A 57,671-nucleotide genomic window follows, 5' to 3' on the forward strand; every position below is an offset into this window, starting at 1 on the left:
GACCGGACGGGCCTGCGCGCCTGTAGTCGGTGTTCACCGGCCGGTAGCTCAGTGGCCGGGTGTTTGCTAGGCATTCGGCGCCCCGGGCGTTTCGGATGGGAGGAATTTCGGCGTCCGCCGCAACGACGGGTGGGATGAGTGCCGCAGCCGCAGGTGGTATCGCCCCCGGCGTCAGGCCGAACTCGCTCACTCCCCTGCCGGTCCCCGAGTCCACCGGCCCCGGCCTGCGCTACCGCGACATCGTCGAAACCCTCAATGCCGCATTGGAACCCGGCACGGACGTCTTCGCCGATGCGGGCAATACCGGCGCCTCGGTGGTGCATCATCTGCGGCTGCCGCCCGGTGGCCGGTTCGCCGTGGCCCTGGGGATGGGCGGGATGGGGTACGCCTTCGGCGGCGGGATCGGCTCGGCCTTCGCCCGGCAGCATCGCCACGGCGGGGGTGTACGCCGCACCGTGGTGGTGGCCGGGGACGGGGCATTCTTCATGCACGGCATGGAGATCCACACCGCGATCGAGCACCGGCTGCCCGTGACCTTCATCGTGTTCAACAACAACGCGCACGCCATGTGCATCACGCGCGAACAGCTGTACTACGGAGATCGCTACAGCTTCAACAGGTTTCGGCCCGCCCGCCTGGGCGCGGGCCTGGCGGCGATGTTCCCGCAGCTGCCGTCGTACTCGCCCACCGGCACACGCGAACTGGCCGCCGCGCTCGACGTGTGCTTCGAAACCGCTGGGCCGTCGTTCATTTCGATCGATTGCGATCCGGACGAGATCCCGCCGTTCACCCCGTTTCTGTCGATACCGAGGAGGAACCCGTGACCACCAGCTCCCTGCCCGCGCTCAGCGATATCCCCCGGGAGGAGATACCCGCGGTGCTGCGCATCGAGAACTCCGATCGCGAGGCCACCACGCCGATCATCATGGACATGCTGCGGTCGGTGTACCCGCACGACCAGATCTTCGGCGAGTTCTGCCCGGTCCAGTCCTATATCGCCGCACCGCCGCGCGCGGTCTACGAGTACCTCGCCGATACCCGGAGCCTGGAGGAATGGACCTACAGCCTGCGCGGATTCGTCGAGACCGACGAGCCGGGACTGTGGCTGGCCTACGACCGGCTGGGCCCGGAAACCAAGATCTTCACTCGCACGGTCGCCAATCCGGACGCCATGACCGTCGACTACCACTGCGCCTGGGACCAGGGCGAGCACCTGTGGATGATCTACCTGCTGCGGGTGGTCGACGCCCAGGCGGTGCTGAACAAGCCGGGCTCGGTGGTGCTGTGGGTGAACTGCCACCACCCGTTCTACGACGAGAATCCCTACCCGGAGACAGCGCCGCCGAAGCGACCGGTGTGGGTCGGTGATTTCTGGGAGATGTTCTCCGCCGGACACCAATTGGAGATGGACAACCTCAGAGCGATCTGCGAGTACCGCGCCGCGCACGGACTGCCGGTCAAACCCGACTGGATGAAGTGAGGCACGCCAATGGATTTCACCGAACTCTCGCTGCCCTCGGTCAGCCTGGCCGATGTCGCGAGCTATCTGCCCGGAGAGCCCGTCGGCACCGAATATTTCACGCAGTTCTCCCGCTCCGAGCGCATGGCGAAGAACGTGATGTTCCGGGCGCCCAAGGCCCGTCATCACGTCGACCGTGACGAGACGGCGGTCGATATGGTCGAGCGCGCCGTCGAGCCGCTGCGGGAACGCCATGGGGCCGAGACGATTTCGGATATCGATGTGCTGATCACCCACACCCAGCTGCCCACCAACCCGGTGCTGGGTGCCGGGCCCGAGGTGGCGCGGCGGCTCGGCATGCGTCCCGGCTGGGTGTTCGATGTGCACAACAGCGGCTGCGCGGCATTCATCCACATGATGTCGCTGGCGCGCATGATCCTGCATACCACCGCCGCCCGCAGCGCGCTGATCGCGACGGTCCAGAACACCGCGGGGCCGGTGTTCACCCAGTCGGAGATCCGCGGGCTGGCCCAGGCCCCGGTTCCGGGCGACGGCTGCGGTGTGGGGCTGCTGCTGAAGGACGATCAGGCGCCGATCCTGGACATCGAGTGCCGCACCTACCCCGAATTCGCGGGCGATATGGATTTCAGCACCGGCTCCGATCGTAAGTACTGGGAGCCCGGCGAGGGGCAGGGCTGCGTGAGTTTCACCGAATCCAAGCTGACCAAGGTATTCGCGCGCGGGAACCGGCTGGTGCCCGAGGTGGCGCTGGCGGTGTGCGAGCGCATCGGGGTGAAGGGGTGCGATATCGACACCTTCGTCACCAATCAGCCGAACCGGCTGTTCCTGCGCAACTGGCACGACGCACTGGAACTGCCCGCCGAACGCCACCCCGACACCTTCGACCGCTGCGGAAACCTGTTCGCCGCGGGCATTCCCGTCACGCTCGACACGGAGAATCGGGCGGGCCGGTTGCGTAACGGGTCGGTCGTGCTGCTGTCGGCGTTCGCGCACGCCGGGGATTTCGCCGCGGCTGCCGCGGTGCGCTGGGGAGCCGCGCGGTGAGTGGCAGCCGGTCGATCTCGGCGCGCCGCGCGGAGCTGTCGACGCGGCCGCAGCGGCACGTCTCCGCCCGGCACACAACCGATTCGGTGCGCTTCGATCTGACGCTGAGCGAGAATCCCTTCCCGCCACTGCCTTCGGTGCTCGACGCGGTGAACCACACACTGGCGCAGGCGAACCGATATCCGGAGTTCCTGCCCCGGCGGCTGCCGCGTCTGATCGCCGAGCAGCTGGGCGTGCGCGCGGACCGGATCGTGGTCGGTGCGGGCGCGACCGGGGTGGCGCTGCAGATCATGCAGGCGGTGACGGCGCCGGGCGACCGGATGGTGTTCGCGACCCCGACCTTCGACGGCTACCCGATCCTCGGGGAGATGACCGGGCTGGAGAATGCGGCGGTGCCGCTGGATTCGTCCGGCCGACAGGACCTCTGGGCGCTGGCGCGGGCGGTGGACGAGCGGACCGGGCTGGTGGTGGTGTGCCGCCCGCACAATCCGACCGGCACGGTTGTACCGGCCAGCGAGCTCAAGGCGTTCCTGTTCGGCGTACCGCGCCACATTCCGGTGATTCTGGACGAGGCGTACGTCGAATTCCTCGGTGCCGCAGACACTCTCGATCCGGTTCAGCTCATCGATCGATATCCGAATCTGCTGGTGCTGCGCACCTTCTCCAAGGCGTACGGGCTGGCCGGTCTGCGTATCGGCTACGCGGTCGGACACGAGGATCTGGTGCGCCGGGTGTGCCGCATGCAGCTGCCGTTCGGGGTTCCCGCGTCGGCGGGCGCGGCGGTGGCGGCCTCCTACGCCGCGCGGGTGGAACTGGGGGAGCGGGTCCTGCGCATCACGACCGCGCGGGAGCTGTTGCGAACGGCCTTGCGTCGCAGCGGTATCCGAGTTCCGCGCAGCCGGGCGAACTTCCTCTACCTGCCGGGTGCCGATATCGCGGTGCGCCTGGCCCGCGCGGGAATCGCCGCCAAGACCTATTCCGACGGCAGCGCCCGGATCGCCGTCGGTGACCCGGCCGCGGATGCCGCCGTGCGCCGCGCGCTCGGTGGGCGTGGCCTGGCCGCCAGCGATCGCCGACTGCACCGCGAGGACAGCGGGCTGTACTCGGTCACCGCACCGGCCGAGCCGGAATGATCCGCGATATATAGCAGCGCTAGACAATCTAGTCGCGCCTTGCTACTCTCGCTCCAACAACTAGCGTTGCTAGATTTGGAGTAGGAGACTCGGATGTTCACCACCATCGCCCAGGTCCTGGCCGTACTCGCCGTGCTCGGCAACGGCATCGTCTACGGCGCCGACGCGACCGCGTCGCTGATCATGCGCTCGTCCTATAGGCACCTCGACGACGCCACCATGACCACGGTCGCGGGCTGGGGTCACTACTACGGCGATCGCCGGATGCCGTTCGCCGGTGCCGGTGGCGTGATCACCGCGGCGCTGACGATTCCGGCGGCGGCGATCGCGGGTCACGCCGCGGCGGCGGTCGCGGCGGGCATCGCGGTGGCGGCGCTGCTGGCCTGGCTCGGGTTCTACGTCCGGATCGCCAAGCCGGTGAACGACGCGCAGACCGCGGCGGCCCGCTCGGGTGTCATTCCGTCCGATGCCCGTGCGCTGCAGGAGAAGTGGGACAGCATCCTGGGGTTCCGGGTCGGCCTGCAGGCCGTGGCGATCGTGACCCTGTGCATCACGTTGATCCTGCTGTGACGGCCGCGGCTACCGCAGCGAGCTGGTGAGCATCACCTGATTCGTTGTGGCCGAACGAATCTCGACCATGCGAATCTGCTCCGGCGGCACCGCCGTGGTGCCGTCGGGGTGCACCGTCTCGCCCGGCCGCGCCGTCCACTGGGCGACCATCGACTGCGTGCCGTCGGCGTGCACCACCCACATGGTGCCCTGCCAGGTGTAATCGGTCGTGGAAGGCGCATAGCTACACGACATTTCGACCCGGGTCCCGTCGCTCACCGCGACCAGCCGGAAGCTGGCCGTGATCGGTGACGGCACCACCGGGCTCATACTTCGTTCGGCCACAACCTGTTCCGCGATCGGCGGCGCCGCCGGTCCGGTGAGCGAGGCGGTCACCGGAATCGCGATCGCCACGGCCGCCGCGGCGGCCGCCACCGCACCGGTGACCGCGAGTAATCGCCCCCGCCGCCGCTGTTTGCGAGCCCGCACGGCCAGGACGGCCAGCGATACCGGAACCTCATCCGCGTTCCCACCGCCCGGCCCCGCACCCTCGGCCCCATTACCGGACGATGACCCGGGGGCCGGATCGACCAGTGCCAGTGCGACTTCGGTATCCACCCGTCCGAGCAGACCGGGCATCCCGGCCAGCTCCGCCACCGCCTCCCGGCAGCGCGGGCACTGCGCCAGATGCGCCTCGTATTCCAGGCGTTCGGCACGGTCGAGGGCGCCGAGCACATACGGGGCATCCCACGTCGCGTAGTCGTCGCCGCCCTCGGGCGCCGCCGCATGCGCGGTCTCGGTCACTTCGTCACCCCCATATCCCGCAGTGCCGTGCGCATCGCGCGCATGCCGTAGTGCATCCGCGACTTCACGGTGCCCTCGGGAATGGCCAGCTCCGCCGCGATCTGATGCGTCGACAGGCCACGGTAGTAGGCGCGCACGATCACCTCGCGGTGGTCGACACTCAACCGGGCCAGCGCGTCGGCGATCAACCAGCCGTCCAGCGTCCGGTCCGCCTGATCGGGAGTGGGCTGCTCGGGCGGATTATCGGTGCGGAACTCGCGCCGATGTCGGGCGCTGCGGTACTCGTCGACCACCATGTTGCGCGCCACCGTGAACAGCCACGCCCGCGCCGACGCCGTCGACTGATCGAGTACCTGCGGACGTTGCCAGGCCCGCAGCAGCGTCTCCTGCACTATGTCCTCGGCTCGGCCCGAATCGCCGACGAGGCTGTAGGTGTAGCGCCACAGCGCGGGGGCGTGCTGGTCGTAGAGCGCCCGCAGCAGCTCCGCCTGAGCCGGATCGCCGTTCGGGAGTTCGGGGACCGCGCCGCGAGACGGCTGGGTATCGGCTCCATCGCTGGGGAGGCGGGGTGAGCGTGCCATGCGCTCACCGAACGGATCGTCGGATCACAGATCCGGATGTAGTGCCCACACCAGCTGGATACGTTGTCAATTGCGTTCTAGTTCGATCGGATGCGTGGCCAGCAGCGACAGCGGCAACGGCTGCCGGCGCAGCACCTGCGCCCACAGATCGGTGCGGCCCGCGATCGGATCCGACGGCAGGGCCGACAGCACGATCCAGTCGCCGCGCTCCAGCTCGCCCTCCAGCTGCCCGAACGTCCAGCCCGCGTAACCGGCGAAGACGCGGATGCCCTCCACCAGCGGCTCCACCACCTCCGGATCCGAATCCAGATCCAGCAGCGCCACCCGGCCGTCCACCCGGCGCAGACCCGCCGCCCGGTCGGCGGCCGTACCCACCTTCATCGTCGCCAGGCACAGCGCCGCATCCCGCTTCACCGGCCCGCCGATGTACAGCGCGCGCGGATGTGCCGCCAGCTCCGCCCACCGCGGCAGCACATCCTGCACCGCCGTCTCGCTCGGACGATTGATGACCACGCCCAGGCTGCCGGCGTCGTTGTGCTCCACGATGTACACGACGGTGCGCCGGAACGACGGCTCGGTCAGATCGGTGGCCGAGACCAGCAGCGTGCCGGGCCGGACCGTCTGTTCCTCGTGCCGGAATTCCCGCCTGGAGCGGTCGCCGTGTTCGTCTGCGCGTGACACCACGTCATCATCGCACTGGATCTGTATCTTTGGCCTCCGCTTCGGCCCGGCGGATTCCCGGCGCCCGGAGTATCGACCACGCCCTGTAAGACAAATCACAGTTCCGTTGGGGTGGGCGCGGCGGGGTCGTTAGTGTGGCCGCATGCAGCACCCCGAGGTGGTCCTCGACAACTGTGATGCCGTCTACGACTTCTATCGGGATCATCGGCAGAATCGCCTGAAGGCATGGGGTGCCTACGCCGTGCTGGCGCGGCGCTATCGGCCGCGGATCGGGTATGCGCCCGGGGCGCGGGAAGGGCTGCGGGAGTTGATCTCCCAGGGGCAGCCACTGCTGATCTCGATCAATCACCTGTCCCAGCAGGATCCCTACACGGTGGCCGCGGCGGCCTGGCGCAGCGGGCTGCGGCCGGTGATCGGGCGGGCCCGGGTGCTGGCCAAGGACGAGCTGTTCATCGATCCGGAGCAGCGGCGCAAGGTCGACATGATGGGCGGGATCCCGGTGTTCCGGGGCAAGGATCACGGGCTGCGGGCGGTCAACGCGGCGGGGCAGCGAATGATCGACATCTGTGCCGAGCGGATGGCGCGCGGGGATGCCGTCGCGGTCTTTCCCGAGGGCACCTGCAACGACGTCGACCCGACGCAGGTGCAGGCGGTCGGCAGCGGGATCGGGCACATCGCGTTCCGGGCGATGAAGCTCGGTGCGCGGCCCGCCCTGGTCAGCATGGGCCTGAGCTACGGGCCGCGGGCCGATCCGACCGTGGAGCCGACCGTCGACGAGGCGAAATCGGCCAGCTTCTACTTCGGGCCGCCGGTGCCCGAACTACCCGCGCGGCCCGCCGAGATCGCCCGCCTGGTGCGCGACCACCTGCAGCTGGCCCTCGACGGCGCCGTCGCCGCCTACTGATCACTGCGGCAGGCCGAACCGTTCGCGCGCCCAGTGCGGCACCAACGCCAGATACTCGGGCCGCGACTCGACGAAATGGCGCACCATCGGGCACAGCGGCAGGATGCCGTAGCCCTCGTCGCGGCTGGCGTCGAGCGCGGCCTGCACCAGCATGCGACCGTAGCCCTGACCGTCGTAGCGGGGATAGATCTCGGTGTGGACGAAAGCGCGCTCGGCGGCGGTGTCCTGATATTCCGCGATGCCGGCGAGACCGCCGTCCACACAGATCTCGAAACGATCGAGCTCCTTGTTGTTGCGAACCTCTGTCGACATGGCTCGACGCTACTGTCTCACGCGCGCAATGTGTTCAATAGACACCGCACCGGAGCTCGAGTTGTGACGGTGCGCGCGGCCGCAGAGAATGCTTGTGGTCGAACGGGGAGAATGACGCGGATGAAGACACGACGTACGGCGCGCTCGGTGGCCTGGGTGTTCGCCGCATGCCTGGCGATGCAGACGGCCGCCGTCACGCAGGCCACGGCCGCGCCCGCGTTCGGCGCCTGCCCGGAGGGTTCGGTGACACCCGGCCGCGGCGCGGAATGCGCGGTGATCTCGGTACCCCGGGACTACTCCGCACCCGACGGCCCGCGCATCGACGTGACCGTCAGCCGGATCCGCGCCACCGGTGAGCGCCGCGGCGCCCTGTTCGCCAACCCGGGCGGTCCCGGCGCCGACGCCCTCGACTACTGGGCCCGCCGCTCCCCGGATCTGCCCGCCGAGCTCAATACCCACTACGACCGGATCGCGGTACAACCCCGCGGATTGCGCTGGGCGACGCCGCTGGACTGCGGAAACGCCGAACGCAAGGAGCGCAGCGCCACCAAATCCGCCTGCGACAGCGCACAACCCGGCTACGTGGAGACCGTCACCACCGAGAACACCGCCCGCGATATGGACGCCGTGCGGGCCGCGCTCGGCCTGGAGCGCATCGACTTCTTCGGCACCTCCTACGGCACCTATCTGGGCGCCGTCTACGCCACGCTGTTCCCGCAGCGGATCGACCACATGGTGCTCGACTCCAGCGTCCACCCGGACTGGGTGTGGAACGAGCAGTTCGCGCAGCAGCAGCTGGCTGGGAAGCAACGCCTCGACGACCTGTTCGCCTGGATCGCCGACCACGACGGCGAGTACCACCTCGGCGCGACACCGCTTCGCGTGTACGAGAACTGGGTGCGGCTGGTGGTCGCGCAGGGCGGCGGCTGGTACGCCAACCTCACTCCGCCACCGGCCTCCACCGCCGACCTGCCGGGCGAACTGCCCGAGCCCATCGCGCAGGTGGCGCGCGACGGATTCAACGGCGGACGAGACCAGATCGGGCAATTGCAGAACCTGGTCCGGACGCTGGCCTCCGGCGGGACCTCGGCGCAGGTGCCGCTGCTGGCGGCGACCGCGGTCGCGACCTACACCCGCTCGTTCTGGCCGACCTTCGCCCGCGCCATGGCCGACGCCGACGCCGATCCCGCCGACACCAGCCAGCTCCGTGCCATCGAGGGCCTGGCGGCGACCGATCCGACGGGCCGGAATGTGTTCTCCGCCATCACCTGCAACGAGAACGCGATCCCCGGCCGGACGGAACTGCTCGGTGCCGCGGCGGCCACCGTCGCCTCCGGCGGCAGCGCCCTCAACGCCCGCGCCGACATGATCCGGTCCGGGGTGGCCTGCGCCGACTGGAACCCGGTCGCCGCGCCGGTCGCCATCGGCGGCCAGGGGCTGCGCACCGGGCCGCTGGTGCTGCAGAGCCGACACGACGCGGTGACCAAATACGAGGGCGGCCCGGCCATGGCGACGGCCCTGCGCGGCTCGCTGATCACCGTCGAGGGCGGCGACCACGGCACCTTCGGGCGCGGCAATACCGCCGTGGACGACGCGGTGCTGACGTATCTGCGCACCGGTGAGGTAGGCATCAACCACGCGGACCAAGCACCGCTGCAGTAATTTCGGCCTCCGCTTCGCTCCGAAGACCTTGTGTGGTGGGGAGGAGGCTTGCGTCGCAGAATGGCGGGATGGCGAATGAGGCACCGTGGCGTGTGGTGGTGGCACCGGACAAGTTCAAAGGGTCGTTGACTGCGCCGCAGGTGGTCGAGGCGCTGGCGGGAGGGATCGCGCGGGTGGTGCCGGATGCCGAGGTGCGGCGGGTGCCGGTGGCCGATGGCGGGGACGGGACCGTCGATGCGTTTGTGACGGCGGGGTGGGAGCGGGTGCCGGTCCGGGCCGAGGGGCCGACCGGGGCGCCGGTCGACACGGCGTACGCGGTGCGGGGGGATACCGCCGTGATCGAGTTGGCCGCGGTGGTCGGGCTTACGAAACTTCCTGGCGGGCAACCCGATCCGATGTCGGCGAGCACGTATGGGCTGGGGCAGGTGATCGGGCATGCGCTCGATCGCGGCGTGCGCTCGATCGTGCTCGGTGTGGGCGGCAGCGCGTCCAGCGACGGCGGCGCGGGCATGCTGCAGGCGCTCGGACTGCGGATCCTGGATGCCGCCGGTGCCGAAGTGCCCAGGGGCGGAGCGGCTCTCGCGCGGGCGGCGCGGGTGGATCGGTCCGCACTGCATCCGGCGCTGAACGACGCGTCATTCGTCCTGGCGAGTGACGTCGACAATCCGCTGCTCGGATCCGACGGGGCCGCGGCGGTTTTCGCGCCGCAGAAGGGCGCCGATCCCGAACAGTGCGCGACTCTCGAAGCGGCCCTGGCCGCGTGGGCGAAGCTGATCGATCCCGCGGCCGCCGACCGTCCCGGCGCGGGGGCCGCGGGCGGCACCGGATTCGGCGCGATGGCGGTGCTCGGCGCCGTCGAACGCTCCGGGATCGACGTCGTCCTGGACCTGATCGACTTCCGGTCGCGGTTGGAGGGCGCGGATCTCGTCGTCACGGGCGAGGGGTCGCTCGACGAGCAGACCCTGCGCGGTAAGGCACCGGCGGGAGTGTGCGAGGCCGCCCGAGCCGCGGGACTCCCCGTCGTCGCCGTCGCGGGCCGCTGCCTACTCGGCGAGGACGAATTGCGTACCGCGGGCTTCGCCGCCGCGTACACGCTCGCCGACCTCGAACCCGATCCGGACCGCTCGATCGCACACGCGGCCCCGCTACTGGAACAGCTCGGCGCGCAACTCGCACTCCGCCACCTGCAGCGCTGACCGGGCCTGCGGCACGCACGTCCCGCCCGCCCTCGGGCGCGCGCTCACACCGGGCTGAGTTCGCAGGACAGGACGTGGTCGCGGTGTTTTTCGCCCCATGCCTCCAGGGGGCGGAGGGCGGCGGCCAGTTCCTCGCCGCGCTCGGTGAGCGAGTACTCGACGCGCGGCGGCACCTCGGGGTAGATCTCGCGGTGGACGACACCGGCGGTCTCCAGGTGGCGCAGGTTCTCCGCGAGCACCTTCTCGCTCACGCCGTCCAGCAGCCGGCGGATCTGCCCGAATCGCTGCGGGCCCTCGCCGAGCACCCACATCAGGTGCAGTTTCCACTTGCCGCCGACCACATCGATGGCCACGGTCATGCCGCACACATCGTGAACTGCGTCACTGCTCATCGTCACCGTGGCCTCCTGACCTGATTTCGAACCTCGAGGTAAGCAACCGGCCCTCGACGTGCGGTCTTCCCGAGAATACCGGCAGCCGCCACCATCTGTATCCGGCGCCGAACCCGAATACGCGACTACCGAAGGATGCACGATGTCTCAACGTTCCGTTTCCGTCATCGGCCTGGGCCCGATGGGGCAGGCGATGGTGAAGGAGTTCCTGGCGGCGGGTGTCGAGGTGACGGTGTGGAATCGGAGCCCCGAGAAGGCCGAGGCCATGGTCGGATTGGGCGCGAAGCGGGCGGCCACGGTCGCCGAGGCGCTCGACGCCAACGAGGTGAGCGTGGTCAGCCTGACCCACTACGCCGCCATGTACGACGTGCTGGGTCCGGCGGTGGATCACCTGCGCGGCAAGGTGATCGTGAATCTGTCCTCGGACTCTCCGGAGAAGGCCCGCGAGGGCGGAACCTGGGTCCGCTCGCACGGCGCGCAGTTCCTCGCGGGCGGGGTCATGTCGGCGGGCGACAACATCACCCATCCGGCGTCCTACATCTTCTACAGCGGCCCGAAGGAGGTCTTCGACGCGCACGCCGACCTGCTGCGCCCGCTCAGCCCGCAGGAGTACCTCGGCCCCGACGACGGTGTCTCCCAGGTCTTCTACCAGGCCCTGCTGACGATCTTCCATCCGTGGATGCTGGCCTACGATCAGGCCCTGGCGGTGATCCAGAAGTCCGGGCACGACATCGATCAGTTCCTGCCGTTCGCGCAGCGCTCGAGCGAGGCGTTCCCGTTCTTCATGGCGGAGTACGCCGAGGCGGCCAAGGCCGGTGGCTGGGGTGACGTGGCGGCGTTCAAGATGATGGACGCGGGCGCCCAGCACATCATCGACGCCAGCGAGGAGGTCGGTGTGGACGCTACCCTGTCGCATCAGGCCCAAGGCATCTGGCGCAAGGCGCTCGCCGCCAGCGAGCAGGCCGGTCGCCCGGTCTCGGTCTTCGAACTGATGCGGGGTGATAACGCGTGAGCCGCTCGGTATCGCTGATCGGCCTGGGCCCGATGGGGCGGGCCATGGTGAAGCAGTTCCTGGCGGCCGGTTTCGAGGTGACGGTGTGGAACCGGAGCCCCGAGAAGGCCGACGCCGTAGTCGAATTGGGCGCGAAGCGGGCGGCCACGGTCGCCGAGGCGCTCGACGCCAACGAGGTGACCGTCCTCAGCCTGACCCACTACGCCGCCATGTACGACGTGCTGGGTCCGGCCGCGGATCACCTGCGCGACAAGGTGATCGTGAACCTGTCCTCGGATTCGCCGGAGCAGGCCCGCCGCGGCGCGGCCTGGATCGGCGAGCGCGGCGCCCGGTTCCTTTCCGGCGGTGTGATTTCCGACGGTGACACGATCACGAGCCCGACGTCCTACATCTTCTACAGCGGCCCGCCGGAGGTCTTCGACGCACACGCCGACCTGCTGCGGCCGCTGTGCCCGCCGGAGTACCTGGGCGTGGATCCGGGCCTGTCCCAGGTGTTCTACCAGGGCCTGCTGATCCTCATGCACCCGCTGCTCCTCGCCTACGAGCAGGCCATGGCGACGGTGGAGCGGTCCGGCCAGCCGATCGACCGCTTCCTCCCGTACGCGCAACGGTTCCTCGACAGCATGGGCACCTCGTTCGCGGTCTTCGCCGAACTCGCGAAAACCGGTGGCTGGGGCGATATCTCGACCATGAAGATGATGGATGCCAGCACCCAGCACGCCATCGAGGCGAGCGAGGACGTCGGTGTCGACGCCGCCCTCGTGCGGACCGCGCAGGGGTACTGGCGGCGGGCCCTCGCCGCGAGCGAGGAGGCCGGGCAACCGATCCCGACGCTACGCCTCATACGTGGCGACGGAGTGTGAGGATCCCGTTCTGCCTCAGGCGGATTCGGAGTTCGATCCCAGGCGCGGGAAGGGGGCGGTGGAGAACACCACCTCCACCGCCACCCCGAAATACTCCGAAATCCGCAGTGCCAGATGCAGGCTCGGGCTGTACTCGCCGCGTTCCAGATATCCGATCGTCTGATAGTGCACGCCCAGCGACTCTGCCAGCTGCCGCCGCGAGATGCCGCGCTCGGCGCGCAGCATCGCGATGCGGTTGTAGATGACCTCAGTAGGCACGCTGCATGGCCTTCTCGCGGCGGGCCGCCACGCTCGATCCGGATTCGCGACGAGCCATGCGCCGCAACACTATCGGGGCCAGCGCCAGCCCGATCACGGTCCAGGCGCCCAGCACGCCGAAGGTCTCCCAGTGCCGCCAGGACTGACCCAGCTCGACGACCGCCGCCTCGCCGGGCAGTACCGCCGAACGCATGCCCAGGCCCAGCCAGTAGATGGGGAACACCTGCGCCAGGCCCTGCACCCAGCCCGGCATGGACGTGATCGGATAGAAGATGCCCGACACCGCGATCAGGCCCATGACCGGCATCATCGCGAACCCCACATTGCGCGGGTTGTCGAAGATCGAGCCGAATACCGCGCCCATCGGCAGCGTCGCCAGCATGCCCAGGACGAAGACCCAGATCAGGGTCGCCCAGGCGCCGACGCTGTCGAGGGCCAGGCCGCCGACGATGATGCCGCCCGCGACCAGCATGACGATCACCTGCACCAGCAGCGTGCCCGCGGTGGTGATGATCTTGCCGATCAGATATCCGACCATGCCGTTCGGAGTCGCCTTGGCGCGCAACAGGGTTCCGTCCTCGCGGTCGACCGCCAGGAACTGCGAGATGCCCATGAGCCCGCTGGAGGCCACCAGCATGCCCAGCACGCCCGGCAGGGCCAGGGCACCCAGCCCGATGCCGGTGTCTCCGAACTGCCCGTCGCGCATGAAGAACAGCGCCACCAGGATGAGCACGGGCCAGAAGTACTGCATGAACAGGTCCTGGCCGTTGGTCAGCATCTGACGGATCTCGATCAACCCCTGCGCCACCCCGGCGCGCGCGGCCACCAGTATCGGGGTCATCGGGTCACCTCCTCGAGGGCGTGGATCTCGGCATCGCCGCCCTGGCCGGATTCGAAGCGCTGCACCAGTGTCATATAGGTGTCCTCCAGCGAGGCGCGGCGCACCTCGAGTTCGTCGATACCCTCGCCGTACTGCTGGAACAGTTCGTAGACGAACTTGGTCGATTCGGTCGTGGTGTGGACGAAGCGCTGCCCGTCGCGGGTCCACTTGATCTCCGCCTCGCCCGCGATGCGCCGCGACAGCTCGTCGGCCGAGCCGTCGGCGATGATGCGCCCGCCGGCCAGCACCAGGATGCGGTCGGCGAGCTTCTCCGCCTCGTCGAGGTCGTGGGTGGTGAGCATGATCGTGGTCTGCTCGTCGTCGGCGAGCCGGTGCATCAGATCGTGGAACTCGCGTCGGGCCTGCGGGTCGAATCCGGCGGTGGGTTCGTCGAGGAACAGCAGTTCCGGGCGGCCCACGATGCCGATGGCCACGTCGAGGCGGCGGCGCTGGCCGCCGGACAGGCTGCTGACCTTGGTGTTCGCCTGTTCGGTGAGGCCCACGGCCGCGATCAGTTCGTCGGTGTCCCACGGGCGCCGCAGCGCAGGCGTCGAATACGGCGCGTAGTACGAGCCCAGATTGGACAGCAGTTCCCGCACCCGCCAGCGGCCGTGATCGCGCCAGGACTGCAGGACGACGCCCATGCGGGCCCGCCAGCCCTCGTCGCCGTGCGCGGGGTCGGTGCCGAGCACCGTCACCTGCCCCGCCGACCGCATCCGGAAGCCCTCCAGGATCTCGATCGTGGTCGTCTTGCCCGCGCCGTTGGGGCCCAACAGCACCAGGACCTCACCGCTGCGGGCCTGAAAAGTGACGTCCTGCAACACATCCCGGGTGCCGTATCGCATCCGCAGACCCTGGACGTCGAGTACGACTTCCTCGCCTACCGTCATCCTGCCCTCCGTAGCAATCTCAGGATGGGCGGTAGCATACCTACTACATTTCGGGCCGAACAAGGGAATTTCCACGACCACCAGCAGCCCCGGCACGCTCCATCAGCAGTTCCGGCACGCTTTTGGCCGGAATCACGTTCGGGTACTGAGGAATTCGACGGCGGCGGCGTAGCCCTGGATCCCCATGCCCGCGATCACGGCGGTGGCGATGGGGGAGATGTAGGAGTGGTGCCGGAACTCCTCGCGGGCGTGCACGTTCGAGATGTGCACCTCGACGATCGGCACCTCCGGGATGACCAGCGCATCCCGCAGGGCCACCGAGGTGTGGGTGAGACCGCCCGGATTGATCACGATGCCCGCCGCGGCACCGCGCGCGGCATGGATCCGATCGATGAGCGCCCCTTCGGAATTGGACTGGAACGCGGTGATCTCCCGGTCGAACCGGGCGGCCGTGCTGCGGCACAGCTCGACGACGTCGTCGAGGGTCTCCGAGCCGTACACCTCGGGCTGCCGGGTGCCCAGCATGTTCAGGTTCGGGCCGTTGAGCACGAGGATCGGTGCCATGCCGGACACCCTATCGCCTACAGCCCGCGCGGCCCCTCGGCGCGCAGGTCGTCGACCTTGCGCATGGCCGCGCGCAGTTCCTCGAGCCATTCCTCGGCGTGCTCGCCGGCCAGCTTCACCGTCCAGGCCAGGGCGTCGGCGCGGGACCGCGCCACCCCGGCGTCCACCAGCGTGTCCAGCACCTTGCGCTCCGGCTGGCGCAGCCGGGTCATGACCGGAACGGCCAAGTGGGTGAACAGGATCCGCTCGCCGTCGACGGATACACCCCAGGCGACGCTGCGGCTGAACCGGGCCTGCGCCTCCTGCGCGATCTGCATGCGGGCGGGGCGGGTGGACTCCCGGAAGCGGGCGACGAGCCCCTCCTTGGTGGCCCGGGGGACCTCCTCGGTCGGCCGGTCGGCAGCGGCCTCCTGATCTCCCTCCGCGGCGGCCGAATCGCCCGACGGGAGCGGCAACTCGCCGACTACGACGATCTCGTCGCGGTCGATCTCGATCGTCGGCGAGCCGGTGAACCATTCGCTCGGCAACCTCCCGGCGAACCAGTCCGGGGCCTCGGCGGCGTCCGGCAGATCGGCCTGTTGCCAACCGCCCGGGCGCCCGAATCCGCGGCCGCGCATTCCGTGTCTCATGGCGCTACCTCGCTTACTTTCCATGAGCTGTAATAGTGATTACTAGATTACATCGATTCGCGCCGGGCGATTTCTGCTGTCGGAGAACGGCTGCGAGATGACCGCACAGTGAACACGGCTAACGATTTCGCCGCCGCTGCACAGGAAGTCGCGAAACGGGCACTATTCTGGTGCTGAGCATGGAGAATGCGGACGGCGCCAACCCGGCGCCGGGCCAGTTCTTTTCGGGTACCGTTGGTCTTGTTGCTGGAGTGACAAGAGTGAAGAGTGGGCGATATGGATGTGTGGGGATCCCGCCGCATTCGCGTTCGGGGCGCAGTGGCGGTTGCGGGCGCGATCGCTCTGGCGATCGTGACGGGATCATGCGGCCTGAACGACAAGCCGAACAGCCCCGAGGCTGTCGTCGAGAAGTTCACTCAACTGCTGGACGATAAGGACGCGGGCGGCGCCGCCCAGCTGACCTCATACCCCAACGGCGCCGAGGCCACCCTGGCGAAGGTGTTCGACGGGCTCAATCCCGGCAAACCCGATTATCAACTGGCCCAGTACATCGGCCTGGACGACAACTCGGCCATGTTCAATCTGAAGGCCAACTGGAACTTCGGCCCCGGCAAGGACTGGACCTACGATCTGCAGGGCTCGATTCGCAAACTCGCGATCGGCTGGCGCATCTCGTGGGAGCCCAGCGTGGTGGTCCCGCAGCTGAACAACCAGCGCGGCGTCAAGCTGGTGCGCACCGACGCGCCCCCGCCGAAGGTCAACGACAACGCGGGCAACACCCTGATGACCGAGCAGGTGATCAACGTGGTGAAGCTGGATCCGGCGAAATTACCCGACCCGGTGGCCTCGACGAACGCCTTAGCCGACGCCATCGCTCCGGTCGCGCCGCTGATCACCGGGCCGTCGCTGATGCAGCAGCTGGCAGGCTCCCAGGGCAAGCCGATCGTGGCGGTCCAGTTGCGCGAGGACGACTTCGCGATTCTGGAACCGCGGATGGCCCCGATTCCGGGCGTGGTGCTGGAGAAGCAGCCGCGGCTGATCGCGACCGATCGCCGGATCGTCTCGCCGCTGCTCGACGGCCTGCGCAAGGTGTGGCAGGAGAACCGGGACCAGCACGCGGGCTGGGGCGTGAAGCTGTTCGAGGCCGACGGCCGCCCGGTCGCCCAGCTCGCCGGTCAGCAGGGCCCGCCCGGTCCGGACGTCGCCTCGACGCTGGACCAGAAGCTGCAGCGGGCCGCCGCGGACGCGGTGGTGAGCGCGGGCACCCCGGCCTCGATCGTGGCCGTCCAGCCCTCCACCGGCGCCGTCGTGGCCGCCGCGCAGAACACCTACGCCAGTGAGCAGGGGGCGGTCGCCTTCACCGGCGCCTATCCGGCCGGGGGCACCGCCGAGCTGTTCAAGCAGGTCGCGGCGATCACCAAGAAGAAGGCGCCGCAGGACGTTTCGGTGCAGGACGCGGCCGAGGGGGCCGCCATGCTCGGCGTCGGCATCGGCTTCAAGGTGCCGGGGCTCGACCAGACCACGGGGCGGCTGCCGATCGGCGGGCGCGGGGTCGAGCAGGTGCGCCAGGGCAGCGCCGACCCGATCCTGGCCAGCCCGTTCGGGATGGCCATCGCCGCGGCGGCCATCGCGCGCGGCGGGGTGACGCCGCCGATGATCGAGATCGGCCGCCCGTCCACCACCGAGGCCGAGCTGACGCCGCTGCCCGACGAGGTGCTCCAGCAGCTGCGCCGCATGCTGACCGACGATGCCGCCGGAGGCCCGGAGCTGGCCTCCCTGCGCCGCTACGCGGGGGTCACCGCCTACGCGGCCACCGCGGGCACGAGCGGCTGGCTGCTCGCGAACATGGGCGACCTGGCCTTCGCCATCCACATCGACAACGTCGACAGCGGCGACGCGACATCGCGCATGGCCGCCCGCATGCTCCAATCCCTGGCCGCCCCCGACTGACAGCCCTTACCGCAGGGCTCGCCAGGCCGCGCGCCAGCCGAGCAGGAACAGGGCGAGCACCGTGGCGGCGACCAGGATGAAGCTGGCCGCGGTGCCCTGGCCGCTGAGCACGCGCAGCGCCATGCCGATGATCAGCGTGGACAGCCACACCACGACGCCGGTCGGCCACAGCGCCCGGGCGTCGAATCGCCGTAGTGCCGTGGTGAATTCCCCGCGCGCGCCGATCCACGCCGCTATCAGCCAGCCGATGATCAGCCCGGTGCCGAACGGCCACAGCGTGCGTAGCAGGCCGGTGAGCACGGCCTCGTGGTGGCTGCGCCGCCCGATGGCGCAGAACACGATCACCAGCAGGGCATCGACCACGAACGGCACCAGTTTCTTCACGCCGACAGGGTAATCGGCGCCTCAGGCGTCGTCGCCGTCGCGCTCCGGCTGCTCCGAGCCGAGGGGATCCGGGCGGCGGCCGGAGCGCTTCTCGTTCAGCAGCCGCTGCTCGGCCAGCATCGCCGAGCGCTGCTCGAACTCCTTCTCGAATTCGGCGTCCTCGGCCTGCGGCTTGCGGAACAGGAAGGCGAAGACGATCCACCCGATGATCGCCACCAGGATGAAGCTGACCATCCGGTACATGACGCCCGCGGCGACGGCCTGCGAGGCGGGCAGCCCCGCGGCGGCGGTGAGCGCGTAGAACAGCGTCGCGTCGACGTAGACGATCCCGCCCGGAGCGAAGGGAATGGTGGCGACCGCCTTGTCCACGCTGAACGCGATCAGCAGCCCGGCCAGCCGCGGTTCCGCGCCGACGGCGTAGCAGGCCGCACCCAGGCAGGCCACGTCGCCGAGCCGGTGCATCAACGCGAACAGCGTGACCATGACCCCGTCGCGCCGCCCCAGATCCACCGATTCGAGCTGGTGCAGGATCTCGTGGACCTTGTCCATCCCGTCGTCGAGCCGATGCCGACGAATCCGATTGACCAGATGCAGGATCCGGCGGGCCAGCGACTCCAGCGAACCCGGATTCCCGGAGATGTAGTTGCCCGCCCACACCAGCGCGATCACGCCGCCGATCGGCAGCACCAGCTTCCACGGCCCGACCTGATCACCGGCCAGCAGCGCACCGCCCACGCCCAGCAGCACCATGCCCGCCGCGGCGACGACGCCGGAGATCACCAGCTGCCAGGAGGCCACGATCGGGCTCGCCCCCCAGCGCCGGGTCTGGCGGTAGGTGAACGCGGTCGAGAAGACCTGGCCCGCGGGCAGCGTCACCGACATCGCGGTGGCGCCGTACACCACGGCCACGGACTTGCGCTGGCTGACGCGCACGCCCCCGGCGTGCAGCAGTTGTTTCTGAATGCGGCCGAATCCGCTCATGGATATCGCCTGCATCAGAATGCAGGCCGCGACCCATCCCCAATGAATTTCGGTGAGACTGCGCCACGACTCGTGCAGCCGGGGCCACATATAAATGCCCTCGCCGATCAGCAGCGCCGACAGGGCCAGTCCGAGAACCCATTTCAACCACCAGAACCGCCCGCGACGACCCGGTTCGGCAGGCGATCCCGGGTCGCCGGCTAGTTCACCATGGGCCCTCACGCCCGTCAGCCTAACGAACGGCGTATAGCAGTAGCAGCCCCCGTTTCGCAGACGGCGCCCGCGGGGTGCTCCCGGCCGGTCAGTCCACGATCGTGTCCGAGTGCAACCCGGCTTCCTCCGCGACCCCGTCGTCGTCGCGTTTCGGCCAGGCCAGCCGGGTCTTGCGGCGGCGGCCGCGCAGCTGGACCTCCTCGCCCGATTCCCAGTGCCGCTGTTCGTGGTCGTCGGCGAAATACAGCGCGCTGCCCGAGCCGAGCACCCGCCCCGGATATTCCTTCGCCAGTTCGGTGAGCCGCGACGCCTCGTTCACCGGGTCGCCGATCACGGTGTATTCGAAACGATTTGCGGCACCGATATTCCCGGCGACCGCCAGGCCCGCCGATACGCCGATGCCGATATCCAGGCCCGGCACCTCGCGCAGCGCCTCGCGCAGTTCGCGGGCGGCGGTGAGCGCGGCGGTCGGTGCGTCCGGGCGGTCCAGGGGTGCGCCGAATATCGCGAGCGCGGCATCGCCGACGAATTTGTTGATCAGGCCGTTGTTGCGGTCGACGACGTCGACGACGATCCGGAAGAATTCGTTCAGCAGGCTTACCACCTCGGTCGGCGGCCGCTCGGCGGCGGTGGCGGTGGAGCCGACCATATCCACGAACAACACGGCGACGAACCGTGTCTCACCGCCCAGTTCGGTGCCGAATTCCAGCGCCCGCCGCGCGACCTCCTCGCCGACGTGCTGGCCGAACAGCTCCTGCAGTTCGCGGCGCTGGGCGGCCTCGTCCATCATCCGGTTGAAACCGACCTGCAGCAGCCCGATCTCGCTGCCGTCGAACACCTCCACCTGCACGTCGCGCGCGCCCTCCTGCACCCGGTCGATGGCGCGCGAGAGCTGGCGCACCGGATCGGAGATGCTCGAGGCGGTGAGCATCGACAGCGCCAGCGCCTGCATGATCACCACGCCGCACAGCAGCAGGATCGATACCGCCAGCGACTGCGCGGAGAACTGCACCTGCGAGGTGATCTGGGTGACGCACAGCAGCACGATCGCGATGGTCGGCGCGAAGGTCCCCATGCCCCAGGTCATCGCCATCCGGGTGCCGACGCCCGGGGTGAGGGTGTGGTCGAAGGTCCCGGTGGACAGCGCGTGCGCGGCGACCGGGCGCAGGATGCGCTCGCCGAGCATGTAGGTGAAACCGAACACGATGGTCGCGGCCATACATTCGGTGACGATGACCGCGCCCGCCAGCTCGGGGGTGTCCACGATGATCGTCGCGGCCAGCACCGCGCCGCCGACCAGCCACAGCGCCAGATGCACGATGGACTGCCGCAGCGGCGCGTGCAGCGCCGCCATCTGCTCCTGCCTGCTGGGTGGCCCGCCGCGCAGCTGCCAGCGCATGACCGGGCGCAGCATCAGCGCACCCGCGGTCAGGCTCAGCGCGCCGCCGACGACGAAGACGGTCACCGGGACGACCAGGCCGGTGCGGCGCACTCCGGTCGGCGTGCCCTCGGGAGCGGGCAGGCCGTACTGAATGAACGCGTACACCAGAATCGCACCGAAGGCGTTGGCCGCCAGTATCGATGCGAGGTACAGCGGCCAGCGCGTTCGCATGGTCTGTTTGACCGCTTCCAGGGGCGCCGACACGAGGACCAATCTAGCGTTTCGAGCGGTCGCGGACCGCCGGTGCACCCGGGGACGGTGGCCGCCGCCCGACCGATGCCGCGCCGTTGCGCGCGCTCACGTGCCGGTGTCGGACGGTGCGGATAGGCTCGCGACGTGAGTGACGTGGGGATCGGCCGCGACGACAGTGCTGCCGGGGGCGCCCCGGTATCGCCCCGGGGCGGGGGGACGGCGGTGCGGGAGCGGCCCGCGCGCCGGGCCGCCGAGGCGGTGCATCCGCTCGTGCGCGAGGCGGCCGAATGGTGCTGGCGGTTGCTGATCATCCTGGTCGCGGTGCTGGCGGTCGCGTATCTGGCCCAGCGCCTGACCACGGTGGTCATCCCGCTCGCGATCGGGCTGCTGCTGGCCGCGCTGCTGTCGCCCGCGGTGGACTGGATGCAGCGGATGGGGCTGCCGCGGTCGATCGCGGTCATGGTGGCGCTGGTCGGGTCGCTCGGATTGCTGGCCGGGGTGTTCACCTTCGTCATCGAGCAGTTCGTCAACGGCGTGCCGCAGCTGACCGACGAGTTCAAGACCAGCGTCCACACCATTCAGGACTGGCTGATCAACGGGCCGCTGCATCTGAGCAACGATCAGATCCGCAATGCCGGTAACACCATCATCAAAACCCTGGAGTCCAACCAGGATTCGCTCACCAGCGGCGCGCTGACCACCGCGGCCGCGGTCGGGGAGATCCTCACCGGTGCCTTCCTGACCCTGTTCATCGCCATCTTCTTCCTCTACAGCGGCGACCAGATCTGGCAGTTCGTCACCCGGATCATCCCGACGGCACAGCGGGAGCGGGTGCGCACCGCGGGCCAGCTCGGGTTCGGGACGCTGATCGGCTACGTGCGCGCCACCGTGGTGGTGGCCGCGGTGGATGCCATCGGAATCGGGGCGGGCCTGGCGATCCTCAGCGTGCCGCTGGCCCTGCCGCTGGCGTCGCTGGTGTTCATCGGCGCGTTCATCCCGATCATCGGCTCGCTGCTGGCCGGTTCGATCGCGGTGTTCCTGGCGTTGATGACCAAGGGCCTGGTGACCGCCCTGATCGTGCTCGGCGTGACGATCGCGGTGATGCAGCTGGAAAGCCATGTGCTGCAACCGCTGCTGCTGGGCCGGGCGGTGCGGATCCACCCGCTGGCCGTGGTGCTGGCGATCACCGCCGGGGTGGTGCTGGCGGGTATCGCCGGTGGCCTGCTCGCGGTGCCGTTCGTGGCGGTTCTGAATACGGCCGTCCGATCGCTGCTGGCCGACAATCCCGAGGAGCTGTACCAGGATCTCAACACGGGCGAGCCGGGGGAGCCGATGTTCCACGCCGAGCCCGACGATCCCGAGCCGGGCAGATACGAGGTGCGGCAACCGGTGTCCGGTGAGTCCGGGGGCACGGGGTCCTCCGGTCCGGAGAACAACGGCCGTGGGGAGCGCGGCAATGCGGATCCCGGCTGATACGCGGACCGATTCCGGGTCCGACACCGCGGCGACCACGCCGCTGTGGCGGGCGGTGCAGGTGTTCCGGCTGGTCACCGTCTTCTATGCCGTGGGCCAGCAGATCGACTCGGCGGACAACTATCGCGAGCCGGGGCTCAGCTGGGCGCTGATCGGGGTGCTCGTCGCCTGGTCGGTGATCTCGGCGATTCTGTTGTCGCAGTGGGGCAGTGGCGATACGGCCCGGCCGCGCACGATCGTGGTGATCGGCGATCAGGCGGTGGTGATCGCGCTGATGGCCAGCACCCGGCTGGTCGCCGACTACGACTGGTATCACGGGCACCAGACGCTGCCGACCACCCTGTGGGCGGCGAATGCGGTGATGTCGGCGGCCATCCTGTGGGGCCCGATCGGCGGGGTGGGGTCGGGGGTGCTGGTGTCGGCGGTGAGCATCATCGTGCGCGAGCAGTGGGAATTGGATGTGTGGACCGATGCCACCGCGCCGGTGCTGGTGTCGGTCGGGCTCGCCATCGGCCTGGCCGCGAACACCGCCCGCCGGGCGCAGCGGCAACTGCAGGCCGCCGTGCGCCTGACCGCCGCCGCCGAGGAACGGGAGCGGCTGGCGCGCGAGGTGCACGACGGCGTGCTGCAGGTGCTGAGCTACATCAAGCGCCGCGGCACCGAAATCGGCGGCGCCACCGAGGAATTGGCACTGCACGCCGGCGAGCAGGAGGTGGCGCTGCGCGGGCTGATCTCCGAACAGGGCAGCCGGGCCGACACCGGTACCGACGCCGACCTGCGGTCGCTGCTGACCGCGCAGGCGTCCTCGGCGGTCTTCGTCTCCACGCCGGGGGAGCCGGTGCCGGTCGGGGAGTGGACGGCCCGCGAGATCGCCGCGGCCGTGGCCGCGGCGCTGGCGAACACCGGCCAGCATGCCGGGCCGGACGCGAAAGCGTATGTGCTGCTGGAGGATATGGGCGATGCTGTGGTGGTCAGCGTTCGCGACGACGGACCGGGTATCGCGCCCGGCCGCCTCGCCGACGCGGCCGCCGAGGGGCGGATGGGGGTGTCGCGCTCGATCATCGGCCGCATCGAGGCGCTGGGCGGGGTGGCCGAGCTGCTGACGACCGAAGACGGGACGGAGTGGGAGCTACGGATTCCGCGCCACGGAGCAGTGAGGCATTCACATGAGCGATGATGTTGCCGCCGAAGGCATTTCGGTGATGGTGGTGGACGACCATCCGATGTGGCGCGACGGCGTCTCGCGCGATCTCACCGAGGCGGGCTTGCGGGTGACCGCCACCGCCGACGGCGTCGCCGCGGCCACCCGCCGCGCGACCGCCGTCCGCCCGGCCGTCGTCCTGATGGATATGCAACTGCCCGACGGCAACGGCGCCCAGGCCACGGCCGAGATCCTGCGGGTATCGCCGCACAGCCGGGTGCTGGTGCTGTCCGCCTCGGCCGAACGCGACGATGTGCTCGAGGCGATCAAGGCGGGCGCCACCGGGTACCTGGTCAAGAGCGCCTCCGCGGCCGAGCTGATCGCCGCCGTCCGCGCGACCGCGGCCGGGCAGGCGGTGTTCACGCCCGGCCTGGCGGGCCTGGTGCTCGGCGAGTACCGTCGCATCGCCCAGGCCCCCGCGGGCAGCGACGAACCACACCGCCCAGCCCTCACCGAACGCGAGACCGAGGTGCTGCGCCTGGTCGCGAAGGGCCTGTCCGCCAAGCAGATCGCCACCCGCCTCGGCCTCAGTCATCGCACGGTGGAAAACCACGTCCAAGCCACCCTCCGCAAATTGCAGCTGGCCAACCGGGTCGAGCTGACCCGCTACGCCATCGAACAGGGACTCGAATAGGGCATCCCGCCGGGATGACCGGGGGATCAGGGATTGCCCTGATGTGCGGGAACGGCGCCGTCGGTACCCTCGATCACATGGGCGGTGAGACGATTTCCACTCCTGGTACGCGGTCGGTTCCGGAGTCCGGGGGCACGGTGGGCGATCGCGATCTCCGGGTGACCGATGCCGAGCGCGAGCACGTCGGGACCCTGCTGCAGCGGGCGGTGGGGCTCGGGATGCTGTCGCTGGGCGAATTCACCGAGCGCATGGATACGGCGCTCGCGGCCAAGACCCGCGGCGAGCTGAACGCGGTACTGATCGACCTGCCCGGGATCCGCCTCGCGGGGCAGCCGAATCCGATGCCCGCGCCCCCGCCGCGGCGCCCGGCATTCGGTGCGCCGCCGCCCGCCCCGGTGCCCACCGGCAACACCATCCGGGCGCGGCTGTCCGGTGTGACGCGCAAGGGCCGGTGGCAGGTGCCGCCGGTGCTGTATCTCAACAATCTGCTGGCGGGCGTCACCCTCGATTTCACCCAGGCGACGATGTCCACCCAGGTGGTGGAGCTGCGGGTGGACGATCTCGGCAGCTCGCTCACCCTCATCGTGCCGTCGGAGGCGACTGTCGACCTCAACGGCCTGGACCTGATCGGCTCCAGCGCGAACAACAAGGTGCGCACCGGTCCTCCCTTCGGCCCCCTGCACCTGGTGGTGCAGGGTCGGTTGCGCTTCGGATCCGTCACGGCCAAACAGCCTTTCGCCGCGCAGTGGCGTCGCCTGATGTCCGGTTTCTGATCGGCGGGCGTGCCGGTCGGCCGGTACTGTCGGTGCCATGGCCGATGGCATGGGCGCGACCGAGCCGGAGCCGCAATACCGCGCCGGCCGTGGCGAACCGCTGCTGCTGTTGCACGGCCTGCTGCTGACCTGGCAGTCGTGGGGCGGGGTGCTCGACGAATTGTCCGGCGACCACGCGGTGCTGGCTCCCACGCTGCCGGGGCACTGGGGCGGGCCGGTAGCGCGGCGCCCCGCCACCTTCACCCTGCTGGCCGACCACCTCGAACGGATGTTGGACGAGACCGGTTGGCAGACAGCGCATCTGGTAGGAAATTCGCTCGGCGGGTGGCTGGCGCTGGAACTGGCCGCGCGCGGTCGGGCCCGCACGGTGACCGCCATAGCGCCGGGTGGCATGTGGAACTCCGAAACCCGGACCGCCGGTCGGCTGCTCCGCAAGTATCGCGCGTTCGCACCGGTCATCGAGGTCGGCGCGGGCACGACCCGCACGATGACCCGCAGCCTGGTGCTGCCGCTGCTGTCCTACCACCCCGCGGCGGTGCCGTACCGCTTGGCGACCGCGGTCGCCGCGGCTCCCGCCCACTGCCGCATCGTCGACGACCTGGCCGAAGATCCGGTTCTCGCAACGGGTTTCGGCCGTTTCGCCGATATCTCCACCCCCGTCACGTTCCTGTACTGCGAACACGACCGCGTCCTGCCGCCGCGCCTGCACACCGCCCCGCCGCAGGCCCCCACCATGCACTCCCGCACCCTCCCCGGCGTAGGTCACGTCCCCATGCTCGAGGCCCCCCACCTGGTCGCCAAGGAAATCCGCGCAAGCATCGCCCAAGTAGGCCCCATCACCACAACCTGAGGTCGACCGCACCGGCGCCGCATCGGAAAATGCGCGACCTGCCTTACCCGCCCGGCAGCGCCGTGCCACCGGACATCGGCGCCGCCTCCTGTTCAGTAACGTCGTGCCGCCACATGGCAGCGGGCGCCGCTTGTTCGGTAACGCTGTGCCGCGCCTCATGGCGGAGTGGCGCCGCTCGTTCGGTAATGCGGTACCGCCGCACAGCAGCGGGGCACCGCTTGTTCGGTTGCGTCGTGCCGCCACATAGCAGCGGGGCGCCGTTTGTTCGGTAACGCTGTGCCGCTACATGGCGGGATGCCGCTTGTTCGGGCTGTGCCGCCGTACAGCAGCAGGCGCCTCTTGCTCAGCAGTGCCGGTTCATCGGTGCGGGCGGGACCGCTCGGGTCAGTCGCGGTTTTGGCGGCGCAGGAGTTCGTTGACGCTGACCGTGCGGCCCGCGCCGCCGCGGTGCTTGCCCTCGTCCGGATCGGGCTGTTCGGGCTTGCGGCGGGACGAGCGCAGGTCGGCCATCCACCGCTCGATGCTGTTGCGGTTGGAGTCGTCGGGCGGATCGGCCGTCTCCCGCGAAGCGGGCGGCTCAGCAGGCTCCGGGGCCTGCTCCGGCGCCGCGTACGCACGATTCTCCGGCCGAGCCGACGGCTGCTGTTCGGGCGCGGGGAACCGCTGTTGCCCGGGCGTCTCGAAGTGTTGGTCGGGTGCGTCGAACCGCTGCTGCTCCGGCGCTGTGTAGCCACGGTTCTCCGGCTGAGCGAAAGGCTGCTGCTCGGGTGTCTCGAAGTGGTGTGGCTCCGATCCTGTGAAGCGGTGTTGCTCCGGTGCCTCGAAGTGTGGCTGTTCCGGTGGTGTGAAGGGCTGTTGCTCCGGTGCTGCGGAATGTTGGTCCGGCGCGGTCGCGGAATACGGTGCGGGAGAATCCGATTCCTGGGCCGGTGCCTGGCGGGGGTGGAACTGCTGGGCGCGGGTGGCCGGGTGTGGTGCCACCTTGGGTGGGTTCGGCTGTGGCGGCAGGACCCGGGGCGTCGTGCCGACGGGCGCGGTCGGTTGCCCCGGCGCCTGCGGCCCGTCCGATTCCTGTGAACGAGCTTGCTCCCGCGACGCCTCCGCTCGCGCCTGGTCCCGCGGCCCCTGCTCCTGCCGCGCTTGGCCCTGCGGTGCGGGATCTTGCCGCGCTTGGCTCTGCGATGCCGGATTCTGTCGCGCGTGGCTCTGCGATGCCTGGTCCTGCTGTGCCTGGCTCTGCGGTGTTGGATCCTGCCGTGCCGGTTCCTGCGGCTGTGTCGGCTGTGTCCAGTCGTCAGGGTGCCGCGGCACGGTGCGCGGCGGTAGTGGTGGGCGCGCCGCTTGCGGTGTCGACACGGTCGGGGGCGTTGCGGGCGGCTCCGGATCCGATTGCGGCGCTTCGACGCTCGGCGTTACGCCGATCACGCCCGACTGCGGCTCGATCGCCCGCGGTAGCCTCAGGTTGGTCTGCGGGGTGGTCTGCGGCGCGAACATGCCCGGGTTGTCCGCCCGGCCGGGCGCCGCACTCGCCGAGCCGGACGGATTCGGCTGCGACGTACCGAGATTCAGCTTCGGCTGGGAAGTACCGAGGTCGAGCTTCGGCCGCGAGGTACCGATGTCCGGTTTCGGTTGCGAGGTACCCGAGTCCGGCTGTGACGTACCGAGGTTGAGCCGCGGCGCATCCGGATCCGCGGACGGGAAGCTCGAAAAGTCCTGCGGCCCATTCGATCCGGCGTCATCGGAGGCCCCGGGCTCGGCACCCGAGGTGCCGGACGTATCGGTCTTGATCACACCGAGTTGCTGCGTGGGCGCCTCACCGTCCACGCCCCCGATGAACCGAGGCCGCTTGAGCCGCTTACGCGCCGGTTTGGCCGGGGTGCCGTCGGGCATGACCGGGATCTGCTGGGTCACCGGATCGGTCACCGGAGTGGTCTTCACCAGGTCGACCACCTGATCGCTACCCGGGCGCTCGTCGTCGAGGATGGGTTCGCCGAGCCCGATCTTCTGCTGGATCTTCTTCATCCACTTCGGCGCCCACCAGCAGTCGTCGCCGAGCAGCTTCATCGTGGCCGGGACCAGCAGCATGCGCAGCACGGTGGCATCGATGAACAGCGCCGCGATCATGCCGTAGGCGATGTATTGCATCATCACCAGATCGGAGAATGCGAAAGCGCCGGTCACCACCAGCAGAATCAGCGCGGCGGCGGTGATGATGCGGCCGGTCTGCGCGGTGCCGATCCGCACGGCTTCGGTGGTGCTGGCGCCCATGGTGCGCGCCTCGACCATGCGGGAGAGCAGGAACACCTCGTAGTCGGTGGACAGACCGTAGATGATCGCGATGATCAGCACCAACACGGGCGACATGATCGGCTGCGGCGTGAAATTGAGCAGACCTGCCCCGTGTCCGTCGACGAAGATCCACGTCAGGATGCCGAGCGTGGAGCCGAGCCCCAAGGCACTCATCAATGCCGCCTTGATCGGCAGAACCAATGAACCGAAAGTCAGGAACATCAGCAGTGTCGTGACGAGCACGACGAGCGCGATCATGAGTGGCATGCGGTCGAGCAGCGAGTCGATGCTGTCCTTCTGGAGCGCCGGGGTTCCGGTCACCATGAACTGCATGTCGTCGGGAACGGATATGTCGTGCCGCAGATAGTCGATGGCCTCGTCGGCGGTGGTGGTCTCGGCGTCCACGAGCGGCGCCTGCGTGGTCCACACATTGGATCCGTTGGGCGGTTTGTTGGGGGTCTCGAACTTGCGGTCCAGCCCGGGCGCTTCGTTCGCCTGCTTGAGAACCCCGTAGATCCCGCTCGGATTGTCGGTGACCATGACCAGTTGCACCGGGTTGGACCGATACTGCGGGAACAGCTTGTCGAACTGCTCCTGCGCGACACGCGTCGGATTGTCCGGCGGCAGATAGGTTTCGCTGATCCCGCCGAACTTCAGGTTCTTCACCGGGATGATCAGCAGCAGCAGGATGATCACCAGCGGGATCGAGACCTTCAGCGGATGCTTCATCACCCACTGGGTGCTGCGCCCCCAGAAACCGTTCTCGATCTCCTCGGCGGTCTTGGTCTTGCGGAACCACTTGAGCCCCAGCATGTCCACGCGCTTGCCGAGGATGCCCAGGATGGCGGGCAGCACGGTGAGGGCGGTCAGTGCCGCGAGCAGAACGGTGGCGATGGTGCCGTAGGCAACCGACTTCAGAAAGCCCTGCGGGAAGAGCAGCATGCCCGCGCTCGCCGCGATGATCATGGTGGCCGACATCGCGACCGTGCGCCCGGCGGTCATCACCGACCGCCGCACCGCGGCGCCGGTGCTGTAGCCCTCCGCGAGTTCCTCGCGGAAGCGACTGACTATGAACAACCCGTAGTCGATCGCCAAGCCCAGCCCGATCATCGATACGACCGGACTGACGAACGAGTTCACCTCCGTGAACTTGGTGATCCCCATGACGATGCCGTTCGCACCCAGCACGGTCAGGCCGCCGACGATCAGCGGCAGGGCCGCGGCGACGATGCCGCCGAAGATGAAGAACAGCAGGACCCCGACGACCGGGATGGCGATGATCTCCATCCGCTTCTGGTCCTGGGCCATGGTGTCGTTGAGCGTGCCGGACACGGCCTGCAGGCCCGCCACCTGGACATCCACACCGGGTATCTCGAAGACGTCCTTGACGTCCCGGAAGTTGTTCACCATTTCGGTGTCGTTGTCACCCTTGATGGCCAGGGTGGCGAAGGTGATCTTCTTGTCCTGGGAGGCGATGCCGGTCGACAGCCACTGGTTGTTGCTCGAACGCCAGTACGCGTAGTTGATCTTGTCGATTCGATCGGGATAGCGCTGCGGCAGGCTGTACAGCGTGTCGGTGATCTTCCGGCTGAACTCGGGATCATCGACGGTCTTCCCGTCCGGAGCCGTGAAGAGCAAAATCACGTCGCCGGAGTGATCGCGGCCGTAGGCTTCGTCCTTGAGCTCGGACGCTGCGGTCGACTGTGAGGTCGGGTCGAACCACCCGCTGGCGCTGAGGTGGCTTTCGAGACCGAAGCCGAAACCGCCCAAACCGAGCAGCGCGGCTACTACAGCGCCTAGTACAAGATAGCGGAATCTGTAGACCAGGTCGCCCCAGCGGGTGAACACTAAGCGACTCCTTGAGCGGGGCGGGAGGTGAGCAGGGCCGACAGCGGGCGGAAGGGCTGCAGCCAGGCTCCTTCTTCGGGCAGCGAGTCGAGGCTGACCCGGGGCAGCGGTTCACGGAACACGCCCGGGATGTCCTCGAGGTCTATGAACTCGAGGATATCGGACGTCACCGCCCAGCTCGCATGCTCACGGAATCCGAGCACCTGCACCGGAATTCCGCTGGCCGCGAGCTCCTCGAGCGGCTCGCGGAAGGCCTGGCCGTCGGCGGAGGCCACCATGATTCCGGCCAGTCCGGCGCCCCGGCGCCGCGACTCGATATGGGCCAGCATGTCGCTGTCGACGTCGGAGTCCTCGTCGATCTTGGGCTTGGCGAAGACCGCGTAACCCACATTGCGCAGTGCCTCCACCCACGGCCGCACCACGTCGGCGGTGCCGGGGGCGATGTTGGTGAACACCGTCGCCTCCGCCTCGATGCGCTGCACGCTGCCCACCGACAGTTCCGCGGTGCGGGCCAGCAGCCACCGGCCGAGGGCGTCGAAGCGCGGGCGGTACGCCGCGGTGGGCCGCCCGCCGAGGATGGCGCCCAGGCCCATATCGAGGTTCGGGGCGTCCCAGACGAGCAGCACCCGCCGGACGTCGGCGGTGCCGCCGGGAACCCCGGAGACGCCGCCGCTCGCCGCCACGGCGGTGCCGTCGTTCGGCCCCGGGGTGGTGCCGTGCATTATTTCGGCAACATCCATGACCTCATGGGCCATCTCACTGACGCTCATAATTCGATCTTCCCCCAAATGAGCTCGGTGATGGCGCTTCCGGCGCGATGCGCCTTGCTTTCGAACTTGGTGACGGGGCGATCGACGCCTATCGGGGCGGTGGCCCGCAAGTGCTCGGGGTCTCCGCCCGCTGCCTCGTTCAGGCCGATGAACTGGGGTTCTGCTGCGCCCACCGCCGCGATGTGCTCGGCGTAGCCGACGTGGTCGGTGGCCACGTGCAACACGCCGCCGACCTCGAGGCGGCTGGCGATGAGTGCCACCGTGTCGGGCTGGAGCAACCGCCGCTTGTGATGGCGGGCCTTCGGCCAGGGATCCGGGAAGAACACCCGAACACCTGACAGCGAATCCTTGGCAATCATGTTCTCGAGGACGTCGACGGCGTCGCCGCGCAGCAGCCGGATGTTGTCGATGTGCTCGCGCTCGATGCGCTGCACCAGCTGCGCCAGGCCCGGCTGATAGACCTCGATCCCGATCAGGTCGAACTGCGGTTCGGCCAGCGCCATCGCCGCGGTGGCGGTGCCCGTACCGCAGCCGATCTCGACGATCAGCGGCGCCCGGCGGCCGAACCAGGCCGCGGTGTCGAGCGGATCGTCGGACACCTCGCGCCCGATGCGCGGCCACGTCCGCTCCCAGGCCAGCTGCTGATTGGGGGTGAGGGCACCCCGCCGGGACCGGAAGCTGGTCACCCGCGGGTAGAGCCGTGAGCCGTTCGAGCGTCCCGGCGGTGTCGGGGCGGCCGTGGAGGTGGAGGGGCCTTCCGGCCCGTCGCTCCCGGCGGTGGGGTTCGCGGCGTCGTTCACGGCGTCCATTGTCCAGTATTCGATGACATCGTATAAATCCCTGGTCAGGCTGCTGACGTGAACGCGTCGGGCCCCGAGACCGGTACATTACCGGGATTTCCGGGGTTCGGGAACTCGAGGACCTCTGCGTTGTCGACCACGCCTCGAACGTACCCATTCGGATCGGCGGACCGGCGGAGGGCCAGCGATCCGTCCCCGATGTGCGCTGGCCGAGCGTCTGCCCGGCGTCTGCCCGCGGCGATGTCCCCCAACCTTTCACGTCCGTGGACAGTCGTCATAGGTGTGGACTCGCAAGAAGATTCGCAGATCGACGCCGAGATTCCGGCATCCGAAGCCATCGACCGTGTCCGGGTGTACGTGACCGGCCGGGGCTTGGATACGACCGGCTATCCGCTGGCGCGGCTGACGGCGGTTCGGATCGACGCGGGCTGGATGGTGTACGTGCCGGTGCCGCGCGGCGAGATCGCGATCGGCCGGGCGATCTTCTACGTCGCCGACGACGGGGTGCTCGAACAGTCGTCGTCGTCGATCGCGCCGTCGCAGTACGTGGTGGGTTTCGGCCAGCGCTACCGCCGACGGCAGGGGGTCGCGGGGGGTGCCGAGTGACCGAGCCCGGAAATGACGAACCCGTCGAGCCGGGCGCTCGGATAGCGCACCGGTTGCGCGCGTCGGCACCGGCGGGATGGCGGCGGTTGGAGGCGTGGTTCGCGATGACCGTTGTCGCCGAATCGGCCCTCATGACCGTCGACGACGGCACGCGGTCGATTCGGTGTCAGGTGCCGGAGCCGGTGTGGGATGCGGTCCGGCGGCACCGGCGGATGTCGGCACTGTCGGACGAGGGGCCGTGGTGGCGGTTGTCGGTGCGGGTCCACGGTGCGGACAGCACTGTCGTCGCCGATCGTGGTGAGGAGCCGTTCCCGGGTGAGCAGTTGTTCGCACCGGACGCCTACCTCGCCGATCTGGAAGCCCATCCCCGGGAACGGCTGCCGGTGTGGCTGGCCGCTTACCTCGGCCGCGGCGAACCGCAGTCCAGGCCGCCGCGACACGCCGCCGAGCGAATGCGGGCGGATGAGCGCGCGGGTGTGCGGGCGACGGTCGTGGACGACGAACTGCCCGATCTGCCGGTGCTGTGGGCGAGGTGGGCGGCCCTGTCGGCGGCCTTCGTCGCGGTGGGGTCGGTTCGGGGGCCGCGGGTCGCCCCGGCTGTCGGCCTGTTCGAGAGTTCCGCGCACAGCGGTTCGACATTGGCCCTGCTGCCCGGTGACCGGGCGGTGCTGTCGGGCGGCGTCTGGAATGCGCCGGCGCTGGACGCCGCCTACAACACCGATGCCGCGATGCCGGATCTCTTTGCGGGCGCGCCGGATTGGGTCGCGGACCCGGTGCTCAACCCCCGCGTGTCCACTGGCCTGCTGAGCTTCTGTTATTGGTGGGATGCCGGGCAGTGGTTTCGCGGCGAGTCCGCTCCGATGGCGGAGTGCGCACCGGCCGTCCCGGCCGTGTGGACCGCCGACACCGTGGCGGATGTCATCGGCAGGCTTACGACCGACCGGTCGAGTGCGGCGCGGGCGGCGGAGCAACTGGTGGCTGCCGCTCAGTTCGGAACCGTGACCCCCGAGGCGATCGCGAAGGTCTTCGGCGACGACGGAGCGGACATCGACGGTGCCCTTTTCCAATTCATGGTCGCGGGCCTGAGTTCGGCGCAGACGGGCCGGATCTCCGAGGCGAAGGCGATCGAACTCGTCCGCGACCACATTCTCCGGCGGCGTTACGACACAACCGATTACCCGCTGTCGAGCCTGCGGGCCGAACGTATCGACGTGGGCTGGCTGGTGCGGGCGCCGGTGTCCGGTAGCGACATCACCCTCGATCGCGCGGTCTTCTACGTCGCCGACGACGGAGTCGTGGAGCGCTCGGCCTCATCGGTGCCGCTGTCGGTGTTCGTCGCCGGTTTCGAGCGACGGTTCCGGCTGCGCCGGGTCCGCATGGCCTGACCGGAAGGGTGGTCACATGAGCGAGGTGGAGTCGTGAGTGATCGGCTGCAACTGGATACCGACAGGCTGCGCGAGCACGGTGCGCGGCTGGCCGAACTCGGCGACCGGGTGGGCCGCACCCACACCGAACTGCGTGACGGCCTGGCCTATGCCGAAGGGTGTTGGGGTGACGACGATCTCGGTGTCGCGTTCGCCGAGGACTTCAAGCCGCATGCCGATCAGTTGCTCGCGAATCTGCGGGCGATGCAGGAGAGCCTGCACGGCACGGCGGGCGGGATGGCCACCGCCGCGCAACAGGTCGAATCTCAGGATCGAGGTGCCGCCGGTCTGATAACTCGCTCGGCCGATTCGGAGCCCGGAGTCGAGCAGCCGCCGTTCTCGCCCGGGTGGCCGACAGGGGGCGCGGGCTTGCCTGCGAGCGTCGAGCCGCGCGCGCCGGTCGGCCCGCGTGCGGCGGCGGCGCCCGTCCCGCCGCCCGATACCGTCGGCCAGGCGCAGCCCGCCGGGCGTGCCCAGCCCGATGGCGGGCAGGCATCCTCTTCAGTCGGGCAGGCGTCCCCTTCCCCCGTCGGGCAACGCGCGCCGGTCCAGGCGCCGGGTGACCCGCGACGCCCGGAAGGTAGTCCGTGGCGCCCCGAGGGCGGTCCGCGGCCTTCGGTCGTTTCGCCACCGGCCACGGACCGCCGCGGTGGCGAACGGAGTGGCTCCGGCCGAGGACCCACGCCCTCCCCGATATCGGCACCGGCAGCCGCACCGAATGCGGCCCGCGCTCCCGGCTCGGTGGCTCCTCACGACCCGCGCCGTTCGGTCGGTGCGGCGGACGGAAAGACGCCGTGGACCGGGCGGCCCGCGGCGGCGGGCCATTCCGAGTCGCCCCCGTCGCCACCTCGGCCCGGTGCCGTGCCGCGAAACGCCAAGGGAGACAAGGATCGACAGGAAGTCCGCGATCGGCGTGAGCCCGTTGAGGCGGGGCTGCTCGGGTGGCTGGCACGGACCCTGGCGCAGCGGCACGGCGTGACGGTCGTCGGGTTCGATCTGCCCGGGCTGCGGGAGGCGGCGGTCCGCGAGTTCGCGGCGGCCGTCGATCGCGTGCTGACCGAGTACCCGATGATCGCGCAGGACGTGGTCCGGGTGGCCGATCTCGGCGAGGACGCGACTGTGCGATGGGCTACCGGGCCGCGAGGCTATCCGGCTGCGGGAGTTGAGCATTCGATCACTCTCGACCTGCATGCCGCATGCGCAACGGACCGCGCTGCCGAAGCGCCGGTACCCCAACCGAATTCGGAGGGCGAGCCCGCAGGGGAGCTGCCGATCTATACGGAAACATTGCGCGAATTCGGCCGCGCACTCGATTTCGCCGGTGGCGGGGTCGCGCGGCACAAGGCGCAGAAGGCGTTGATCGCGCAATACCTGAGCCTGCGGGCGGGGCGCCTCGACACGCTCGCTGCGGTGGTGGCCGGTTACCGGCAGTGGCGTGCCGAATTGATCGGCGCCACTGGCGATTCCGGCGGATTCGATGCGAGCCGGGCCGTCGGCGCCGCGTTCGCGACGGTGGTGCGGCGTGGCGACAAGGCCGGGGTGCAGGCCCGGACGCTGTACGCGCTGCTCGTCGACGCGGCTCCGGCGCGGGTCTAGGCGCTCATGGGCGAGTCGTGGGCGTCGGAAACGCTGGCGCAGGCGCGTGGGCTGTTCGAGGGGCTGCCCGACGGTGTGCGGCGGCCGATCGAGACGGTGGTGTTCGGTGGGGACCTGCCGCGTGCCGATGTGTCCCGGATGCGCTGGTTGGCCGCGGAGTTGCGGGGCAAGGCGGCCGCGATGGACGGTCACGGGCAGGACGCCGGAAGCCTGCTGGCGCAGCAGGATTCGGTGGGCGCGCTCGGCGATGGAGTGCGGGAGGCGCTCCACCTGCACCGCGACGGCGCGGCCAGGCTGCGTGACGAGGCGCGGCTGCTGGCCGATCAGGCGGCGGCCGCGGCCAACGATGCGGAGAAGACGCTGTGCGTGATGCTCGCGTTCGGCGTCGAGCTGGCCTGGCGGATCATCAGGATCGTGGCGGCCGCCGCGGCGGGCGGTCCCGCCGGACAGCTGGCGGCGGCGTCGGCGGTGGAGTCGACGCTGGTCGAGGGCCGAGCCAAGGTGGCGCTGATGCGCGCGGGCCTGAAGGCCGCGTTGGAGCGGGGCGCGATCAAGGCGGCGGCCCGGCGGTCGGCGCTGGGGCCGGTCCGATTGCCGGTCACGCTCGGCAAGGCCGCCGCCCTGCCCGCGGGTGTCGACGCGGGGGTGCAACTGTGGCAAGCCGCTGCGGGAGAGCGGAACTGGGCGGCTGTCGGGCCGAACGGCGAGAACCCGAAGGGGATCGACCTGACATCGATTCTCGCCGCGGGTATTTCGGGCGCCGGAGGTGCGGCGGGCGGTATGCTCGCGGGCCGGTTCGCGCCGAAGATGTTCCCCGGCTTGGAGAATCGCCGTTTGCTGCTGGGGCTGGTGCACGGGGGCGCGGGCGCGGTGTCGGGCCTGGGCGCGGCGGCACTCGTGACCGGCTGGCCGGAACATTTCGACCAGGTGCTGGCGGCGCTGCTCAACGGCGGTTTCGCGGGTGCCGTACACGCCCACGCCGGTGCCCGCCCGGGATCGGGCGCGGCGGTGATCGACGGTGCGGGCGGCTTCATCCGGCCGGACCGGCCAGCCGCGGCTCGTGGCGGGGACGCCGTCCAACCGGTTCCGGCTCCCCGCAGCGAGGACACCGCGGTGGTCGAGTCGAGAGGATCACTGCCGCAGAAGGAGGCGGCTGATCGTGGCCAGGTCACATCCGGTGCTGTGGGCGGGACGCCGGGTCACGCGGAGCCGGCGGACGCTGGGGAGAACTCCGCTGGGGCCGTTCCCGAAATACCCGCTGCCACAGGCGAATACCGTTCGCCGGTGGAGAAGGGGGATGGGGCTGCCGGGGGCGAAGAACCCGGTCATGCGGCGCTGTCCGGTGTTCCTCTCTCGGGTCGGGCGACGCAGGTTCAGCAGGTCGCGGACGGCGCTGTCGGCCAGGAGCCGGTGCGGGCTCGGCCCGTGGCAGATTCGGTCGGTGGTGGAACACCCGCCGCGACGCCGGAGCCTGTCGCCCGCCGCGGTATCGCCGGTGCGGAGGGTGAGGTGCCCGCTGGGGTGTCCGCGCCGAACCATTCCGACCGGCCACCGGTCGGCGAATCTTCGGGTGCGGAGCACACCGGGGATCCGGTGGTGGAGGATGCCCACCCGTCTGCGCCCGAACGGCCGGTCCGGTCGGCGGAGGAGTTGGGCCGCGTACTGGCGGAATTGCCCGCAGCGGATCCGGTGGTGAGGGCCGATCTCACCGCCGAGCAGCTGCTGCGGTACAAATCCGCGGCGAAAGATGTGCTGGAGCTGTACCGGTCCCGTTCGAAGGAACTGGCTGCCGAGTCATGGGAACAGCGCAGACACGTGATGGAGCATGGTGATCGCGTGGAGTCGCTGCTGCGCTACATCGATGCGATGCGGGAGGGCACGGGGAAGACGCCGCGATGGACTCAGGTCGAGGCGTTCTTGCTGGGGCAGGAGTCGTTCATGCGGCAGATGGGGACGGCGGAGGGCAAGACGCTCGTCGGTGGGCTGGATTCGCTGGGGCAGCTGTCGAGCGGGGAGCCGGTTCAGCTCCCGAGCGGGCGATGGATGCGGGTGCATCAGGTGTTCACCACGACCGAGCTGCTGGCCAACGAGGGCGTCGGCCAGTTCGCGCCGATGCTGTGTCGTCTCGGTTACGACGCCGTGCGCTGGGATCCGGCGAATCCACCCCCGGAGCCGGACCGCCCGACCGTGTATTTCATGACCTCTGGAGAGAGGTTGACCGCGGAGCTGTTCGATCGGCCGCCGCCCGGAGATACCGTGACCCTCGATGAGGCGGACGAGGTGCTCGTCCACGGGGAGACGGTTCACTACCTCTCCGAAGGGGCGCGTGAGCCTGCGTCGGCCGTGGAGAAGGCCGAAGTGCGGCGGGTGCGGGACTTCCTGTCGCAAACGCTGAGCCAGCGGGTGTTGACGTCGGCGGATCTGCGTGCCGACCCGGAGGCGAGCCTGGCCACGGTCGGCCGGTTGTGGCACCGGAATGCGGGGCGGCCGTTCACCGCCACGGAAACCGAGATGGCGCGCGCGTACCTGGATGTGAAGGCGGGCCGGTTGAAGCTGAACAGAGACTTCCAGATATTCGACCGGAAGATAGAAATTCTGGATAAGAACGGCAAACCGCTCAGCAATCCGAAGGTCAATTCCGACAGCCGCTGGTTCGGTGGCCGCCACAAGATGGTGGAGGCCATGTTCGAGAAGAAGCACGGAGTCCAAATATATTCCGACGGTAAGGGGTCGAAGGAGGTCACCATGCGGGAGGTGGCCGCAAAGTACCGGCGATTGCAGCTGATGTCGGGCACATTGGAGCGGACCGCGGGCGAGATCAAGGACAATTTCCCGGTTCAGGGCGGTTTGGCGAGGGTGGAGAGCTTCGGCCGGTCGAAGCTGGTGAGTGAACCGGATCGGATATTCCTCAACGAACCCGAGATGCTGAAAGACGCGGTCGAGCGGGTCGGTGCGCTGCAAGCCCAGGGCAGGCCCGTCCTGGTCATCGCCCCCAACGATGTCGGCTGGAAATTCTCGTTGATGTTGCACAAGGCAGATATCGAACATACCCCCATCCTCGGCCGGTGGTTCTCCGAGTTCCGCGACAATAATGCCGCCGAGGAGCGACTGTCGTCGGTCATGAAACATGCGGGCGGACAACACGCGCACGAGGCTGGGGACGGCGGACGTGCGAAGGGCATCGTGACCGTCGGTACCCCGGGGATGCTCGGGCGGGGTTTCGACGCTGTCGTCGGAGAGACAGTGGACCAGCTAGGCGGTCTGCATGCGCAGATGCTCGGCCGCTCGTCCAACCCGGACGTGAACGACCAATGCGCGGCGCGTCCCGGTCGCAACGGCAGGAACGGCAGCAACGGATTCAGCGTCGCCCTGACCGACGATCTCGCGGACAACGCCCAGCACAGCGGGTGGAAGGTGGCAGTCACCCACTATCGGGCGGGCCGCGCCGAACATGTCGAGGCTGTCGCCGAGCATGCCCACGCTGTCGCCGCGTACGGCGAGCCCGTTCGTGGGGAGTCGCCCTCGGCCGTGCGAGTGGCGCGGGAAAAGATCGAGGCCGCCGACACCAAGATCGGGGAGGCGGAGCGGGAAATGCGCAGGTTGATCCCGGAGCTGCAGAACGACGCCGCCCGCAACGCGTACCTCGACCGGCTGCTTCGAGCCGACCAGCCGCACGCACCGCCCGTCGCAAGCGTCGGCACGGACACCGTGCATCCGCACCGGCAGCAGCTCCGGCTCGCGGAGCTGGCCGGGCTCCTAGGGATTTCCGCGCCGAGCAACGCATTGACCGACCTCGACACCGACGACGATTCGGTGCGCGAGTTGCTGGAGCGAGCACACCTGTCATCCGCCGCGGTCGAAACTCTGATCCAACAGCTCGACGCCCCCGCGCCCACACTGGTCGCCGACGCCGATCACCTCACCGACGAACAAGCACTCGAGATGCTGCACGAGCGCCGGAATCGATTGGCGGATCATTTCGGCCGGAAACTCGCGGATATCGCGGTCGACGGCGCCGAGGCCATACGGCAGATCGACCGCGCGCTGACCGAAGCCGGAAACGACCTCGGGAACGTGTTGTCGGCGAACCCGGCCGATGATCGCGCCCCACACGTCACGCCCGCCGTCGCCCGCGAAATCCTGGGCGAGGCGGTCGACCGCCACCTTTCCGCCGACGGCAACAGGCAGCCCGATATCGGCAGCGATGAAACCGCCATCGCCGCCGCATCGCACTATCTGGCCACCGCCGCGCTGCTCGACCTGGTCGTCGCTATTCACCGCCGCACTCCGAACCGCTGTGTCAACAACGCCGTCACCGGTGTGCGGGTGCTCACCGGACGCTCCATCGACATGCCGTCCTACGAATTGGCCGGTCATGATCGCGAAGATCTGCGGAGAATCTTCGGAGCCCCGGTCGTGCCCGTCAAATCGCTGGATCAGGTGAAGGAATCGCTCGAAAAACGGCCCGGCGGAATCACGGGCCTGGTCTACGCATGGAAAGACGCGGCGGCCGAAGGCGCCGGTGAACACATGGTGCTGGTGGTCAACGACAGCGAACCGGGCGAGGACTCGAAGCTGGTCGTGATCGACCTCGCCGCCTCCCGAGGCGGCAACACCAGCACCGACTACGGTCCGAAAGACCTCCGGAACCGCCGTGCGCTGCTGGATAAGGCCGTCCCATTCGACACCTGGCGGATAAAGCAGCAGAAATTCCTCGACGGGCTCGGCGACAACCGATACCTGGCGACAATCGACGTCGACCACAACGAAACCCGCTCCGTCCCAGTCGCAGTCGACCCGCAGCTCGAGCAGGATATCGAGTCGGCCTTCCTCGGCTGGCCACGAACCGACGCGGACATATCCGCCGAACCGAGAACAGCTCGCCTCGCCCTCGTCGGCAACCGCCCACCCGACAACCCCGACCCGGCCACGCCCGAAAACCGGCAGGAGCCCTATACGCCCTCGACGAGGCAGCGCGACAGCACACCGCTCGACGATCCCGCCGCCGACGGGCGCTCCGGCGCTGTCGGAAGCCATGCCGCGGGTCATGCGGAATCGCCGCGCGCGAACGGCCTGGATCGACTCGACGAACTCGACTACAGGATGATCGCCGGGGAAATGCCATCGGACGACCGGCAGATCAGCGATCCTGCGCTGGGGGCGATCTGCCGGGAGCAGGGGTTCGACGGGCTGCCGACGGTCGCCGCCGCGGAGGACCTCGATGAGCTGATAGCCGCGGGTGGCCGCGAGTTCTTCCGCGGCGTGACCGTTCCCTGGCATGTGGACAACTTCCGTCGCGGCGACTACTTCCCGGGCCGTTCGATGGTCACCGCGATGGGCAACGGAACGTACGTCACGACGAAACGGGAAGTGGCGCTGTCGTTCTACGCGGACAACCGGCCGAACCAGCTGATCAGGATGGTCCTGCATCCCGGCGCGAGGATTACGGACGAAGACCACCTGCGGGCCGCGCAGCGGGCCCAGCAGGAGTCCATCGCCGCGGAACTCGGCCGCCTGGTCGCGCTGCGACAGACGCGCGAGATAATCGCCCGGGAGGAAGCACTTCTCGACCGCAAAGCTGTGCTCTCGGATCTGGGCCGTCTCGCGGCGGCGCTGGGCTATGACGCCTACCGCACCCGCGGTTCGCTGCCGCGCCACAACGACGAGTACTGGGTGGTTCTCAACCGCACGGCCCTGATGGTCGAGGGAGATCCCGCTCCGATCCGCCCGGCGCGCGTCCGTCAGGCACACGTGCCCGACCTACCCCCGGGCCGCATGGCACAGATCATCGCGGGCGGTGAGGCCGAGTCACCGCCGGACGTTGCGGAGCCGCAGCTGGGAGCGGAGGAGGCGGCTGCGGAGCCCGGGGAGCAGGACCGGATGAGTTCGGCCGCAACCATTTCCGAGCTGACCCGGGCGCAGCGGGAACTGGTGCACCCGGCGTCGGTGCGCGAGGCGATCAACCAGTTGGAGAAGCGGTTGAACCGGCTCAGCGAGCAGGAGTGGGAGCAGCTGCGCGGCACCGCGGGACAACAGCGGCTGGACGGGTTGGCTGCCTGGGTGCACGACAGACTGCTTCTGGAAGACGACCTCCAGCGCGCCACCGCGTTCACCGCCGCCGACACACCAGACGCCGAACTGAACACGTCGGTCGCCGAACGGCGGACGCGGCTGTCACAGGAACTCGACCGCATCCTCGGCCGCACCGCTTCGAACGACGAGTCCGACAGCGCCGGGGACGGGCTCGAACGTCTGGCCGCAACGACCGAAACCGCAACGGCCGCAGGCCGTCTGGTCGCTGTGCTGGCCGATTATCGGTACCGTTCCGAGCAACAGCGCGGACCCATGGATTCCACGGTGACGGATGTGGAGGCACTGGTAGAACGCCCGGGGGTCATCAGTGAGTTGGTGACCTACTCGAACGGCGTACGGTATATCCGGGAAACTTACGATGATGCCGAACATGCTGTGGAGGAGTGGGCGAAAGCGCTGATCGGTTATGCCGCCATAAAGGCACCGATCGCCGAGGCGACTCTGCTCGCACCTGAATACAACATTCTCTACCGGAAACTCCGTCCCGACGAATCCAGCCGCGACCTCCGTGCGGCCGATATGCTCGGCATATTCCAGGCTGTCAACGGCGAAACGAGTCCATTTTCCTCCGTTTTCGTTCGTCGGATCGACGGCCGCATCGTATGGCAGGATCACCACGTCGGTCGGCAGGACATAGTCGCTATCGGGCGGCGAGTCGCTTACCTGAGGGATTCTCCGGCGACGGCGCTCCCCGAGCCTCTGGACGGGGTGGTGTCCAAGACGTTTTCGAATGCGATGTTCGGTTTGCGGCAGTTGGCCGAGCATGCCGATAATCCGCTGCATCGGGCAGGACTCGATGTCGATACGCAGACGAAGTCGCGGATGATCGCGAAATTCGGACTCGAACACCCTTACATCGAACTGCTGGGTTTCGAGAGCCCCTACATTCCGGTGGCGGTGATCGACGAAATTCTGGGTAAGCTGAACGAACTGCTCGCACGGTACGCGTATGCGCCCGGATTCCGGAATCTCATGACGAATATTCGTCGACTGCGAGTCGATTTTCTCAGCGGACCGCGCGTACAAGCCCAGATCACCGGCGAGTTCGACGTGGACGGCAATTCTGATACCCGGTCGGAGATATCATTCAATATTCGGCACCTGGCGGACCGCGACGCGGCACTCGCAGGCGCCGTCTCCAGCGCGGCCCGTGGTTATCGGCCGGTCGGCAGTGGGCGCCCATACGCGGACAACGTCGCCCACGAATTCGCGCATGCGATCGACAAGGCCACGGGCTGGCAACTCAGCGAGGATCTCCCCTCGGTAATGCAGGAGTCCTACGTGAAGCTGAGGGAGCGCGGCCTGACCGAGACCTATGAAGAATGGCTCGGCCGCCTGCCGCACCAAGCCGAGGCCGGAGATCTCGAGCCTCTCGCCGTCGGTTTCGTCGACGCGGAGAACAACGGCATCGTTATCGGCACCCCGCAATGGGTGATCCACGAGTTCGTCACGCAACTCCGACCCCCGGAAATCCCGCCGGGTCTCCGGGTCGACCTTCCGGCTGCCGTCGGCGGGTCTGCCGCATTCGTCGGCGGTCTCCTGCAGGGACCGATCGATCCGTCCCCGATGGACGCTCAGCCGCCCGATCGGCCGCCCACCTATTACCAATTGGTGGAACGTGCTCGGCAGCTGGCCGCGGAGCATCCGGATGTGTGTGAGTTGAAACCGGCGGCAGAATATAGTTCGGCCGGGGCAGAGGAGTGGCGCGCATGGGCGACGGGGCTGAACGACGCGACGGCTCGTGATCTCCTGGACAGGTACCGCACCCGTGCCACCGAGCATCTGGAAGAGTTCCGGCGCGGTGAGCCGCCGCCCATCGGGGAGATGCTCAGTGCTGGACGAGAGTTGAATGCGCTGGTTCAGGATCGGATTCGCCGGCTCCTGAAGGCGATGCCGAAATTGCCGCAATCGCGTCCGGCGCAGGAGGAAATGGTTGCCCTCGTGCATGACGCCATGGCACGACTGTCGGAGCTGGAAGATCTATATGCCGCGGCGGGTGCGGTGGTCGAACTCGTCGGGGCTCTACCCGCGGGACCTGGGACCCGTTGGGCGGCAGGGGAACCCGGTTATACGGAGTTTCTGCAATCGCTCCCGAGTCATCTGGGACGAACAACGCTGGCGTTGTCGGAACTGGCTTCGGCACCGACATTCGATGCTCTCTGGGACGAGAAGCTGCCGACGGTGTTCCGGCACGTCGCGGACCTCTCGTTGTATTTCCGGCCAGAGGCGTTGCCGGACGGCACCGATTGGTCGAAGCAGGTCGACCGATATATGGCCCAGGGGGTACACGGTGATTTCGATCCGGCCCTCGTGTCGGCGCTGCGGGCGGTGTCGGCGGACAAGGCGTCGGCGGCGCGAGAGCGAGCCGAGCCGGACGACATATTTGCCCCTGAATCCCCGCTGCGACAGCTGAATACCGCGGCCGGTTACTATCTCACCCGCACTCGTGACGTGGAAACGGCACTCGCGCTGCTACGCAGGATCGATGCGGCGCTCAAGCCCGCGACCGAGCGGCTGGGCCCGTCACATCCCGCGGTACAGGCCGCACGTGCCGTCCGGAGGCTGCGCACCGAACTCGCCGATGCCCTTGCGGCCGAACCGGATTATGCGGTCGCGGAGATCATGCGAGCCCGTGGCCTGAGCGCGCTGGGATCGGAATCCGCCGAGCAGTCCGTGATCGCCACGGCCGCGCGGAGTCTGGGTTGGCGCCACCCGATCGGCGCGATGCCCGAACTCGGAGAACAGGTTTCGGCCGAGCTGTACCGCGCCGCGACGACCCGGATCGAACGATCCGACGTCGAGCTGTCGCGCCTCGCCACCGCACGGGGTATGGAGCCGTCGCGGCTGTCGCCGGGCTCGCCGGAACTGGTCGAGCGGGTCGCGGAATTCGATTCGACCGCACAGGAACTCGTAGACCTCATCGCCGACGCCGCGACGCCGGGCACGGAAACGCCGTCCGAGGAGTCGAAGGAGCCCCATCGCGATCGGAATCGGCTGCGGCAGAGCGTCACCGAGTTGATCCTGTCCCGTCCGAGCGGGCCGCAGCGGCTCACTCGAGTGATGGACCGCCTCGAACGCGGATTGCGGCTCGTGGATCGCGATGCTTGGCGTGGACTGACCGGGGATAGCGGGGCCGCTCGCCTGCGACGGCTGCCCGGATGGATAGCGCGGGGCGTACTTCTCGACGCCGACATGCACGCGGACGACTCGGCGGATCCGGCGCGGCAGGCAGAACTGAACCTCCGTCGCTCCGCTCACGAGGCGGAACTCGCGGATCTGCTCGGGTTGGCCGCCCCGGTGCCGGAATCGGGCCGGGACCACCCGGCCTGGTCCGATCCCCTGGCCGAGTCGCGCCTGCTGGGGGAGTCGGTTCCACGTTCGGCGGCGATCGGTCGGGTGATCGACGCCGCGATCAGGTACCTCGAAGCCGGACAGCTCGTAGGCATCCCGGGCCGACTCATCGGGGACGGGATGGAGGTCGCCCGGCTGCGCGGCGAGGAGATCCGGCGGGAACTGCTCGAGATCGAGTCGGGGCGGAACCGGCAGTGGCATCGGAGGGCCGAGTTGGAGTTGGAGCACGCGCAGTGCCGTGAGAGGTACCAGCGGCTGCTGCTCCAACTGGCCGCCGCGCCCTTCGGTATCGATGTCGCGCACTGCGCCCCAACGGAATTGATGCGGCGAATCGAGCGACTGCGTACCGAGACGCGTCGCCCGACGCGCGGTCTGGCCGAACTGATCGCGGTCTACGACGATCACGTGGCCGCTCTCGCGGACGTCGAGGCGCTGTCCGTCGGATCCGACGCCACTTCGTCCGGATCGCCGAAATCCGCCGCACGGCAGGAAGTGTCGAATACCGCGGGCGTGGACGAGTTGCTGGACATGCTCGACGTGATGACACCGGAACGGCGACGCCGTGCCCGATGGGCGGAACTCTGTGGTGTCCCACCTGCGGAGGTGAGATCCGCCATTGCCGGGTTGCGGCGCGAATTCGCCGATCTGGGAAGGATATTGGTATCGGAACTGGTGCGGACCGAAGTGATACCGCGGGGGACTCCCCTCAACCGTGGATGGGTCCAGCGAGCCGACGCGGCTTGGGAATCCGAGCAGCGGCTGACTCCGGAAGGGCCCTTGGTCCGGGCCCGCCACAACGAACTGCGGCGGTGGCGCGACCGCGCACGACGCTATCGCATGCTCAGCCATCTACTCGACTCCGTCGAGGAATGCGAACGTCTGGACCGCGAGTACGTCGCGCGGTCCGGCCGGTTCCGCAGCGTGCGCAACTCCGCGGTCGTCCGGCCGGAAGCCCGGAGCCGGGCCGGGTGGATACCGGTAGGGGACGCGCGTGTCCTGGCGCCGGACGACCACCCCGGTGCCCGGGACCGGGGCCGACGGATCGCCGCGGCCGCCGACCGGCGCAGGCGTGCGTACGATGCGGCGGTGCGCGGCGCGGCGCTGATCGGTGTCGAGCACCCGGACCAGCTGCGTGTGGAACAGTTGCGGGAAGCCGTCGAGCGAATGGTGGACTGGTCCGACGACTTTCGGGACCCGTCGAATCCGCACCGGAGCAAGGAGGATCGCGCGCACGCCGCCCATGTCGTGGATGTGGGGGCGACCACCGTGGCCTACGCGATACTGTGCAGCTACGCGCAGGCCGAAGAGCGCGCCGCACGCACCGAGGCCGCGCGGGATACCGCCCGTGAGCTACTCCAGCGCGAGGTCGTCGACCGGCAGGGTGGTCGGTTCCTGGCGTGGTGCGTGGCGGTCGTGGAAAAGGACTCCGCCCCACCCGAGGTTTTCGTTGCCGCTCCGGCGGCCGGTCTGGACGATGCGCTGGCGGCGCTGGATTCCGACGATCGCGACGACCTCACCAGCCGGGCAGCCCGCTTCCATTACGAGCAGATCGTGGTCGACGAGAACGGCCGCGCCTACGCTCACCAGGTCCACCCAACCGAGGTGTCCGGGAACCAACCTGATGCACCCGAACGAACAGGCCACGAGGTAGCCGAAATAGTAACGGCGACAAAGACATCGCCCCCGGCGACATCTGCGTCGCAGCCGGATGGTTCGGAGGAATCCGTTGTCGGTCTTCCCGATCGAGTGATTCGGGATACCGCCCGGGCGGAAGTTGATCGGCAACTACGGAAATGGCGCGACGCGGGTCTGCACGGTGAGCGGATTACCGACCAAGTCGCCTTTCTTCCTGGGGCGGACGGTGGAACGCTGGTCGTCGTGGCTTCGAGAGACCGCCATCGCAGGGCGTTGCTCGACGCCGCAGCGACCGATTCGAAGTTCGCCGGGGCCCTGTGGCGCCCGAAGTTCGAGAAGCGGTACCTCGAGGTGTTCGCGGGCCCGCGCGGCCCGGCGGTCATGAAGGTGTCCTCCGCCCGAGCCGAGGGGCCCTATCGCCATCCCACCGTCCCCGAGATCGAGGGGATTCTTCTCGACGAGTACCGACGCTTCCGCCGACTGGGCCTGATCGAGCTCGGGTTCGCAGACTGGCTCGCGGGTTTGGGCGACCATGTCTTCGACGCTCGTGCGGCCACCGGCGAGGGGCAAGCCGACGCCGCGCGAGGCCGTCTCAAACAGGACGGCACGTTGTCGACGTTCGGATTGGCGGTCGCCGCGGCGAAATCCACGGTGGACAGCGATCTTCCGCACCCGACCGCGGTTCTGGTCCGTGCCGTCACCCGGCAGTTCCCACTGCCGGGCCCCGCCGTCGAGGATGATCCGGACGGCGGGGGACTCGTGCTGCGGGCTCCGATCGACCTCGGAGGCATCTGTCCGACAGTCGAACTCAGGGACAACGGCGACGGCTGGCGGATCGCTCCGCCGTCCGGCCGCGCCCACGCGAGCGATGGGTTGAGCCGCTGGTTCCGCGGGATGACCGACCTCGACCCCAACCGACTGCTGCGGCGAATCCAGCAGGCAGTGGGCGCCGAATCCGAATCTGCTGCGCCGCAGCCTGTCTGGCAGCTGTCGATTCCGCGGGTGGTGGGCGGTCTTGTCGATATCCGGCGCGAGAACGACGAGTGGCGCGTGTATCCGGGGAACGGGTCCCTCGCCGCGAGCCTGAGCGATACGCGGGATTCGGATCTCACGCGGCTGGCTTGGCGGGTGACGCAGCGAGCCGAGGCGGATGCGGTTTACGGTGAGATGTCGGGCAAGATCGAGATCCCACTGTCGCAGGAGGACGGCAAGCGGTACCTGGAGTTGCGGGCGGCAGCGGACGAGGCAGCCGCGAAGGTGCGCAGGTGGAGGGCCGAGAACGCGGCCCACCTCGAGATGGATTCCCGGGAACGGCTGGGGGAGTCGGTGGCCGCGGATCGCGAAGCGCTGGCTGACGAATGGGGGATCGAGCCGCTCGGGCTGGAATCGATACCGCTGGTAGGCGATCCGGCTGCGCGCCGGGCCGACATTCTGCGCCGCGAGTCCGATCTGCGCGCGTTGGCGGAACTGGCGGGGCGGCGTCTGGCGCTGGCCGCCACCATGTCCCGCGCGATTCGAGCGTGTGACGGTTTCATCACCGGACCGGTAGTCGCGGCGATACTCGAAAACAGGGGCGGCGGCGGGCGGAAATTGACCGACGGCGTCGGTTACGAACCGGACGCCTCCGGCGGCGTGTTGATCGTCGCCGCGCCCGCCGGTGGGCATGTGCGGGCCCTGTCGGAGTTGGCGGCGACGGACTCGAAGTTCGCGGGTGCGCTGTGGCGTGACGATCTCGAGAAGCTCTATCTGCGGGTGACGAAATCCGATCGCCGGATCGAAGCGACGGTTATCACCGCCGACGAGGCGGAAGGCCCGAACCGTGAACACAACGGTGACGAGGTCCGGAGGCACCTGCTGGACCACTTCCTGACCTACCGAGCGGCCGGGGCGGTCGATCTCGGGTTCCGTTCCTGGCTGGAACAACTGGGGCCGGAAGCGTTCGATGGCGTGACGCATCGGACACTGGCCGAACCGCGGTATCTGCTGTGGTGGGGGTCCCGGATGATGCGCTCGGGAGCCCAGCTCCCGCAGTTCCACCCGGCGCGCGTCCTGCACCGGCTGCACACCCGGCAGATACCGGTGCCGTCCCAGCCCATGCCGGGTTCCGAGGGGCAAGCAAGTCGCGTCGCGTCCCGCAAGGTGACACTGGGCCCGACCACCGCGGTGGTCTCGCTCGAACAGCACGAGGGCCGCTGGCGCGTGGCCTCGAACGACAGATCGTGGGCCGGAGCCGTACTGGCACAGCACTTCCCCGACCTCGCGGCCGACTCCGATCTGGAGCTGATCGCCCGGATCGCGGCACTGGTGACCGAGAGCGCCGCGAGCGACATGCACCACACGGTCTCGACCAAGGCGCCGAAGACGTGTTTCGTGACGGCGGCGCGAGCGGCGACCGAGGGTCCTGGCCCTCGACCGCGTATCGATATTCCGGAGGACCTGGGCGAGATACCGCTGGAGGGAGTGAAGGGTCGGGACGCCGCGCGGTGGGCGGGCGCGAATTGGCGGGCATTCGAGAATCCGGAGGCGATTGTCGCGCATGTGCGGCGGACCGGGGGCACGGTTGTCGGTGCGGTGGGCTACAGGAGTTTCGACCCGAATGAAGCGGAAAACGTCGGCGCGCACGCATTTACGGTGAAGATGGTCGGTGCCGTGGTTGTAGTCGAGGAACAAGTTTCGCTGCTCGACGACGGCCGGGTGGTGACGGACAAACGCACCGTGCGAGGCGATGCCGCGGTGGATGTGTGGGTCGCCCACCTTTCCGCGACCGCAGGCGAGGGGGCTACATTCCACGGCTTGGCGTTCAAGGCGAACGGAAAGCCGGAGCACCCGCTGAGGCCGACTGATGAGCCCGTGGGCCTGCCGGGTCTGGAGTTTCCGCTCTCGCCGCTGGGAGAGCGCCCGCCGGGACGAGAACCACCCGAGACGGGGCCCGTTCCAGCCGATGAGGACCTGTTCCCGGATATCTCGCGGGTGCTGGATCGGCTGCCCAGCCGACCCCGCAGGTATCACGAATTGGTGGCCCGTGCTCGGCAACTGGCCGCCGAGCACCCGGATGTGTGTGAGCTACGGCCGGTTCTGGACGAGGACGGCGCGCCGATATCGACCCGCCGCGGGATCCCGATGGAACAATTCGTGGTCCATCCCTACAGCGGTTCTAAGGCGGCACCACATGTGTACTGGGGCTTGATCCATTCCAACGAATACTGGTCGTCGGGCACGATCGAAGGCCTGATGGACTACGCCGTCACCGAACCCGGGGCGCGCACCCGGAAGCGGGTGTTTCTGCTGGGCCTGGATCCCGACGGCGCGATGCTGGCCGAAGGCTTTGCGGGACTTTCCCCGCTGCCTTACGAATGGGCCATCCGGACCTTCTATCGGCAGACGGGTGACGAGCAGCCGGAATGGACTTTCGGTTCGGTGCCGGAGATGCCCGAAACGCGGGCGCTCATGGCGATGATCCGAGAACAGCCCGAAATGTTGTTCTCGCTGCACAACCTTGATATCGGTTTCCCTTGGGTAGGAACCACGCGCGAGGTGCCCGGACTGGCGGACACGGTGGCGGCCGCGGGCAGGCTGTCGAGGATGACCGGCGCCGAACCGATCTACGACATGCCGGGTGCTCGTGTGATAGCGACGGGCGTGCTCGAGATCCCGGAGGATCTCGTTTGGCACAAGATCGCCGACTATGCGCGCCGACAGGGCGCCACGCTTCCGACCGTCGTCGTTATCGAGGCGCCGATGTGGCAGGCGGGGCGGTTTCCGGAACTTCCGTTGGCCGAGGCGGCCGACATCGTCGAGCGGCGTCTCGCACCACTCGATGATCTCGCCGCGAAACTGCCGGTGGCCCCGTCCTCGAACGTTTACCGGTCCGCTCGCTCGTTCATCGATATCGGTCGCTGGTTCGTCGAGCACTGGCGTGCTGAGCCGGAGATGCCGAACCACCCGATATGGAGCCGGGTGATCGTGCTCCGCGCGGCCGGATTGTTGTGGCAGTACGCCAACGAATTGCTGGATACCGATCCCGCGGACACCGTTTACGGTGCGGTCGAGCGTGAATTGGATCGGCTTCTCAGATCCTGGGTGCGGGAATTCGAGGACACCTACGAGATCACGCCGGGTTCCTACCGCGACACGGTTGCCTACCAGATGAGAGTTTGTCTGGCCGCGGTCGGCAGCACCCACCTCGATACCGTGGCTCCGAGGAAGACGGGGCCCACGTCCGAACTTGCCGGGCACCTGGTGGCTCGGCGCGATGATGTGCTGAGTCGAGCCCAGGACGCCCGGGCCTGGCTCGCACAGCAGATCGCGGTGACCGCGAAGCTCCGGGATTGGGTAGAGGTGGCCATCAGGCGGTCCGCACAGGAGCTGGAGGTAGGCCGCGCCGAGGACCCGCCGTGGTTGCAGCGCGGCAACCTCGCGGACCAGGCTCGCGAACTTCGCCACCGGGTAGCGGCGCTCGGGTCCGCCGCGCCCGACGACCTGGTCGCACGGTCTGCCAGGTTCGCGAAGGCGCTCGCCGATATCGATCACCGCCAACGCCTGATCGCGCGGGCCGCAGATCTGGGCAAGCAGTACGGCGTGATCGGCGACCTCATCATCGAACTCGGGCAGGTATCGGGCGAACGCCGGTTCGGCGAACTCGACACGACAGTGCGCAACCTCGTCGCCGACCTCGAACGCCGCCGGACAGCGATCGAGGAAGAGATTTCACCCGAGTCGCACGGGGTCGCCACATCTCCCCCCGGCGCGCGCCCGGATCTCATGGGAGTGCTTCCGGTGGACCACGGGGTCACCGGCGAACAGGAGCGCCGGGCCGACGCGGCGCTGCGTGCGGGCAAGTTTGCGGGTGCCGGAAAGCTGCGGCTGCCGCAGACGGCTGAGATGTTGTCTCGCACAGGGGAATTGGCCACCGCGCGGGCGAGCTGGTGGCAGGGGTTGGCCGAGCGGCCATTGCCGGAGCGGCGGCTGAGTCCGGTGCAGGAGGCGCTGATTCAGCGGTATCCCCATCAGGTGGGTAACGCTGAGGGGCTGCCGGTGTGGGTTCGGGACATGGCGAACAGGCTGTCGATCACCAGGGATCTGGAGGCGTTCGTCGCCCGGCGGCCGGAGGGTCGTGGTTTCCGGTGGCTGCGAACCGTATTGAGCGAGGATGAACGACGGCAGTTCGACAATCTGATCCACACTCGAAATCACCTGGCGTACATGGAGAGTGAGGCGCGCAAGCTGCCGGATCGGCCTCCGGTGCAGGTGTTGTCCTACGATGCGGCGGCCTATGGCGGCAAGGGCCGGGCGGTGGTGGTTCTCGGTGACGGCGACAGCGCGCGGTCGGTGTCCTGGCATGTGCCCGGTACGACAACGACTGTGCGGTCGCTCGCCGATCAGTTCAAGGGTGCGCGCAATCATTACGTGGAAACCCGCCGAGCCGATCCGGCGCTCAGTGTGGCCGCGGTCGTCTGGATCGGCTACGACGCGCCGACCGGCCCGCTGAAGACCGGCTTCGTGAAGGCCGCGTCGCCGCGCCGGGCGCGGATCGCGCACGAGGGCTTCCTGCGCGATCTGCTCGCCTTCGACGCGATGCGGGCCTTCGCCGATCCGGACAACCTGCCGTGCAACCATGTACGCCCGCACAGCTATGGGTGCGTACTCGTGTGTCTCGCACTCGGTACCGGGCAGCTGGCCGGGCACGTCGACTCCGTCGTGCTGTTCGGCTCGCCGGGAATGCCGAGCACCACGGTGGCGGATTCGGGAATCCCCGCCGAGAACTACTACGCCGCGAGTTCGTGGCGCGACGACGTAACCCTGTGGGGCGGTGACCAACCCGAGTCGATGAGCCGCTATGTGGATCGGCTCGCGCGGATCCTGGGGCTGGGCCACGGCGTCGACCCCGCGGGGGTCGCCGATATTCGCCGGATCGCCGCCGAGTTCCCGGATACCGAGGCCTTCGCCAGCGGCGCGGATGTGCACCGCGGCTACCTCGCCTATACCGGTCCGGGCCGCCCCACCGAGTCGCTGGCCCAGTCCACCCGGATCGCCGCGGGCCAGGGCCACACCATCGTGCCGGTCGAACATCGCCGCGCCGCGCCGGAACAGTCACTGGTGCGGCGCAGTGTCGGAACACGGCCACTCGATCCCGAACAGGGCCGGTACGACGACGGCACCAGCGACACCAGGGCGCCCGGACCGGAGGCCGGGAAGAATCCGTCCACCCCCTGGGCCCGGCGCAAAGCACGTTTCCTCGTTACCGGGCCGGACAATGCGGGTGTCGCGCTCGATCGGTCGCCGGACCTCATGAGCCTCGCGAGGACGCACGCAGACGAAGTCATTCGCGAGAGCGAGATATTCGGGCTGCGCCCCCAGAGCGTATCTTCCGTTGTTTACGACCGCCGTACCGGCGAGGTCTTCTTCGGCGAGAACAATACACATTATGTCGGAGACCCCCCGGACATGAAGATCAGGATGGGTGCTCCGAAACCTTTTCACCCCTTGCTCGAGGAACGAACGCCGACCGAGAGTTTGGAGGAATGGCCCGCCGCGAACTGCGCCGAGACACACGCCGCGAACAAAGCGCTGTGGAACGCGTCGCTGCCGGAATCGCTGTCGATCCACAAACGAAGCGAACCGCCGGCGCTGAGCGACTTCGCGTACAGCACCATTCGGACAATGACCGGCAAGCCGTATCCTTCGTGCCGATACTGCCAGGTTTTCCTCGGCGGCGCGACAGAGGTCCTGACACCGGGTCCGCAGGAAGGGTTGTTCATAGGCGAGGGTGCGGGTGACGCGCTGCGGGTAACCGCCAGTCCACCCCGGTCACTGCCCTTCGATCAGGTAGCTGGAGGGAGTACCGGTCTTCAGCGGGCGCTCGACACGATCCGTGCAATAACGGATCCCGATGCGGCCACCTCGCAAATCGCCCAAATCAGAAGCCGGGGAAGTTCGCCGACGCACGCGCAGCGCGCTGCGGATGGTTTCTTTCGTGAGATCGCCGACTGGGAATTGCTGGAGCAGAAATTGTCGACCGAGCCTCCGGGAACGGTCTGTGCGGTGGTGCATTGGTCCTCCGATACCGAGGCCTCGCCGATGGATCTCTCCCGTTCGGCCGGAACGGCAGTGTTGTCTCGTGGGCCCGGCCCGGCCGAACTCGTGTTGTACAACACCCGCGGCGATGTCGAAAGTTCGTACACCTATGGCAGGCGCCCGGCGGATGTCGCCATTCCGCCCGGTGGAAACCGCCTGGGCGTCATCGAATACGGCCCCTCGGGCGAGGTCGTTCCCTTGTCCGGCCCGGCGGTCGTCCCACCGCTACCGGCTGCTCCGGCCGATCGGAGACCAGCGCCTTCTTCGCCATGGACGCCGGAACTGTACACACCCGAACGAAAGCTCCTGATTCCCCGGGTGCCGGAGGGGTTTCGTGCGGAGAATCTGGTGAAGTTCGCTCTCGCGAGCAGCGTCTCCGAGAACGGCGTGCCGGATGCGAAGACTGCTTTGAAAGTACTGCGCAGCAATCCTGAAATAATGCGCGAGTACCTCGGAATGATACTTCTGGACGATGATATCCTGACAAGGATTTCGAACAGATCCTATATTCACGATAATGGGTTCTTCAAGATTGTGATCGAGGGGCACAGCGGACTGGGGCGGCTGCGCCTACACGGCTACGATAAGGAGCGGCATGCTGCCGAGAATCCGCACTCGCACATGTGGAATTTCGCATCCGAGGTGATGTCGGGGGATCTTGAAGAAATAATGTACAAGCAGGTCTCCGGATCGCCCGTCGACCCGAGTGAAGGTCCATACACCAGGAGAGTATTCCGGGGCGGCCCCGGTGCGGGCGCTCCCGACGAGAGTGGAGTACGTTTGGCGCCGGTCGAGAAAGTCGTGCACAAACCCGGAGAGATCTACACCCGTTGGCCTACCGATATTCACTCGGTAAGTCCCCGCACGCGCAGGGTGGTCACACTCTTTCTCCAAAGTGAAGACCTGGTCGATTCGACACAGGTGTATACGCTCGGAAGCAGAGAAATGAGAACGCGTCGGACCGAGAGTGCCCCGCTCGGTCCGAGAGACATAGAGAGCCATATCGAGGAGCTTCGCGAAATCATGAAGCCGTGAGGCGAGACACCCAACCTTTCCCGCCCGCCGACGGTCTACACAGCCATGGAACAGCGAGTACTGGACGGCGTCGAGCTGCACGAGTCCGTGGTGGTGGCGTTGCGCACCGCCGGGTCACGGGTGCCACGGCGGCCTGTCGACACTCGTGACCTGCTGGTGGCGTTGATGCGGGCCGATACGGCGGGGGCGTGGGATCGGGTGTGGCTGCACTGCGGCGATCCCGACGGCATCGCCGGGAAGGTGGTGCTGGACGCGGCCAATGGAAGCTCCGCTAGCTGGGAGGATGTGCCGCTGACCGACAGCTGCGCAACGGCCCTCGATATCGCGGGGCGGCTGGCCCACCGCTACAACCTTCGGCCGCTGCCGGTCGGAGTGTTGGCGCTGGCCCTGGTCGCGGACGAAAGTTCCGCCGCCGCACGGGCTCTCGACGGCCTGGAACGCGCCGAACTGCTGCGCCTGCTGCAGTCCGACGTCCTGGGTCTGCCGCTGGGCGGGATCGAGACCACACTGCCGCGGCTCGTGGCGGAGGCCCGCCGACCGCACCATGCCCAGCGGCAGGCTCCGGTACGAAACTCCTTTTCTCCTGCGCCGCAACGCGTTTGGTATTGCACCCACTGCGGCGGCACGCCCGCCGTACCGGTCACCATCTACGGCCATCGCGGTCTGGTGCTGTGGATGAGGTTCCTGCGCAGGTCCGGTCCCTTCTGCCGCGACTGCGGACTCGCGATCTATCGGCAGATGACGCTGGAGAATGTGTGGCGGGGCTGGTGGGGGCCGTTCTCGGTGTTCATCAACGCCGTGACCATGCTGTTCAACCTGCTGACCTATCGGGACATCACCAAGCTGCCGCCGCCGATTCCGGGTATGCCGGGTCGGCCGATGTCGCCGGGTAAACCCCTGTTCCGCAGACCCGTCGCCTTCGGGTTCCTTATTCCGGCCGTGCTGTCGGTGTCGGCCACGGCACTCGTCGTCACCAGCGGAGTGCTCGATGAGATCGGCCGGGAGCGCGCACCGACGGCCTCGGCCGAGGTGCTGGCGAGCGACGCCGCCCTGGGCGACGGGTGCGCCCGGCAACGCACCTATTTCACCCGGGCCGACGCCTACGCGGGCAGTGGCCCGCACCCGGTTGCCGTGTTCCGAAACGACGAGATGGGGAACGTCGACCCGGTGGACAAATCCAAGTGGGACTCGCAGCGGGCGCGGCAGTGGATGGGTGTCGACGCCGAGCGATATCAGCTGATCGTCTGCCTGGGATCGGCCCGTGACGGAGAGCGGTTGGGGCACTGCACATTCCAGAGCCGCACCATCCCGCTGCATCGAGGGATCTATGACGCCACCGTGTATGAAGCGCGTACCGGGGCCAAGGTGGGCAGCGCCCAGCTGCGCGGATCCAGCAGAACCGACGGATGCCCCTACTTCGTGGTCCTCCCCGCCGGAGCGAGCCTGCACACCGAGCCCGACCTCGCCGAAATCCAACGGGCGCTGGGCAAGTACGTCGATCGCGCGATGCCCGGCAAGGCGGCACCGGCGACCAAGGATCTCACCGGCCTGTGCCACGCCCTGTCCACCCGGATGCCGGACCGCGAGCAGCTCGGGCCCATGGGACCCGTCACCCGTCCCACCGATACCCCCGTTCAGCAGTCCTGCAATTGGTCGACCGGCGCCAGATTCGTCACCGTCGATGTGAAGGCGCACGCCGGATATGGCGGTGCCGGATCGCAGGCCGCCGATGCCGCCCGCATGCACTTTCAAACCGCGACCACAATGATGCGCGACCCGCAATACGGTGCGGGCGCACAGAATATGCCCGGCCTGGGAGAACAGGCAGCGGTCACGCAGTCGCGGCAGTACAGCAACCCCGGAGCCACGGTGGCGGTGCTGTCCGGCGATGTGACCGTCGAAGTCACCTGGACCGGCCGCGGACTGCCCTACGGTGCCGCCAGGGACCAGGCGGTCACGGTGGCGCGCACAGCACTCGGGCTGGCGGGGAAATGACCGATGAAATACGGATGACAACGCGTACCTAGATAGCGATCCTGGCCAATCGAAAGCCCAGGACTCAATAGAAATGAGAGAACGATGCTTCCTACGCAGGGTATTTCGGTTCGTGTCGCCGCGGCGACCGCAGTGCTGGCCACAGTCTTGCTGACCGGGGCCGGTACGGCCGCCGCGGCGGAGCCCGATCGGCACACCGAGCCGACCTCTGTCGCACCGCGAGGCCCGGAAAGCCTGCTGCACCAGTTCGTCACCGGGATCATCGGTGCCACCGGCAGCCAATGCAGTTTCGACACACGCCCGGACTGTGGCAAATAACGAGATGCAGCAAACCCCGGAGCGTCAGCCGCGCCGATGAGTTCGGGTGCGGCGCTGCGTCTACGCCAATGAATCGGAAACCCGACGAAGAACGGATATTGCACATGTCGAACAGTACGCAGAGCACCGGCCGCAGAGTCGCCGCCGAGGTCACGGTGTCGATGGATGGTTACAGCAGCACCGGGCCGGATGACGATATGAGCTGGTGCATGGACCACATCGCGACCGGGCAGAGCGAACTCTTCTACGAAGGTATCTGGCGCGGCGCCGACACCGCCGTCCTCGGGCGCATCAACTGGGAAGGTTTCACCTCGGTGTGGCCGGGTTTGACCGCGGACCCGGCCAGTTCCGCCCGTACCCGCGATCTCGGCCGGTGGCTCGCCACCGTCGAGAAGGTGGTCGTCACCACGACCTTGGAGCAGTCCGACCTGGACGAAACCGAATGGACCAACGCCAGGATCGTCCGCGACCTCGAGGCGGAGGTGCGTGCGCTCAAACAGGTCCCGGGTCGCGACATCCTGGTTCTCAACAGCGCCAGCGTCATTCGAGGTCTGCTCGCGGCGGATCTCGTCGACGACCTCTACCTCACCGTCGTCCCCAGAACGCTGGGCGCCGGGCTGCGCCCCCTCCCCGACGACTACGCATCGCGCTGGAAACTCGCCACCGCCACCACCTTTCCCGAGTCCAGCACCGTTTCCCTGCACTATTGCCGGGCATAGCAAGACAGCCTGGTAAAGATCGACTCATGACCGAATTCGCGACATCGCGAGACCTTGCCCGCCGCACCGCCGCCGCGATCGACGCCGCGGTGGGTGCGGGTCGCGATCTCGGACTGACCGTGTCCGATGCCGCGGTGCTCCACGACCTGTTCTCGGTCGTCGTTCACCTGGCGCCGACGCCGGTCGTGGTGC

39 protein-coding genes and 1 pseudogene (1 of these 40 running past the window's edge) are annotated in these 57,671 nt (G+C 68.5%); 24 read left to right on the top strand and 16 right to left on the bottom strand.

Annotated elements, in window-relative coordinates:
• Positions 1–149: 149 nt before the first annotated feature.
• The 5 genes and pseudogenes from QH290_RS24485 to QH290_RS24505 form a co-directional block, all read left to right on the top strand.
• Positions 150–824 (top strand): annotated as a pseudogene (locus QH290_RS24485) (thiamine pyrophosphate-dependent enzyme); the annotation flags it as partial.
• Positions 821–1,480: an SRPBCC family protein gene (locus QH290_RS24490; RefSeq protein WP_280264267.1), complete on the top strand. Its 660-nt coding sequence runs from the start codon at positions 821–823 to the stop codon at positions 1,478–1,480. The pseudogene QH290_RS24485 and the gene QH290_RS24490, both read left to right, overlap by 4 nt.
• Before the next feature lie 9 nt (positions 1,481–1,489).
• The gene (locus QH290_RS24495) at positions 1,490–2,524 is read left to right on the top strand and encodes a 3-oxoacyl-ACP synthase III family protein (RefSeq protein ID WP_280385393.1); all 1,035 of its coding nucleotides are present in this window, start codon (positions 1,490–1,492) and stop codon (positions 2,522–2,524) included.
• An 86-nt stretch (positions 2,525–2,610) separates the two neighbouring features.
• Positions 2,611–3,657 (top strand): aminotransferase class I/II-fold pyridoxal phosphate-dependent enzyme, encoded by a 1,047-nt coding sequence (locus QH290_RS24500; RefSeq protein WP_425303648.1) that lies wholly within the window; start codon positions 2,611–2,613, stop codon positions 3,655–3,657.
• A gap of 93 nt (positions 3,658–3,750) precedes the next feature.
• Positions 3,751–4,227: a DUF1772 domain-containing protein gene (locus QH290_RS24505; protein ID WP_280385397.1), complete on the top strand. Its 477-nt coding sequence runs from the start codon at positions 3,751–3,753 to the stop codon at positions 4,225–4,227.
• A gap of 9 nt (positions 4,228–4,236) precedes the next feature.
• On the opposite strand, the gene QH290_RS24510 is transcribed toward QH290_RS24505, so the two are convergent.
• The 3 genes from QH290_RS24510 to QH290_RS24520 form a co-directional block, all read right to left on the bottom strand.
• Positions 4,237–5,010 carry an anti-sigma factor family protein gene (locus QH290_RS24510; protein WP_280385399.1) on the bottom strand — a complete coding sequence of 258 codons (774 nt, stop codon included), beginning with the start codon at positions 5,008–5,010 and terminating at the stop codon, positions 4,237–4,239.
• The gene (locus tag QH290_RS24515) at positions 5,007–5,591 is read right to left on the bottom strand and encodes a sigma-70 family RNA polymerase sigma factor (protein WP_280264257.1); all 585 of its coding nucleotides are present in this window, start codon (positions 5,589–5,591) and stop codon (positions 5,007–5,009) included. The genes QH290_RS24510 and QH290_RS24515 overlap by 4 nt, the downstream gene beginning before the upstream one ends.
• A 66-nt stretch (positions 5,592–5,657) precedes the next feature.
• Positions 5,658–6,272 (bottom strand): YqgE/AlgH family protein, encoded by a 615-nt coding sequence (locus QH290_RS24520; RefSeq protein WP_280264347.1) that lies wholly within the window; start codon positions 6,270–6,272, stop codon positions 5,658–5,660.
• Positions 6,273–6,414: 142 nt separating this feature from the next.
• On the opposite strand from QH290_RS24520, the gene QH290_RS24525 reads away from it, so the two are divergent.
• The gene (locus QH290_RS24525) at positions 6,415–7,176 is read left to right on the top strand and encodes a lysophospholipid acyltransferase family protein (protein ID WP_280385401.1); all 762 of its coding nucleotides are present in this window, start codon (positions 6,415–6,417) and stop codon (positions 7,174–7,176) included.
• Here the strand turns inward: QH290_RS24525 and QH290_RS24530 are convergent, their stop codons facing one another.
• Positions 7,177–7,488, bottom strand: a complete 312-nt coding sequence (locus QH290_RS24530) for a GNAT family N-acetyltransferase (protein ID WP_280264253.1) — start codon at positions 7,486–7,488, stop codon at positions 7,177–7,179.
• A gap of 120 nt (positions 7,489–7,608) precedes the next feature.
• Here QH290_RS24530 and QH290_RS24535 point away from each other — a divergent pair, with 120 nt between their 5' ends.
• Complete coding sequence (locus tag QH290_RS24535; protein WP_280385403.1) at positions 7,609–9,150, top strand: alpha/beta hydrolase; 1,542 nt, start codon at positions 7,609–7,611, stop codon at positions 9,148–9,150.
• Between the two features lie 68 nt (positions 9,151–9,218).
• Entirely contained in the window at positions 9,219–10,346 is a 1,128-nt protein-coding gene (locus QH290_RS24540) for a glycerate kinase (protein ID WP_280264249.1), read from the top strand.
• A gap of 44 nt (positions 10,347–10,390) precedes the next feature.
• Here the strand turns inward: QH290_RS24540 and QH290_RS24545 are convergent, their stop codons facing one another.
• Positions 10,391–10,744 (bottom strand): winged helix-turn-helix transcriptional regulator, encoded by a 354-nt coding sequence (locus QH290_RS24545; protein WP_280264247.1) that lies wholly within the window; start codon positions 10,742–10,744, stop codon positions 10,391–10,393.
• A gap of 136 nt (positions 10,745–10,880) precedes the next feature.
• Between QH290_RS24545 and QH290_RS24550 the strand changes: the two genes are divergently transcribed.
• Positions 10,881–11,750: an NAD(P)-dependent oxidoreductase gene (locus QH290_RS24550; RefSeq protein ID WP_280264245.1), complete on the top strand. Its 870-nt coding sequence runs from the start codon at positions 10,881–10,883 to the stop codon at positions 11,748–11,750.
• Positions 11,747–12,613, top strand: a complete 867-nt coding sequence (locus QH290_RS24555; protein WP_280385405.1) for an NAD(P)-dependent oxidoreductase — start codon at positions 11,747–11,749, stop codon at positions 12,611–12,613. The genes QH290_RS24550 and QH290_RS24555 overlap by 4 nt, the downstream gene beginning before the upstream one ends.
• Before the next feature lie 15 nt (positions 12,614–12,628).
• Here QH290_RS24555 and QH290_RS24560 read toward each other — a convergent pair whose 3' ends face one another.
• From QH290_RS24560 to QH290_RS24580, 5 genes are all read right to left on the bottom strand, one after another.
• A complete protein-coding gene (locus QH290_RS24560) occupies positions 12,629–12,871 on the bottom strand; it encodes a helix-turn-helix transcriptional regulator (protein ID WP_280385407.1) in 243 nt (80 codons plus the stop codon).
• Entirely contained in the window at positions 12,861–13,712 is an 852-nt protein-coding gene (locus QH290_RS24565; protein ID WP_280264239.1) for an ABC transporter permease, read from the bottom strand. The genes QH290_RS24560 and QH290_RS24565 overlap by 11 nt, the downstream gene beginning before the upstream one ends.
• On the bottom strand, positions 13,709–14,641 hold the full coding sequence (locus QH290_RS24570) for an ABC transporter ATP-binding protein (protein ID WP_280264237.1): 933 nt from the start codon (positions 14,639–14,641) through the stop codon (positions 13,709–13,711). Before QH290_RS24570 ends, QH290_RS24565 begins: the two co-directional genes overlap by 4 nt.
• A gap of 132 nt (positions 14,642–14,773) precedes the next feature.
• Positions 14,774–15,205 carry a type II 3-dehydroquinate dehydratase gene (gene aroQ, locus QH290_RS24575; RefSeq protein WP_280264236.1) on the bottom strand — a complete coding sequence of 144 codons (432 nt, stop codon included), beginning with the start codon at positions 15,203–15,205 and terminating at the stop codon, positions 14,774–14,776.
• Between the two features lie 17 nt (positions 15,206–15,222).
• Entirely contained in the window at positions 15,223–15,834 is a 612-nt protein-coding gene (locus tag QH290_RS24580; RefSeq protein WP_280385409.1) for a hypothetical protein, read from the bottom strand.
• A gap of 351 nt (positions 15,835–16,185) precedes the next feature.
• On the opposite strand from QH290_RS24580, the gene QH290_RS24585 reads away from it, so the two are divergent.
• Positions 16,186–17,784, top strand: a complete 1,599-nt coding sequence (locus tag QH290_RS24585; RefSeq protein ID WP_280266709.1) for an NTF2-like N-terminal transpeptidase domain-containing protein — start codon at positions 16,186–16,188, stop codon at positions 17,782–17,784.
• A gap of 6 nt (positions 17,785–17,790) precedes the next feature.
• Here QH290_RS24585 and QH290_RS24590 read toward each other — a convergent pair whose 3' ends face one another.
• The 3 genes from QH290_RS24590 to QH290_RS24600 form a co-directional block, all read right to left on the bottom strand.
• The gene (locus QH290_RS24590) at positions 17,791–18,168 is read right to left on the bottom strand and encodes a DUF3054 domain-containing protein (RefSeq protein WP_280266710.1); all 378 of its coding nucleotides are present in this window, start codon (positions 18,166–18,168) and stop codon (positions 17,791–17,793) included.
• A gap of 21 nt (positions 18,169–18,189) precedes the next feature.
• Positions 18,190–19,371: a lysylphosphatidylglycerol synthase transmembrane domain-containing protein gene (locus QH290_RS24595; RefSeq protein ID WP_280385411.1), complete on the bottom strand. Its 1,182-nt coding sequence runs from the start codon at positions 19,369–19,371 to the stop codon at positions 18,190–18,192.
• Positions 19,372–19,450: 79 nt separating this feature from the next.
• Positions 19,451–20,974, bottom strand: a complete 1,524-nt coding sequence (locus QH290_RS24600) for an adenylate/guanylate cyclase domain-containing protein (RefSeq protein WP_280266715.1) — start codon at positions 20,972–20,974, stop codon at positions 19,451–19,453.
• A gap of 279 nt (positions 20,975–21,253) precedes the next feature.
• On the opposite strand from QH290_RS24600, the gene QH290_RS24605 reads away from it, so the two are divergent.
• From QH290_RS24605 to QH290_RS24625, 5 genes are all read left to right on the top strand, one after another.
• A complete protein-coding gene (locus tag QH290_RS24605) occupies positions 21,254–22,468 on the top strand; it encodes an AI-2E family transporter (protein WP_280266716.1) in 1,215 nt (404 codons plus the stop codon).
• Positions 22,452–23,645, top strand: a complete 1,194-nt coding sequence (macS, locus tag QH290_RS24610) for a MacS family sensor histidine kinase (RefSeq protein ID WP_280266712.1) — start codon at positions 22,452–22,454, stop codon at positions 23,643–23,645. The genes QH290_RS24605 and macS overlap by 17 nt, the downstream gene beginning before the upstream one ends.
• Positions 23,635–24,303, top strand: coding sequence for a response regulator (locus tag QH290_RS24615; RefSeq protein ID WP_280266713.1), 669 nt, complete (start codon positions 23,635–23,637; stop codon positions 24,301–24,303). The genes macS and QH290_RS24615 overlap by 11 nt, the downstream gene beginning before the upstream one ends.
• A 77-nt stretch (positions 24,304–24,380) precedes the next feature.
• Positions 24,381–25,076, top strand: a complete 696-nt coding sequence (locus QH290_RS24620; protein ID WP_425301768.1) for a DUF1707 SHOCT-like domain-containing protein — start codon at positions 24,381–24,383, stop codon at positions 25,074–25,076.
• A gap of 37 nt (positions 25,077–25,113) precedes the next feature.
• Positions 25,114–25,926, top strand: coding sequence for an alpha/beta fold hydrolase (locus tag QH290_RS24625; protein ID WP_280385413.1), 813 nt, complete (start codon positions 25,114–25,116; stop codon positions 25,924–25,926).
• A 384-nt stretch (positions 25,927–26,310) separates the two neighbouring features.
• Here the strand turns inward: QH290_RS24625 and QH290_RS37985 are convergent, their stop codons facing one another.
• The 3 genes from QH290_RS37985 to trmB are packed head-to-tail and all read right to left on the bottom strand — an operon-like array spanning position 26,311 to position 31,642.
• Positions 26,311–30,063, bottom strand: a complete 3,753-nt coding sequence (locus tag QH290_RS37985; protein ID WP_342213764.1) for an MMPL family transporter — start codon at positions 30,061–30,063, stop codon at positions 26,311–26,313.
• Positions 30,063–30,833 carry an NYN domain-containing protein gene (locus tag QH290_RS24635; protein ID WP_280385415.1) on the bottom strand — a complete coding sequence of 257 codons (771 nt, stop codon included), beginning with the start codon at positions 30,831–30,833 and terminating at the stop codon, positions 30,063–30,065. Before QH290_RS24635 ends, QH290_RS37985 begins: the two co-directional genes overlap by 1 nt.
• On the bottom strand, positions 30,830–31,642 hold the full coding sequence (gene trmB / locus QH290_RS24640; protein ID WP_280385417.1) for a tRNA (guanosine(46)-N7)-methyltransferase TrmB: 813 nt from the start codon (positions 31,640–31,642) through the stop codon (positions 30,830–30,832). The genes QH290_RS24635 and trmB overlap by 4 nt, the downstream gene beginning before the upstream one ends.
• 273 nt (positions 31,643–31,915) lie before the next feature.
• Here trmB and QH290_RS24645 point away from each other — a divergent pair, with 273 nt between their 5' ends.
• From QH290_RS24645 to QH290_RS24680, 8 genes are all read left to right on the top strand, one after another.
• Positions 31,916–32,239 (top strand): hypothetical protein, encoded by a 324-nt coding sequence (locus QH290_RS24645; protein ID WP_280265981.1) that lies wholly within the window; start codon positions 31,916–31,918, stop codon positions 32,237–32,239.
• A complete protein-coding gene (locus tag QH290_RS24650) occupies positions 32,236–33,624 on the top strand; it encodes a hypothetical protein (protein ID WP_280265980.1) in 1,389 nt (462 codons plus the stop codon). The genes QH290_RS24645 and QH290_RS24650 overlap by 4 nt, the downstream gene beginning before the upstream one ends.
• Before the next feature lie 33 nt (positions 33,625–33,657).
• On the top strand, positions 33,658–35,259 hold the full coding sequence (locus QH290_RS24655) for a hypothetical protein (protein WP_280385419.1): 1,602 nt from the start codon (positions 33,658–33,660) through the stop codon (positions 35,257–35,259).
• Positions 35,260–35,265: 6 nt separating this feature from the next.
• Positions 35,266–54,447, top strand: coding sequence for an alpha/beta hydrolase (locus QH290_RS24660; RefSeq protein WP_280385421.1), 19,182 nt, complete (start codon positions 35,266–35,268; stop codon positions 54,445–54,447).
• 45 nt (positions 54,448–54,492) lie between these two features.
• Positions 54,493–56,442, top strand: a complete 1,950-nt coding sequence (locus QH290_RS24665; protein WP_280265976.1) for a hypothetical protein — start codon at positions 54,493–54,495, stop codon at positions 56,440–56,442.
• 84 nt (positions 56,443–56,526) lie between these two features.
• The gene (locus QH290_RS24670) at positions 56,527–56,760 is read left to right on the top strand and encodes a hypothetical protein (protein ID WP_280265975.1); all 234 of its coding nucleotides are present in this window, start codon (positions 56,527–56,529) and stop codon (positions 56,758–56,760) included.
• 104 nt (positions 56,761–56,864) lie between these two features.
• The gene (locus tag QH290_RS24675) at positions 56,865–57,479 is read left to right on the top strand and encodes a dihydrofolate reductase family protein (protein ID WP_280265974.1); all 615 of its coding nucleotides are present in this window, start codon (positions 56,865–56,867) and stop codon (positions 57,477–57,479) included.
• A 26-nt stretch (positions 57,480–57,505) separates the two neighbouring features.
• A protein-coding gene (locus QH290_RS24680; RefSeq protein WP_280385423.1) for a phosphotransferase crosses the window boundary here: on the top strand, positions 57,506–57,671 show its start. It continues 785 nt past the right edge of the window; 166 of the gene's 951 nt are visible here — the first part of the coding sequence; the start codon lies at positions 57,506–57,508; the stop codon falls past the right edge of the window.

This window comes from Nocardia wallacei (assembly GCF_029869545.1).
GTDB classification, from domain to species: Bacteria; Actinomycetota; Actinomycetes; order Mycobacteriales; family Mycobacteriaceae; genus Nocardia; species Nocardia wallacei_A.

What these genes read in the sequence shown, in the direction of transcription:
- aroQ (WP_280264236.1), bottom strand. Translation starts at nt 15,205, where the DNA reads ATGGCACCGATCCTCGTGCTCAACGGCCCGAACCTGAACATGCTGGGC.
- QH290_RS24505 (WP_280385397.1), top strand. Translation starts at nt 3,751, where the DNA reads ATGTTCACCACCATCGCCCAGGTCCTGGCCGTACTCGCCGTGCTCGGC.
- QH290_RS24570 (WP_280264237.1), bottom strand. Translation starts at nt 14,641, where the DNA reads ATGACGGTAGGCGAGGAAGTCGTACTCGACGTCCAGGGTCTGCGGATG.
- QH290_RS24615 (WP_280266713.1), top strand. Translation starts at nt 23,635, where the DNA reads ATGAGCGATGATGTTGCCGCCGAAGGCATTTCGGTGATGGTGGTGGAC.
- QH290_RS24660 (WP_280385421.1), top strand. Translation starts at nt 35,266, where the DNA reads ATGGGCGAGTCGTGGGCGTCGGAAACGCTGGCGCAGGCGCGTGGGCTG.
- QH290_RS24635 (WP_280385415.1), bottom strand. Translation starts at nt 30,833, where the DNA reads ATGAGCGTCAGTGAGATGGCCCATGAGGTCATGGATGTTGCCGAAATA.
- QH290_RS24665 (WP_280265976.1), top strand. Translation starts at nt 54,493, where the DNA reads ATGGAACAGCGAGTACTGGACGGCGTCGAGCTGCACGAGTCCGTGGTG.
- QH290_RS24675 (WP_280265974.1), top strand. Translation starts at nt 56,865, where the DNA reads ATGTCGAACAGTACGCAGAGCACCGGCCGCAGAGTCGCCGCCGAGGTC.
- QH290_RS24625 (WP_280385413.1), top strand. Translation starts at nt 25,114, where the DNA reads ATGGCCGATGGCATGGGCGCGACCGAGCCGGAGCCGCAATACCGCGCC.
- QH290_RS24525 (WP_280385401.1), top strand. Translation starts at nt 6,415, where the DNA reads ATGCAGCACCCCGAGGTGGTCCTCGACAACTGTGATGCCGTCTACGAC.
- QH290_RS24530 (WP_280264253.1), bottom strand. Translation starts at nt 7,488, where the DNA reads ATGTCGACAGAGGTTCGCAACAACAAGGAGCTCGATCGTTTCGAGATC.
- macS (WP_280266712.1), top strand. Translation starts at nt 22,452, where the DNA reads ATGCGGATCCCGGCTGATACGCGGACCGATTCCGGGTCCGACACCGCG.
- QH290_RS24600 (WP_280266715.1), bottom strand. Translation starts at nt 20,974, where the DNA reads ATGCGAACGCGCTGGCCGCTGTACCTCGCATCGATACTGGCGGCCAAC.
- trmB (WP_280385417.1), bottom strand. Translation starts at nt 31,642, where the DNA reads ATGGACGCCGTGAACGACGCCGCGAACCCCACCGCCGGGAGCGACGGG.
- QH290_RS24580 (WP_280385409.1), bottom strand. Translation starts at nt 15,834, where the DNA reads ATGAGACACGGAATGCGCGGCCGCGGATTCGGGCGCCCGGGCGGTTGG.
- QH290_RS24565 (WP_280264239.1), bottom strand. Translation starts at nt 13,712, where the DNA reads ATGACCCCGATACTGGTGGCCGCGCGCGCCGGGGTGGCGCAGGGGTTG.
- QH290_RS24620 (WP_425301768.1), top strand. Translation starts at nt 24,381, where the DNA reads ATGGGCGGTGAGACGATTTCCACTCCTGGTACGCGGTCGGTTCCGGAG.
- QH290_RS24515 (WP_280264257.1), bottom strand. Translation starts at nt 5,591, where the DNA reads ATGGCACGCTCACCCCGCCTCCCCAGCGATGGAGCCGATACCCAGCCG.
- QH290_RS24540 (WP_280264249.1), top strand. Translation starts at nt 9,219, where the DNA reads ATGGCGAATGAGGCACCGTGGCGTGTGGTGGTGGCACCGGACAAGTTC.
- QH290_RS24495 (WP_280385393.1), top strand. Translation starts at nt 1,490, where the DNA reads ATGGATTTCACCGAACTCTCGCTGCCCTCGGTCAGCCTGGCCGATGTC.
- QH290_RS24550 (WP_280264245.1), top strand. Translation starts at nt 10,881, where the DNA reads ATGTCTCAACGTTCCGTTTCCGTCATCGGCCTGGGCCCGATGGGGCAG.
- QH290_RS24670 (WP_280265975.1), top strand. Translation starts at nt 56,527, where the DNA reads ATGCTTCCTACGCAGGGTATTTCGGTTCGTGTCGCCGCGGCGACCGCA.
- QH290_RS24535 (WP_280385403.1), top strand. Translation starts at nt 7,609, where the DNA reads ATGAAGACACGACGTACGGCGCGCTCGGTGGCCTGGGTGTTCGCCGCA.